Origin of the sequence: Pseudomonas sp. WC2401 (genome assembly GCF_041200115.1) — a bacterium.
Lineage (GTDB): Bacteria > Pseudomonadota > Gammaproteobacteria > Pseudomonadales > Pseudomonadaceae > Aquipseudomonas > Aquipseudomonas fragi.
This window is the reverse complement of record NZ_CP165623.1, coordinates 1,345,687-1,403,357: the sequence shown is the minus strand read 5'-3', so window position 1 is coordinate 1,403,357 and position 57,671 is coordinate 1,345,687. Positions and strand designations below refer to the sequence as shown.

Here is a 57,671-nt window from a genome sequence, read left to right as displayed (position 1 = left end):
AAGGCGTTTGGCTTCTGAGTCGCGACCGTTACGGGTACTACCACCAGCTTTTTTGTGTGCCATGAGTCAATTCTCCTAGTGAGGAATTAGGCTGAAATTAAGCCTGAATACCGGTGATTTTGATCTCGGTGTACCACTGGCGGTGGCCCATACGCTTCATGTGGTGCTTACGACGACGGAACTTGATGATGCGGACTTTATCGTGACGACCTTGGGAGATCACTTCAGCCACAACAGTGGCGCCAGGTACAACTGGAGCGCCGATGTTAACGTCGTCGCCATTGGCGACCAACAGAACGCGATCAAAAGTTACGGATTCGCCGGTAGCGATTTCCAGTTTTTCGATCTTCAGGTATTCACCTGGAGCTACTTTGTATTGCTTGCCACCAGTAACGATTACTGCGTACGACATGGTATTTCTCCGATAATCCTGCTCACCCAGCGCTTTATAGGTAAAGGTATTGGCTGGCATGGCTGCATGGGGCTGGAACGGCCCAGATGCAATTGCGTAAGGCAGGTGCTGCCCAGGAAGTTCAGGGTGCGCGATTGTACGCAAGCCAAGTCAGGCTTGCAAGGGGCCGTCCATCCGCCTTGACAGGCCCAGCCCCCCGACCTAGCATGCCGCGCAACCCTTCTGGAGCACCTGTCGCTGATGCAACCCCAAGCTTTCTACCGCGCGGTGGCGGACGATTTTAGCGCCGTCGATGGCATCATCAAGAAGCAGCTGACTTCACGCGTACCGCTGGTCTCAAAAATCGGCGACTACATTACTTCGGCCGGCGGTAAGCGCCTGCGTCCTTTATTAGTGTTGCTGTGTGGCAAGGCCCTGGGTCGCGAAGGCGACGACTTGCGCCTGCTGGCCGCAACCATCGAGTTCCTGCATACCGCGACCCTGCTGCACGACGACGTGGTCGACATGTCGGGCATGCGCCGTGGCCGCAAGACCGCCAACGCCACCTGGGGCAATGCCCCCAGCGTATTGGTCGGCGACTTCCTGTACTCGCGCTCCTTCGAGATGATGGTTGAGCTTGGCTCGATGCCAGTGATGAAAATCCTGTCGCAAGCCACCCGCATCATTGCTGAAGGCGAAGTGTTGCAGCTGTCCAAGGTGCGCGACGCCAGCACCACCGAAGAAACCTACATGGAAGTCATCCGCGGCAAAACCGCGATGCTGTTCGAGGCTTCGACCCACAGTGCTGCGGCGCTGGCAGGCGCCACGCCCGAGCAGAGCGAAGCCCTGCGCACCTTCGGCGATCACCTGGGGGTGGCGTTCCAGCTGGTGGACGACCTGCTCGACTACCGCGGCGATGCTGAAACCCTGGGCAAGAACGTCGGTGACGATCTGGCCGAAGGCAAGCCGACCCTGCCGCTGATCTACACCATGCGCGAAGGCACGCCTGAACAGGCAGCCCTGGTGCGCAAGGCCATCCAGAAAGGCGGCATCGAAGACCTGGAAAGCATCCGCGCGGCTGTCGAGGCCTCCGGCTCACTGGAATACACCGCACAACTGGCCCGCGACTATGTGGCCCGTGCGATTGTATGCCTCGAAGCCCTGCCGCCAAGCGAATACCGCGATGCGCTGGTCGAATTGAGCGAATTTGCGGTAGCACGTACACACTGACTACCTGTGGGAGCGGGCTTGCTCGCGATGCAAGCACCGCGGTGTATCTGCTACACCGCGGCGCTCCAATCGCGGGCAAGCCCGCTCCCACACGTTCAATCTGCCCTGCCATCCCCCGCCCCGCACTAAAACCCTATATAATGCGCGCCTTTTAGCCAGCCTGATTCTTAAGGAGCTTTAGTGAGCACGTTGCCACCCTGCCCAAAATGCAATTCCGAATACACCTACGAAGACGGCGCCCAGCTGATCTGCCCGGAATGCGCCCATGAGTGGTCCGCCAATGGCGTAGCTGAAGAAGCCAGCGATGAAAAAGTCTACAAGGACTCCGCAGGCACTGTGCTGACCGACGGTGACACCATCACCGTGATCAAGGACCTGAAAATCAAGGGGACTTCCCTGGTGGTCAAAGTGGGCACCAAGGTCAAGAACATCCGCCTGTGCGACGGCGACCACGATATCGACTGCAAGATCGACGGCATCGGCCCGATGAAGCTCAAGTCCGAGTTCGTGCGTAAAGTCTGATTCTGCTGCATGCCTTTCTGCGCCCTGCGCAGGAAGGTGCTTCACCCTCCCCGCCAAGCAATATCAAAAAGCCAGCCACTTTGATCCGCAGCAGTTCTAACGCAGAAAGATCAGAAATCCGCCAATAGGCACTTGCTATTAATTGAATAAGAATTATTCTCATTGGTATTCATCAAGGAGATGACGACCATGACTTATTTAATTGATGCCTGGCTGGACCGTCCACACCCATACCTGCGAATCCTGCATCGGGAAACCGGGGAAGTCTGTGCGGTACTGGAAGAAGAAGCACTCAACGAGCTGCAGGATCAGGGCGACCTGGATTTCACCGGGCTCAACTCAAGCGAGCCGGTAGTGCTCAAGGAACTGGTACGCAATCTGTTCCTGTTCTGCTATGCCCGGGCATTGCGCCCGTGCGGTACAACTGACACTCACCCGCACCACGCCAAGCTACAAATATGACGGCGCCGATGTAGCTGCGGGTTTGCCAGCAAACCCGCAGCCAACGTCAAACCCCGGGGTTCTTACAGAACGTCCAGCAGCTCAACGTCGAATACCAGCACGCTGTGCGGAGCAATGCTGCCAACGCCTTGGGCGCCGTAAGCCAGTTCGCTCGGCACATAGATGCGCCATTTGCTGCCGGCGTTCATCAGTTGCAGGGCTTCAGTCCAGCCGGCGATCACGCCGCCAACCGGGAATTCAGCTGGCTGACCACGATCGTAGGAGCTGTCAAATACAGTGCCGTCGATCAGGGTACCGTGGTAGTGAACACGCACGGTGTCTTCACGCGATGGCTTGGCGCCTTCACCGGCAGTCACAACTTCGAATTGCAAGCCGGAAGCCAGGGTGGTGATGCCGTCTTTCTTGGCGTTTTCAGCCAGGAAAGCCTTGCCTTCGCCTGCTGCAGCTTCTGCCTTGGCAGCTGCTTCAGCTTGCATGATCTCGCGGATCACCTTGAAGCTTGCCGACATTTCTTCCTGACCTACACGGCTTTCCTTGCCCGCGTAAGCGTCAGTCAGGCCAGCCAGGATGGCGTCCAGGCTGATGCCAGGTGGCGGGTTGTCGCGCAGCTGGTCACCCAGCTGACGGCCAATGCCGTAGCTGACGCGAGTTTCGTCGGTCGACAGATTTACTTCGGACATAACACTGCTCCGCTGTGGGGGGTGCCCGGAAAAACCGCGCTAGCCGCGGCTGGCGAACACCCCGAACCAAAAAAGGGCCAGCAGACTACCACAGCCCCCAAAGCCTTCGCAGCCCGGGTTGGTGCGCAACCTGCGGGCAGCCCTTAGTGTTTGGTCAATTTGTCCAGGTAGCCCATCGCAAACGCCGAAACCACAAAGGTCATGTGAATGATCACATACCACATCAGGTACTCGGTCTCGATATTGCGTGCATCCATAAATACCCGCAGCAGATGGATCGATGAGATCGCCACGATCGATGCCGCGACTTTCATTTTCAACGAGGTGGAGTCCATCGTGCCCAGCCAGCTGAGCTTCTCCTTGTGCTCGTCGATATCCAGTTGCGAGACAAAATTCTCGTAGCCGGAAATCATCACCATCACCAGCAAACCGCCCACCAGCGCCATGTCGATCAGCGACAGGATGACCAGGATCAAATCCGACTCAGTTAGCGCAAACACGTTGGGGATTACATGAAACACTTCCTGGAAGAACTTCAACGCCAAAGCCAGCAGGCCCAGCGAAAGCCCGAAGTAAATTGGCGCCAAAATCCAGCGCGAGGCGTACATTGCATTTTCGATAAAGCGTTCCATTGAATCTCACAGGACGTAACAAAATGGGCGCGAGTATATCAGTGAGAAAAGCACCGTGTTAAAGGGCTGGAAACAGCCTGTAAAAACATTTTCTGCTAGTGTCCACACCCTCAGCATTGTTTACGGACAGGAAAACCGAACCATGGATCTGCGATTCCCCTTGGCTTGTTTTGGGTTCTCGATGGCATTGCTCGCGGTCGGCGGCTGTTCTCCTGACGACGAACACCAGCAGGCCAGCCTGGAGCAGCGCAGTGCAGCGTTCGAACAGAGCCTGGACGGCATCAAGGATCAGCAACTCAAAGATGCTGTGGCCGACCTCGGCGGGTCCCTGCTGTTGCTCGAACGTGCGCGCCTCAAACTGCAGGACAAGCCAATCGAGACCGAATACGGCGCCGATGACCTGGCATTGCTCAAGCACTACCCCAGCAGCCAGGCGCTGACCGATACCTATATCAACGGCTTGTTTGTACTGCGCAAGGCCTCAAGCTCCGATTACCTGACGGACCTGGAACCGGTATTCCCGTTTCCGCTCAACAGTGCTGCCGAGTTCCCGTTCCCCCATGCCCTGGAATGGCAGTCGGTGACCCTGAGCAACAAACAAGTGGTGCCCTTCCAGCCGGAGTGGTCCGAAAGCGACCCGGGTATCCAGCTAAGCCCCTCCAGCGCCAACCTGAGCAACCCCGACGACCTGACTGTCACTTACCCCTATATCGACGGGATTGAAACCGCCAATACGCAACAGCCCCAGCCCATGACCCTGCACGGTAAGGTCGAAGTCATCGCGCCGGGCAAAGTGGTCAACTTCAACCTCACGGCCAAGGACGTGGGTAAAACCCGGACCGACGGCACAATCAGCGTCACCCTGCTGGCACTGGGCAAGAACTTTGCCGAGGTGGACATCGTCAACAGCGCTCCCCTGGCCGAGCAAGTGCGCGACACCCCGCTCAATCCGCTGATCATCCAGGCCCGCGACGCAAGCGGGCAGTTCCTTACACGTTCGGGATCGATCAACGAAAATGCCGAGCAACTGGCGTTTTATCAGCAACAACTGGCCGAGATGCTCAAGCAAACCGCCTGGAGTGACGCGTTCGAGCAGCAACTGGATAACGAGCAGAAGGCCTTCGACCAGCTGCACCCGCACCACTACAGCAAGGTGTTCTTCAACGGCACGGTGGCCAATGTCGATATCAATGTGCTCGATTTCTCAAGCGCTATCGTCACCCGCAAGGCCCTCGACCTGCCGGTGCGCATGCTGGACAAAAACGTAGTGGGTAAAGAGATCCAGCCCCTGGCGCTCAACGTCGTGGTGTATGACGATCAGGCCGCCAACGCGCTAAAAGGCGCCACGCTGGCACCCGAGCAACTGGAAAAGAGCGTAGTGATCAGCCAGTCAGTGGAAGATGCCAGCGCCGCGTCCCTGGAGTTCAGCCACCCGGCTACGTTCAACAGCGAAATGCTCGGTGCGCTCCCGGACAAGTCTGACGCGCCGGTCACCTTCTTTGCCGAAGACGACAAGGGCAATCGCAGCGAGCCGCTGGAATTGCCTGCCGAAGCCTTCGATGTGGACCCGCACGCAGGCGTTATCACCTACGACCTGAACCTGTTTCCCGAAACTCCGGCCTATGCGGTTGGCTCAATCCCGCTGTTTATCGCTGATATCGACAAGCAGGTGCTGGATATCACCCGTCTGCCCAAAGGTCTTGAGCTCAAGGGCAATGCCCTGATCGTTGATCAAAAAGTGTTTCCGGCCGAGGCCTGGCGCTTTTTTGCCAAGGACGAAACGGGGAATTATCTGAAGGAAGTAGCCGCCGTCAGCCACAGCACCGAGCCCGATGGCGCGCCGGTGTTCGACGTGCATTACTTTTATGGTCAGCCGACCCAACTGGAAAGCTATGCCCGCACCGCGCTCATCCCTGTCGAGTACGGGTTTGAAGTCAAACTCGACAAGGCCCCGGAAGCCAGCACACCACGCTAAAACACTGCCTAGCGCAAGGCCTGACAACGCCCGCCATTGATCTGACGCAGCTGGGCTTGCACATGCAGGCACCAGATTTGCGGATCGTCAGCCAGTTGATAGCCATGCAGGGTCAGGCTTTCAACGATGGATTCAAGAATGGTTTCGGCCACGAACGGCCCGGGGAAAGGGCCCTGCGCCTTGATCGTGGAGGGTTGTTCGCCTGCCAGGCCAGCGGCGAAGAGCAGCGTCCACATCCCGTTATTGCCTGCCAGCGGTCGAATGCTGCATTCAATACGGGTCACCAGGCCCAAGCATTGGCGAGTAAGGCAAAGGTTGCGCGACATGACGGCGACCCTCGGTAGAGCCTGTCTTCAGCCGCAGACTACGGGCTGCATCGATCCAGTGACGACAGTTGTGTCCATGCCATCAGAATAGAAGAAATTCTGAGTATGAAAAGTCGCCAATGACCAACGGCTTTGTCGATTGGCATCGCAAAACTGTGGGAGCGGGCTTGCCCGCGATGCCAACGCCGCGATGGCCCTGACAGACTGTGCCTGCCTGCATCGCAGGCAAGCCAGCTCACACAATCCGCGCGCTTGCCGCTCCCACAGGTTTCGCTATAAGGGATCAGGCCGGTTTTTTTGCGGCCAAGGCTTCCGCCAACAACTCCTTTTCGGCTTCCTTGAGATCATCGTCGTTGATCATTTCAGCAATCACCCGCAACCGCTCGACCACTCGGGCGTTAACGCTGCCTTCAGGGAACTGGCCCTCGGCATCCGGTTCACCGGCAGGCTCGCCCACCAGCAGGCTCAAAGCCTCATCGGCCTGGCGTACCGCGTACACATGGAACTTGCCCTCGCGCACTGCCTGCAGAACCTTCTCGTCGAGCATCAAGGTCGCTACGTTGGCCTGCGGGATAATCGCACCCTGCTCGCCTGTCAGCCCACGCGCTTCGCAAAGGCGGAAGAAGCCTTCGATCTTCTCGTTAACCCCGCCCACCGCCTGCACTTCGCCGAACTGGTTGATCGAACCGGTAATGGCAAAACATTGCTTGAGCGGTGTTTTGGACAGTGCCGAGATCAGCGTACAAGCCTCACCCAACGACGCACTGTCGCCATCCACATAACCGTAGGATTGTTCCAGCGCGATACTGGCCGAAATCGCCAGCGGGAACTCCTGGGCGTAACGGCTGCCCAGGTACCCGGTCAGGATCATCACCCCCTTGGAGTGAATCGGCTGGCCCAGATTAACCTCGCGTTCGATATCGACAATGCCGCTGCCACCCGGGTACACCGTGGCGGAAATTCGTGCCGGCACGCCAAACGCCGAGTCGCCGACTTCCAGCACGGTCAGGCCGTTGCACTTGCCCACGGCCGCGCCATCGGTGTCGATCAGGATGATCCCCGCCAGCATGTCATCGAGGATGCGCGCCGACACACGCCCGGTGCGGGTGGCCTTGGCCTTGAGGGCACGCTCGATATGGCCCGCGTCGGTCATCTCGTCGCTCGCCAGGTGACGGATGAAGTCCGCCTCGCTGACCAATTGGAACAGATCGCCAATACGCGCCGACAAACGTCCCTGGTGCTCGGCCAGGCGCGCGCTGTAGGTGGCCAGGCGTGCCACGGCCCCGGCGGTCAATGGCGCCATGCCCTCTTCCGAGGTGCGGGTGGTGAGCAATTGGGCGAACTGCTCCAGGCTCTCGTCGACCATCGGGATATCTTCGTCGAAATCCACCAGTACGCGGAACATCTCCTGGAAGTCCGGATCCAGGTCCTGCAACGTGTAATACAGCTGGCGCGCACCGATGATGATGACCTTGACCTGCAGCGGGATAACCTGCGGGTTGAGGGTCACGGTGGCCAGGCGGCCCATCTCGCCCAGCGGCGATTCCATTTTCAGCTTGCGCGATTGCAGGGCGCGCTTGAGGGCATCCCAGACAAATGGCTCGCTGAGCATTTTCTCGGCTTCAAGAATCAGAAAGCCGCCATTGGCACGGTGCAAGGCGCCGGGGCGCAGCTGGCGATAGGTGGTGTACAGCGCGCCCTGGTCAGTGCTGTATTCGATACGGCCAAACAGGTTGTCGTAGGTCGGGTGCGGCTCGAACACCACCGGTGCGCCGCCACTGAGCGGCTGGCCCACCACCAGGCTCGGCAGGTACTGCTCATCGAGCAGCTTGCGCGCCTGGGCGTCGGTCTTACTGTCGTCGACCAACTGCTCGACCACGGTTTTCAGCAGGTACACCTGCATCGCCTGCAGATAGCCGCACACTGCAGCATTTTCGGCGTATTTCTGCGACAGCGGCGACAGCAATGGCTGCAGGGCCAGGGTAATGGTTTCTTCATTCAGCTGGCGCAGCTGGTTGTTCGACTCGCGCTTCCACTGCGGCAGGCTGGCCAGCTCTTCGTTCAGTCGCTCTTCCAGTTCGGAAATATCCTCGTGGAAGCGTTCGCGATCGGCTTCAGGCAATTGCGAGAATTCAGCTTCGTCCAGCGCCTTGCCATCGCTCATCGGCGTGAAGGCCACGTTGCTGCTGTCGCGATACAACGCCACGCCTTTTTCCAGGGCCAGGCGCTCGATCACATCCAGCGCGCGGTCATAACGCTGATTGAAACCGCGGTCGATTGCGCTTTTGCGCTGTTGATAGGTCGGGTGTTCGAACACGGCCGGGAAGGTTGCCAGCAGGTTGTCGATCAAATGGTTGATATCGCCAATAAAAGCGCCCGCGCTACTGGAAGGCAATTCCAGGGCGCGGGGCTCGCGCGGTTCGTCAAAGTTGTTGACGTAGACCCAGTCGCTCGGCGACTTCAGGCGCTTGCCTTCGGCCTTGAGGTAGCGTTTGACGAACGAGAAGCGACCCGTACCCGGCTCGCCCATGACAAATACGTTGTAACCCGGGCGAGGCATGGCCACGCCGAACTGCAAGGCTTCGACCGCACGCTCCTGGCCGAGAATGCCGCGGAAAGGTTCCAGATCATTGGTGTTCGAGAAGCTGAACTGTTCAGCAGAAAAAGGACGGGTTAGCGCATCAGGCGCTAGACGCAAGCTGGTGGCAACAGAATCAGGCATCGGGCTTCCTTACATCGGGCGGGGCAGATGGCAGCATTCTGGCGCTGGCTGTACATCACTGGCAAGGCGTACAACACGGGAAAACTCGCCCCCCAGTGTTTACGGGGGGGAAATGTGTTCCGGCAGAGATTGTTTTACAAAAAATCACGGAACCTGCCGATCGTGCCTAGACTCCAAGCTGTTACGCGGCTGGAAGGCATAACTGGCCCGTACTGGCGCTTCAGGGCCAGAAACCCTTGTCCATTGGTTGCACACCTATAGAGAACACAGCTTATGAAACGGATTCTTCTCGGTACTCTCTTTACAGTTGTTTCCCTCAATGCCATGGCCCAGGCACCGGGCGGCCCGAACTGCGGTTGGGGCAACATGTTGTTCGAGGGCCAGCGTGGCACCCCTGCCCACTTCCTGGCATCCACCACCAACGGCACGTCCGGCAACGCCACCTTCGGCATGACCTCCGGCACCAACGGCTGTACCACCAAGGACGCCCTGACCTACGGCGGCAAATCGTGGATTGCCATGAATGGCATGATGAACGAGCTGTCCGAGGACATGGCCAAAGGCAATGGCGAAGCACTGACCACTTACGCGGTGGTCCTGGGCGTCGCCCCTGAAGACCGCGAGCACTTCGCCGCCGTCACCCACGAGCACTTCCAGCAGATCTTCAGCAAGGCCGATGTCACGGCTGAAGACGTTCACTCCAACACCCTGGCCATCCTCAAGGGCGATGCACGCCTGGCCAAGTACGCCACCGCGGCGTAAGTCAATGAGACCTGCCCGCTCCTCCCGGAGCGGGTATTCTCCTGCTTCACTTCCCTTCGTCTGACAACAGTTGCCGAACATGCTCAAACGCCTTGCCTACCTGGCGCTCTGTGCCTGCGCCCCGCTGTATGCCGCACCCCATATCGACGATCAACGTGTGCAGCAGTTGGCCAACGACCCGTTCTGGATCTCACTGGGGCATTACGAAGCCGGCAAGCTGAGCGGCTGGCGAAGCTATGTCAGCGACGACAAATTCTTTCTCGCCCCCGACGGCGCCCATCACCCCGATGCCGAACTGCGCGCTACCGTCGAGGCGTTGTATGCGCCCTTGAGCCTGGGCGACAAGCACCCGCAATGCGTCTACCCGGCCCGCACCCGCTGGCTCAAGGCCCAACTGAACCTGAACGATCTGCCCAAGGCCGAGTGCGCAGAGTTCACGCAGTGGTTCAAGGACGTTGCACCACACAGTACGGTGATGATTTTTCCGGCGGCCTACCTCAACAGCCCGTCCTCCATGTTCGGCCATACCCTGCTACGCATCGACCAGGCCGACGTGCAACACAACAAGACCGCCCTGCTCAGCTATGCGATCAACTTCGGCGCCTATATCGAGGGTTCCGACAACAGCATCCTGTATGCCTGGAAGGGCTTGGCCGGTGGCTATCCGGGCCTGTTCGCGCTGGTGCCCTACCAGGAAAAGCTCTCGGAATACCGCAGCCTGGAAAACCGCGACCTGTGGGAATACCGGCTCAATCTGACACCCGAAGAAACCCAGCGCATGGTTGAGCATGTGTGGGAACTCAAGCAGATCCAGTTCGACTATTTCTTCTTCGACGAAAACTGCTCCTATCGCCTGCTGGAGCTGTTGCAAGTGGCCCGCCCCGGCCTGCAACTGACCACGCAGTTTCCATTGACCGCAATCCCTACCGACACGGTAAAAGCAGTCAAGGAAGCCGGGCTGGTGGAAAGCATCGAATACCGCCCGTCCCGTGAACGTGAATTGCTGGACCGGGCCAAAGCCCTCGACCCCGAAGAACAGCAATGGGTACTGCAGGTCAGCGCCGATCAGGCCCAGTTGCAAAACCCGACATTCAAGGCGCTGCCCAAAGCGCGCCAGGCACTGATTATCGACGCCGCCTACCGGCTTGAGCGTTACCGGGCCAATGGCCTTGAGCGTGACCCCGCGCGCTCACAGCGCAGCTTTGAACTGTTGCGGGCGATCAACCAGAACCCGGCGCCCGAATTGCAGGTGGAAAAACCCGAGCTGCCCGAAAACGGCCATGAGTCGCGCACCTGGCAACTGGGTGTCGGTAGCCGTGACGACAAGGCCTTTGCCGAATACGGCTTGCGCATGGCCTACCACGACCTCAACGATAACGGCCCGGGCTTCCCCCTGGGCGCGCAGATTGAAATCCTGCAACTCAAGCTGCGCCAGTACGAAGGCAACCAGTGGCAAGTGCAACAACTGGACCTGGCCAATATCCGCTCCCTGACGCCGCGCAATGACCTGCTGCAACCCTGGTCATGGCAAGTGGGCGGCGGGCTGGAGCGGGTGCTAGGCAAACACGGCGACGAAAACCTGGTCAGCCATGTCAACGGCGGTGCAGGTGGCACCTGGCAATTGGCGGACAACCTGCTCGGTTTCGCGCTCGGGACGGTGCGCATCGAGCACAACAACGACTTCGCGGCGTTTGTGGCCCCTGCTGCCGGCTTTGATACGGGGCTACTGTGGCGTAACCCGGTGGGCAACCTGAGCCTGGAAGCCAAGGGCGACTACTTCACCAACGGTGAAATCCGTCGTAGCCTGAGCCTGAATCAGCAATGGGAAGTTTCGCGCAATCTGGGTCTGCGCCTGAGCGCACAGCGTGAGTTCAGCAAACTGAGTTCACCCATCAACGAAGTGATGCTGGAACTGAAGTGGTATCACTACTGAAAGGAGGTTTTACGACATGGCTGTTAACTGTGATTCCCTTGGGCAAGTGCGCGAGAAAATCGACGGGCTGGATCGCCAGATTGTCGGCTTGATCGCCGAGCGGGGGGCTTACGTATCGCAAGCGGCACGTTTCAAGAAAGACAGCGATGCGGTCAGGGCGCCGCAGCGGGTTGAACAGGTGATTGGCAAGGTACGGGGCCTGGCCGATGAGCTGGGCGCCAACCCGGACGTCACTGAGAGCGTGTACCGCGCCATGATCGCGGCCTTTATCGAACAGGAACTGACGGAGCATCAGGCGCTTGCAAAATAGACAGCCCCCCATGTGGGAGCGGGCTTGCTCGCGATTGGATCGACGTGATGCAGCAGATACACCGCGTCGTTTGCATCGCGAGCAAGCCCGCTCCCACAGAGGGGGTTGGAGGGAGGGCCTAGACCACGCCCTGCGCCAGCATCGCGTCGGCGACTTTGACGAAACCGGCAATGTTCGCGCCTTTTACATAGTTGATCCGGCCGTTTTCTTCGCCGTAATGCACGCAGGCATGGTGGATCGACTGCATGATGTTGTGCAGCTTGCTGTCCACTTCGCCCGCCGTCCACAGCAAGCGCATGGCGTTTTGCGACATTTCCAGCCCGCTGACCGCCACGCCACCGGCGTTGGATGCCTTGCCAGGTGCGAACAAAATACCGGCCTCGATAAACACATCGACCGCTTCCAGGGTAGTCGGCATGTTCGCGCCTTCAGCCACACAAACGCAGCCATTGTTCAGCAATGTACGCGCCGCCTCGGCGTCCAGCTCATTCTGGGTCGCACATGGCAGAGCGATATCACATGCCAGGTTCCACGGGTGCTGACCTGCCAGGAACTCCACGCCGAATTGCCCTGCCAACTCGCTGATACGGCCGCGCTTGACGTTTTTCAGCTCCATCAGTGCTTCCCACTGCTCCTCGCTCAGACCGGCTTCGCAGTACAGCGTGCCTTCGGAGTCCGACAGCGAGATCACTTTGCCGCCCAGGTCCATGACCTTGCGCGCCGCGTATTGCGCCACGTTACCCGAACCGGAAATCGCCACGCGCTTGCCATCGATACGCTGGCCGCTGCGCTTGAGCATTTCCTGGGCGAAGTACACACAGCCAAAGCCGGTGGCTTCAGGGCGGATCAGGCTGCCACCATAGCTCATGCCCTTGCCGGTCAGTACGGAGGTGAACTGGTTGCTCAGGCGCTTGTACTGGCCAAACATAAAGCCGATTTCGCGCGCACCAACACCGATGTCGCCTGCTGGCACATCAACATCCGAACCGATATGGCGATACAGCTCGCTCATAAAGGCCTGGCAGAAACGCATGACTTCGGCGTCGCTCTTGCCCTTGGGGTTGAAGTCCGAACCACCCTTGCCGCCGCCCATAGGCAGCGAGGTCAGGGAGTTCTTGAAGGTTTGTTCAAAGGCCAGGAACTTGAGCACGCCCAGGTTCACCGACGGATGGAAACGCAAGCCGCCCTTGTACGGGCCAATGGCGCTGTTCATCTGGATACGGAAGCCGCGGTTGACCCGCACCTTGCCTTCGTCATCCACCCAGGAAACGCGGAACACGATCGCACGCTCAGGTTCGCAAATGCGCTCAAGAATGCCTGAAGTCAGGTAATGGGGATTGGCTTCAAGAAATGGCCACAGACTGCGCAGAACTTCTTCCACTGCCTGATGGAATTCAGGCTGGTCCGGGTCACGTTTTTTCAGGCGGGCAAGGAACTGGTCGACGGATTCGATCATGGTAAGTCTCGGCAAATTTATTGTCGTTAAACGGAGATTGACCGGAACTTTATCAATTCATGTGGCACCGCGACAGCGCAAAATGTCGCAGTTATGAATTTAAATGGTGCATTTATATAAATCGCACCGATTTATCGGGGTTTTGCGCACCAAAAAAATACTTCTTGTACCCAGTTTTGCACCAACTTATAAACGCCAAAATCCCATTGTGGGAGCGGGCTTGCTCGCGATTCAGTCGCCGCGGCCTCCCAGGCAAACCGAGGTGATGCCATCGCGAGCAAGCCCGCTCCCACAGGGACAGTCTTGCTCTGCTAAAAAAAAACGGAGCCCCGAGGGGCTCCGTCTTTTCTTGCAAACCGCCCTTACTGGGCCAGTTTTTTGTGACGCACACGGTGCGGCAGGGTAGCCGCTTCGCCGAGGCGCTTTTTACGGTCAGCTTCGTACTCGGTGTAGTTACCTTCGAAGAAGATCGCCTGCGAGTCGTCTTCGTACGCCAGGATGTGAGTCGCGACGCGGTCAAGGAACCACCGGTCGTGAGAGATCACAATGGCGGCGCCAGGGAAGTCCAGCAGGGCTTCTTCAAGCGAACGCAAGGTCTCAACGTCAAGGTCGTTGGACGGTTCGTCGAGCAGCAGCACGTTGGCGCCCTCTTTCAAGGTCAGTGCCAGGTGCAGGCGACCACGCTCACCACCGGACAGGTCCTTGACGAACTTCTGCTGATCGCCACCCTTGAAGTTGAAACGACCTACATAGGTACGCGACGGGATTTCGTAGTTACCGATGCGGATCACATCGGAACCGTCAGAAATCGCCTGGAATACGGTCTTGCTGCCATCCAGGTCGTCACGGCTCTGGTCCACACAGGCCAGTTGCACAGTGTCACCGATTTCGATGCTGCCCGAATCCGGCTGTTCCTTGCCCATCAGCATGCGGAACAGGGTCGACTTACCGGCACCGTTACCGCCGATCACGCCGACGATGGCGCCTTTAGGCATGGCGAACGACAGGTTGTCGATCAACACGCGATCGCCATAACCCTTGGATACGTTCTTGAACTCGATCACCTTGTCACCCAGGCGCGGACCGGCCGGGATGTAGATTTCGTTGGTTTCGCTGCGCTTCTGGAATTCCTGCGATTGCAGTTCTTCGAAACGCTGCAGACGGGCCTTGGACTTGGACTGACGCGCCTTGGCGCCTTTACGCACCCATTCCAGCTCGTCTTTCATGGCCTTTTCATGGGCCGACTGCTGCTTGGATTCGGCAGCCAGACGATCGGACTTGGCTTGCAGCCAGCCCGAGTAGTTGCCTTCGTAAGGAATGCCCGCACCGCGGTCAAGTTCCAGGATCCAGCCTGCTACGTTGTCCAGGAAGTAACGGTCGTGCGTAATCGCAACCACGGTACCCGGGAAGTCGTGCAGGAAGTGCTCCAGCCAGGCCACCGAATCAGCATCCAGGTGGTTGGTCGGTTCGTCGAGCAGCAGCATGTCCGGGGCCGACAGCAGCAGGCGGCACAGGGCCACACGGCGCTTCTCGCCACCCGACAGGTGCTCGACCTTGGCATCCCATGCCGGCAGGCGCAGCGCATCGGCGGCGACTTCCAGCTGGCGCTCAAGGTTATGGCCGTCGCCGGCTTGCAAAATGGCTTCGAGCTTGGCCTGTTCAGCGGCCAGCTTGTCGAAGTCGGCATCCGGGTCGGCGTATTCGGCGTAAACCTGATCCAGACGCGCCTGGGCGTCCTTGATCACGCTCACGGCTTCTTCCACCACTTCGCGTACGGTCTTGTTTGGATCCAGCTGCGGTTCCTGCGGCAGGTAGCCGATGTTCAGGTCTGGCATCGGACGCGCTTCGCCGTCGAACTCGGTGTCAACGCCCGCCATGATTTTCAACAGGGTGGATTTACCCGAACCGTTGAGGCCCAGCACGCCGATTTTGGCGCCCGGGAAAAACGACAGGGAGATGTTTTTCAGGATTTCCCGCTTCGGCGGCACAACTTTGCCCAGCCGATGCATGGTGAAAACGTATTGAGCCATGGAGAACCTAGGGTCAGTGACGGGTGAATAAGGCGCGAGCTATGCCCGGATCAGGCCATAGCAGAAAATCAGGGACTGATCGAGATCAATGCCTGCTCGCAGAAAAAGCACAAATGTAGACGCCAGAATCTACCTGAATGCGCGAGGCAGGGCAAACCAGCGCAGACCAGAGGACTGGCACTTTGCCACAACCCAAGGCATGCTTGGCGCCTTTAGGGGGCCTCGCGCCATTGCCGCCAAATTGCAGGATCACAAGTTGCCCAATGTCACCGCGCCCACTATTGTCAAAGCGTCCAACCCATTATTGGGGACGCCTGTGCGCGGAACGCTGAAAAGTGCATTGGCGGCGCTGGTTTTACTGCTGCTGGCCATGCTGTTCTGGTTGTTGATCGAACAGTTCCAGGAAACCCTGCAGCAAGAGCGCCAGGCCAGCATCAATTACAGTGCCGACCTGGCCGACCACATTGGCCTGAGCATGGCCCTGCGCGCTGAAACCGCCCTCAATCTGCTGCCTGTGGACAAGTCGCCGAAAACCGTGCGCCAGCAACAGGCCCTGGTCAAGCAACTGAGCCAGTCCCTGCCCGCCTTGCAAAGCCTGGCACTGGTCAGCCCTGAAGGCGAAATCCTGCTCGACAGCCTTGGCACCAGCCCCGATGCCGCCAACCTGGCGGACTGGATCCGGCACAGCCCGTCGCGCAGCCGCACCGAGGGCTATTACTTCAGCAATAACCGTGACGCCAGCGTCATCTATCTGTTGCTGCGCCAGCCCAGTGGTACCATCAATGGCTACTGGCTGCTGCGCATGAGCCCGGACTTGCTGCAAAACCTGACCCATCAGAATGCCAGCAGCCAAAGGCCGCAATGGCTGGTGGAGAACAGCCAGACCCGCAAAGTCCTCAGCCGGGCGGATAAAAACGTCACCCCCGCCTCCACCCTGAACCCGGAGGATGAAGAAGACACCGTTCTGTTGACGCCCATCAACCACAGCGACTGGCAACTGCGCGGGCTGTTCAATGACCGCCAGGCGATCGAGCACCTGCTGCCCGGGCTGATTGGCAAATGCCTGCTTGGCCTGCTGTTTTCATTGCTGCCGATCATTGCCCTGCTGAACATGCGCCGCCGTCAGCGCCAGCTGCATGAAGGCCGGCGGCGCTATCACGATATTTTCGAAGGCACCGGCGTCGCCCTGTGCGTGCTCGACCTGTCCAGCCTGCCGGGGTTTCTCGACCGCGAAAAACTTCACAACGGCGACGCCCTCAAACAATGGCTGGGCGATCACCCCGAGCATCGCCGTCAATTGTTCGAGCAATTGCGCATCACCGAAGTCAATCAGGTAGCCATGCAACTGCTGGAGGTCGACTCCGGTGATGGCGCCTGGCACAAGCTGATCAACGGTTGCCCGTCGACCAGCACGGCCATTGGCTATCAGATCGTCGAGGCCGTGCTTGAGCAACAACAGCAACTTGAGCTGGAAATAAAACTCACCGATGCCAATGGCCGCGACCAGCATTTATGGCTGGTGCTGCGCCTGCCTGCGGATCACGAGGATTACCACGCGGTGATCCTGAGCATCAGCGACATTACCAGCCGCAAGCTGATCGAACTGTCCCTGCAAGAGCGCGAGAGTTTCTGGTCCGATGTGGTGCGCACCGTGCCCGACCATCTTTATGTACAAAATGTGATCAGCCAGCGGATCATCTTCAGCAACCACCACCTGGGCCATACCCTGGGTTATAGCGCGGTCGAGCTGCAGGAAATGGGCGCGTACTTCTGGGAGTTGCTGCTGCACCCCGAAGACGCCGAGCGTTATCACCAGTTGCGCAAAGAGCAACGGGAAAACGGCTACAAGCAACTGCTGCAATGCCAGTTGCGCTTTCGCCATCAGCAAGGCACCTGGCGGCGCTTCGACATCCGCGAGCAGGCGTTCGCCCGTGACACGGGCAACCAGGTCACGCGCATTGTCGGGGTGGCCAAGGACATCACCGACCAGATCGAAGCCAGCGAGTCATTGCGTGACAGCGAGCAACGCTACCGGATGCTGGCCGAAAGCATCAGCGACGTGATTTTCTCGACCGACAGTTCGTTGCGCATGAACTACCTGAGCCCGTCCATACAAACCGTATTGGGGTATGAGGCGCAGTGGGTGTTCGACAATGGCTGGCAATCGATCATCGCCACCCCGCAACAACTGGAAGGGGTCAACAGCCTGATCGAGCGCATCCGCGCCGCACTGCACAAGCCCCAGCAACTGTCGGCCCTGCGCGCCCAGGTGCAAACCCAGCTGTTTTTGTTCGACTGCCTGCGCGCCGACGGCCACAAGGTGCCCATCGAGTTGCGCCTGGTTCTGGTGTGGAATGAGAACGATGGTTTTGAGGGGATTCTGGGCGTAGGCCGCGACATGAGTCAGCAGCGCCGCGCCGAAAAAGACCTGCGCATGGCCGCCACGGTGTTTGAACACTCCACCTCGGCCATCCTCATTACTGACCCCGCTGGCTATATCGTGCAGGCCAACGAAGCCTTCAGCCGGGTCAGCGGCTACGCCGTGGCGCAGGTGCTCGACCAGCTGCCAAGCATGCTCACCGTCGATGCCCAGCAGCGTGCGCACCTGACCTATGTGCTCAAGCAACTGCATGTGCATGGCACCTGGGAGGGTGAAGTCTGGCTCAAGCGCCTGAACGGCGAGCACTACCCGGCCTGGGTCGGCATCACGGCGGTGCTCGATGATGAAGGCGACCTGGCGAGCTATGTGTGTTTCTTCAGTGATATCAGCGAGCGCAAGGCCAGTGAACAGCGCATTCACCGCCTGGCCTATTACGACGCCCTGACCCACCTGCCCAACCGCACCCTGTTCCAGGACCGCCTGCACACCGCGCTGCAACAGGCAGAGCGTAACAAGTCGTGGGTGGTGCTGATGTTCCTCGACCTTGACCGTTTCAAGCCGATCAACGACTCCCTGGGCCACGCCGCTGGCGACCGCATGCTCAAGGACATGGCCATCCGCTTGCTGGCCTGCGTCGGTGACGACGATACCGTGGCGCGCATGGGCGGTGACGAGTTCACCCTCCTCCTGCAACCGCGCACCACCCGCCAGCAGGCCTTGAACCGGGCTATCAACGTGGCCGAGCAGATCCTCGCCAGCCTGGTAAAACCTTTCGTGCTCGAAAGCCGCGAGTTTTTTGTGACCGCCAGTATTGGTATTGCCCTGAGCCCGCAAGACGGCAACGAACTCAGCCAGCTGATGAAAAACGCCGACACTGCCATGTACCACGCCAAGGAGCGCGGCAAAAACAACTTCCAGTTCTATCAGGCGGACATGAACGCCAGCGCCCTGGAGCGCCTGGAACTGGAAAGCGACCTGCGCCATGCCCTGGAGCAGCAAGAGTTCATCCTGTTCTACCAGCCGCAATTCAGCGGCGACGGCAAGCGCCTGACCGGCGTCGAGGCGCTGTTGCGCTGGAACCACTCCAGACGTGGCCTGGTGCCACCTGGCGACTTTATCCCGGTACTCGAGGAGTTGGGCCTGGTGGTGGAAGTCGGCGACTGGGTGCTGGCAGAGGCCTGCCGCCAGCTCAAGCACTGGCACCAGGCCAAGGTGCGGGTGCCCAAGGTGTCGGTGAATATCTCGGCGCGCCAGTTCTCCGATGGCCAACTGGGCACGCGCATCGCCACGATCCTCAAGGAAACCGGCCTGTCCCCGGCCTGCCTTGAGCTTGAGCTGACCGAAAGTATCCTGATGCGCGAAGTCAGCGAAGCCCTGCATATCCTCGCCAGCCTGAAAAACCTCGGCCTGAGCATTGCCGTGGATGACTTTGGCACCGGCTATTCGTCGCTCAACTACCTCAAGCAATTCCCCATCGATGTCCTGAAAATCGACCGCACCTTTGTCGACGGCCTGCCCAGCGGCGAGCAAGACGCGCAGATTGCCCGGGCCATTATTGCGATGGCCCATAGCCTGAACCTGGCGGTGATCGCCGAAGGCGTGGAAACCCACGAACAGCTGGATTTCCTGCGCGAACACGGCTGCGACGAAGTGCAAGGCTACCTGTTCGGGCGCCCGATGCCAGCCGAGCAACTGGTGGAACAACTGCAAGCGGCAAGCTCACAGCTGCAAGCTTGAAGCACTCAGATGCACACCGTGAATCGCATTCATATGCCAGATAAAACCCATTGGGTTAGAATGCCCTCCTTTTCTGCCCCCGATCCTTGAGGACCGCCATGTTCAGCCGTGATTTGACACTTGCCAAGTTCGACGCCGACCTTTTTGCCGCCATGGAGCAAGAAGCTCAGCGCCAGGAAGAACACATTGAGCTGATCGCTTCGGAAAACTACACCAGCCCAGCGGTCATGGAAGCTCAAGGCTCGGTTCTGACCAACAAATACGCCGAAGGCTACCCAGGCAAGCGCTACTACGGCGGCTGCGAATACGTAGACGTGGTAGAGCAACTGGCTATCGACCGTGCAAAAGAACTGTTCGGCGCCGATTACGCCAACGTTCAGCCGCACGCCGGTTCCCAGGCCAACAGCGCCGTTTACCTGGCCCTGCTGTCGGCTGGCGACACCATCCTGGGCATGAGCCTGGCTCACGGCGGTCACCTGACCCACGGTGCCAGCGTTTCGTCTTCGGGCAAGCTGTACAACGCCATCCAGTACGGCATCGACGCCAATGGCCTGATCGACTACGACGAAGTTGAACGCCTGGCCGTTGAGCACAAGCCGAAAATGATCGTGGCCGGTTTCTCTGCCTACTCGCAGGTTCTGGACTTCCCGCGTTTCCGCGCAATCGCCGACAAGGTTGGCGCCTACCTGTTCGTGGACATGGCTCACGTAGCTGGTCTGGTGGCTGCTGGCGTTTACCCGAACCCGGTTCCATTTGCTGACGTGGTGACCACCACGACTCACAAAACCCTGCGTGGCCCGCGTGGCGGCCTGATCCTGGCCAAAGCCAACGCCGACATCGAGAAGAAGCTGAACTCGGCTGTATTCCCGGGTTCGCAAGGTGGCCCGCTGGAGCACGTTATCGCCGCCAAGGCCGTGTGCTTCAAGGAAGCCCTGCAACCAGAGTTCAAGGCTTACCAGCAACAAGTGGTAAAAAACGCTCAGGCAATGGCTTCGGTATTTATCGAGCGTGGCTTTGACGTGGTATCGGGCGGTACTGAAAACCACCTGTTCCTGCTGTCGCTGATCAAGCAGGAAATCTCCGGTAAAGACGCTGACGCCGCTCTGGGCAAAGCGTTCATCACCGTGAACAAGAACTCCGTACCGAACGATCCACGCTCCCCGTTCGTAACGTCGGGTCTGCGTTTCGGTACTCCGGCTGTGACCACTCGCGGCTTCAAGGTTGAAGAATGCCGTGAACTGGCAGGCTGGATCTGCGACATCCTGGCTGACATCAACAACGAAGCCGTTATCGACGCCGTTCGCGAGAAAGTCAAAACCATTTGCGCCAAGCTGCCGGTATACGGCAACTGAGTGTAAATAGCTGAATAAAAAGCCCGGCGTTTACGCCGGGCTTTTTTATTGCCTCTGTTATTTTGAAACACATGACTGATCACCTCGCAACAATAACAACCTAGTCTGAACCTTATCGCTTTTTATCGACAACAGAGTTCAGACAATGGCAAACGATACACAACAATCCTTTATCGCCACTCTGCAAGTACCCAACCACAACCTTAATCTTTTAGGGGCACTTTTTGGCCCGCCGGTCATGGTGACTGACTTGCTCGGCAGTGGCGGGGTTTTTTCCGGCAAACCACAGTTACGGGACGATTCCGCCACAATGGGCCTTCAGCCCCACGCCACAGGCGGGGTCAAGGCGGCGCTCAAGCTATACTTCCGGCACACCCCCAAGGGTTATGAAATACATATCAAACACCCGGGCCAGTATGACCGGCATCGGCTGGGGAAAAACCATATGGATATACTCCATGCGAGAAGTCCGACACTCAAGCATCCACTGACCTTCACATTACTTGACCAAGACAACCGGATAGTTACAGGAAGCAACTTAAATGAAGCCCACACACTGATCACACTTAAAACGCACAACCACAAGTTTATCGGCATCAGAAGAACCAAGAGTTCCCCCCACCAGTACCTTGGCGAAACAACCGAACACCACAAAGCGGTATTTCTTTTAAGTATTATTGCAAGGAGCGTAGCTTATTAATTTCAGCTTAAAGCTGTATGAAACTTCCTTAATCACCTTAAGACATAAAAGCAAAAGCCCCTGACCCTCTCCCGCAGGAAGAGGGTCAGCCATCACTCAGGCCCCAAGCCGCGCAAAACCCTCGCGGATCTTGGCTTCGGGCAGATCATCGGCAATAAACACCATCACGCTTTCCCGCGCCTCACCTTCGGCCCACTCGGTGTCCCAGTCGAACCCATAAAGCTTCAGCACACCCTGAAACACCAGGCGTCGATCCTCACCGACAATGCTCAGCACGCCCTTGTACCGCAGCAATTGCTTGCCGTGATCTTCCAGCAACTCGTTCATGAATGCGCTGAGGCTGTCGATATCCAGCGGCTTGTCAGTGCGCAGCACCAGGCTGGAAATGCGGTCGACGGACGCCGCGGGTTGCACCGGGCGCAAACTCAGGCCACCGCCAAGGTCGGCATTGAGGTTGAACCCGCGCACATCCAGCAACTCGGCCAGGTCGATCTTGCCGTGCTCAACCACACGGATCGGCGCCCGGCGGTTGATACGGGTCAAGCGCTCGCACAACGCGTCAAAGGTGGCGTCATCCACCAGGTCGCGCTTGCTCACCAACAGGCGGTCAGCAAAACCGATCTGCGCCTGGGCGATGGTCTGGCTCAAATGCACATCGGCGTGGGCCGCATCCACCAGGGTGATGATGCCGTCCAGCAAGTAACGCTCGCGCAGTTCTTCATCGATAAAGAAAGTTTGCGCCACCGGTGCAGGGTCGGCCAGGCCGGTGCATTCGATCACCAAGCGGTCGAAGGCGATTTCGCCACTGTCCAGGCGCTCGAGCAGCAGGTACAGCGCTTTGGTCAGGTCGGTGTGGATGGTGCAGCACACGCAACCATTGGCCAGGGTCATGACTTGCACCGGTTCGTCGCCCAGCAACTGGGTGTCGATCCCGGCATCGCTGAACTCATTTTCGATCACGGCGATTTTCAGGCCGTGCTCGGCCTTGAGCAGGTAGCGCAACAAGGTGGTTTTACCGGCCCCCAAAAAACCGCTGAGGATGGTGACGGGGATTGGAGAGGTCATGCAGTGCCTCCTTAAACAAAACGCCAAAACAAATGTGGGAGCGGGCTTGCTCGCGATAAGAACGGCGCAGTGTGTCAGTCACACCGTGCCGCCTGAATCGCGAGCAAGCCCGCTCCCACAGTCAGATACAGCTCAACCCTGACGGGTTAACAGCATTTGGGCCCACCCTTGCCGCCGTAACGGGCTTCCTGGCGCTCACGAAAGAACGCCTCGTAGCTCATCACCGGCTTGTCCGGGTGCTTGGTTTGCATATGCTCGACGTAGTTGTCGTAGTCGGGCATGCCGACCATCAGGCGGGCGGCCTGACCGAGGTATTTACCGAGGCGACTCAGGTCATTGAACATGCTTGCAACCCTCTATCAAACATCCGGCATGGCTTGGTACGGCGACTCTTTATCCGTACGTTCCTTGGTGCCCCATGCAGCGACACCCACTTTGATCGCAAAGAACAGAATGCTGAACACCACGAACAGGAACAGCACGGTCAGACCGGCGTTGGTGTAGGCGTTGATGATCACGTGTTGCATCTGGTCGATATTTTTCGCCGGGGCAATCACCTGGCCGGCTTCCAGCGCAGTGCTGTATTTGTTGGCCAGGGACAGGAAGCCCACCGCCGGGTTGGCGTCGAACAACTTGATAAAGCCTGCCACGGTGGTGCAGATCAGTAGCCAGACAGCTGGCAGCATGGTCACCCAAATGTAGCGCTGGCGCTTCATTTTGATCAGCACAACGGTAGCCAGCATCAGCGCGATACCCGCCAGCATCTGGTTGGAGATACCGAACAGTGGCCACAGGGTGTTGATGCCGCCCAGTGGATCGATCACGCCCTGATACAGCAGGTAGCCCCACATCGCCACACACAGGCCGGTGGCCAACAGGTTGGCGCCCCACGACTCGGTGCGCTTGAGCGCAGGCACAAAGCTGCCCAGCAAGTCTTGCAACATAAAGCGGCCAGCACGGGTACCGGCGTCAACGGCCGTCAGAATAAACAGGGCCTCAAACAAAATGGCGAAGTGATACCAGAACGCCATAGTGTTTTCGCCCGGCAGCACGTTGTGCAGGATCTGCGCGATACCGACCGCCAGGGTCGGGGCGCCGCCGGCACGGGCCAGGACGGTGGTTTCACCGATGTCCTTGGCCAGCGCGGTCAACGCATCCGGGGTAATGGCAAAGCCCCAGTTGGTGATGTTCTGCGCCACCGTGACCACGTCACCGCCGACAATGGCTGCCGGGCTGTTCATGGCGAAGTACACACCCGGCTCGATCACCGAAGCGGCAACCATCGCCATAATGGCCACAAAGGACTCCATCAGCATGCCGCCGTAACCGATGTAACGGGCGTTGCTTTCGTTATCCAGCAGTTTGGGCGTAGTACCCGAGGAAATCAGCGCGTGGAAACCCGATACCGCACCGCAGGCAATGGTAATGAACAGGAACGGGAACAGACCGCCCTTCCAGACCGGGCCAGTGCCATCGGTGAACTGGGTCAGCGCAGGCATTTTCAGCTCGGGCATGGTGACCAGAATGCCGATCGCCAGCGCAACGATGGTGCCGATTTTGAGGAATGTGGACAGGTAGTCACGCGGTGCCAGCACCAGCCACACCGGCAGCACTGCGGCGACAAAACCATAACCGATCAGCATCCAGGTGATTTGCGTACCGGTGAAGGTGAACACCGGGGCCCACTCAGGGCTCGCCGCAATCTGGCCCCCCAGCCAGATGGAACCGAGCAGCAGCAGCACGCCGACAACGGAGATTTCACCGATGCGACCCGGGCGGATGTAGCGCATGTAAATGCCCATGAACATCGCGATCGGGATGGTCGCCATCACCGTGAACATGCCCCACGGGCTCTCGGCCAGGGCCTTGACCACGATCAGTGCCAGCACCGCGAGGATGATGATCATGATCAGGAAGCAGCCAAACAGCGCGATGGTGCCCGGGATCTTGCCCATTTCCTCGCGCACCATGTCACCCAGTGAGCGACCGTTGCGGCGAGTGGACATGAACAGAACCATAAAGTCCTGCACCGCACCTGCCAGCACCACCCCGGCGATCAGCCAGAGCGTGCCCGGCAGGTAGCCCATTTGTGCGGCCAATACCGGCCCGACCAGAGGGCCAGCGCCAGCGATGGCAGCAAAGTGATGGCCAAAGAGAATGTGCTTGTTGGTCGGCACATAGTCCAGACCGTCGTTGTTGAGCACCGCAGGCGTTGCGCGGCTGGAGTCGAGTTGCATCACCTTGGTGGCGATAAACAGACTGTAATAACGATAAGCAACCAGATAGATGGCAACGGCTGCCACAACGATCCACAAGGCGTTGATCGCCTCGCCCCGGCGTAATGCCACTACGCCAAGGGCGCAGGCTCCTACAATTGCCAACACCAGCCACGGAATGTGGCGTAGCAGGCTATTTTTATTATTCATTTTTTAATTCCGGCCAGTTGGACAAGAAAGACTGCCCCCGGAGTTTAGCGCTCTTGGCTCTAAAGACCAGCCCCCAACGTTGGTCTAGAGCCTTCTTTTGCGGTTATTCGGCAGACGACGCAACCCGGGTGCAGATCTACTCGAACAACGCATCCAGCGCCTGTTCCAGGCGGGTCACGCCAATCACCTTCAGGCCCGGCGGCGATTCCTTGGGGGCATTGCCCTTGGGCACGATGGCGCGCTTGAAGCCGTGCTTGGCCGCTTCCTTGAGCCGCTCCTGACCGCTTGGCACCGGACGCACTTCGCCCGACAGGCCGACTTCACCGAACACCAGCAGGTCGTGAGGCAGCGGACGGTTGCGCAAGCTGGACATCACGGCGGCCATCAGCGCCAGGTCAGAGGCGGTTTCCAGCACCTTGACCCCGCCGACCACGTTGAGGAACACATCCTGATCATGGGTAGGAATACCGCCGTGGCGATGCAGTACAGCCAGCAACATGGCCAGACGATTCTGATCCAGGCCCAAGGTAACGCGGCGCGGGTTGGACATATGACTGTCATCCACCAACGCCTGCACTTCCACCAGCATCGGACGGGTGCCTTCCCAGGTGGCCATCACCACGCTGCCCGGGACTTCTTCCTGAGCACGGGTAAGGAAAATCGCAGAAGGGTTGGAGACTTCTTTGAGGCCCTTATCGGTCATGCCGAACACACCCAGCTCGTTGACCGCGCCAAAACGGTTTTTTACCGCTCGCAACAAACGCAGGCGCCCGTCGGACTCGCCCTCGAAATACAGCACGGTATCCACCATATGCTCCAGCACCCGCGGCCCGGCCAGTGCGCCTTCTTTGGTCACATGGCCCACCAGGAAAATCGCCGTACCGCTGGATTTCGCATATCGCACCAGCAAGGCCGCACTTTCGCGCACTTGCGACACGCCGCCGGGGGCCGATTGCAGCTGCTCGGTAAAGATGGTCTGGATCGAGTCAATCACCATGACCTTGGGCTTTTCGAGCTTGGCGGTGGCGATGATGCTTTCGATACAGGTCTCGGTCATTACCTTGAGCTGATCCTGGGGCAACCCCAGGCGCCGGGCGCGCATGGCCACTTGTTGCTGGGATTCCTCGCCGGTGACGTACAGCGCCGGCATGCGGGTGGCCATCTGACAAAGGGTTTGCAGCAGGATGGTGGATTTGCCGATCCCAGGGTCGCCGCCGATCAATACCACCGAGCCATCCACCAGCCCGCCACCGAGCACCCGGTCCAGCTCGCCGGAGGCTGTGGAAAAGCGCGGCAACTCTTCAATGCTGACTTCGGCCAGGGTCTTGAGCTGGGCCTGTTGGCCGGTCCAGCCGGTACGGCCGCTGGGGGGCGCGGCAGCCCCGCTTTCAACGATGGTTTCGACCAGGGTGTTCCAGACGCCGCACTCGCCGCACTGCCCGGCCCACTTGGGAAACGTTGCGCCGCACTCGGTGCAGCCGTAAATGCGCTTGGGCTTGGCCATCTGAACTCCACGGAAAAACCGCGATGATAGCCCACTGAGCCTGGATCAGCGCGCTACCGGCATGCGGATTTCACCATTGACCAGCCGGGCGGCACTGTTGCCTGCCGCGTCTTCGGTATTCAGGTCGGCACCTTTACGGGACAAGTCATTGAGCAGCTCAACCCGCTTGAACAGTCCCGCATACATGGCCGCCGTCTGCCCTGCACCATTGCGCTGATCGGGGTTGCAGTCAGTCGCCATCAGGCGATGGGCAATCTTGAGTTCACCCTTGAAAATCGCGCCCATCAGGGCTGTGTTGCCGCGTTTGTCCTGCACACAGGCATTGGCGCCGGCCTTGAGCAAATGCTCCACCGCTTCGGGCTGGCCGTTGTAGGCCGCCAGAATCAGCGCGGTATAGCCTTTGCTGTCTTGAATATCGAGGGTGTAACCGGATTCGATAAAGGTATCGATCATCGCCACATCGCCTCGGCGGGCGGCGTCGAAATAGTAATCCTGAAGCTGGACCCGGACATCGGGACCGTCAGCCAGGCTCAGGCCGCTGACCAACATCAAGGCCAGGGAAATGAAAATACGCATGGTGCTCACCTGAATCAAAAGCCCCTCACCACGCTTCTCCAGCAGGGAGAGGCGTGGCGAGGGTCAGAGGTTAATCCACCAGCTTGGCAGCCAGCGCCTTGACCCGGCCCAGATCGCCTTTGGCCACTTTGGCTACGCCAGTGCCGTATTCGGGATCAGCCTTGTAAAGGAACGACAGGATGATGTGCTTGCTTTCGTCGTCCGTTGTCGCCAACGAGCCGCCGAAGCTTTCAATCAGGTCCTGACGCTCTTTCTTGCTGTATGAGCGGTACAGATCACCGGCCTGCTTGAAGTTTTGCTCACGCTGGATCTTCGCCTGCTGCGTAGTACCCGACAGCGCCATTTCGCTGTAGCGCGCGGCTTGCGGCTCTTCACGCGGCATCAGGCGGCTCGGCTGGTAGTTCACACCCGAGGTGGTGTGGCCCAGATTCATCGCACCATCCTGGTTGCCATTGTTTACCGCGACACGAGGAGCGTTGATCGGCAATTGCATGGCATTGGCGCCCAAACGGTACATCTGGGTATCGGCATAGGAGAACACCCGACCTTGCAGCAAACGATCTTCGGAAGGCTCGATGCCTGGCACCAGGTTGGCCGGGGCCATAGCGACCTGCTCGGTTTCCTGGAAGACATTGGCCGGGTTGCGGTTCAGGACCATTTGCCCGACTTTGCGCTCAGCCACGTTCGGCCAGATCTTGGTGGCATCCAGCGGATCAAAGTCGAAGGTCTTCAGCTCTTCAGGCTTGAGCACCTGCACATACAAATCCCACTTGGGGAAGTCGCCCTTGTTGATATGCGTGACCAGATCGTTGGTCATGTGGCTGTAGTCCTGGCCCTGAACCTGTGTCACTTGTTTCGGGTCAAGGTTGTTCAGCCCCTGCAGGCTCTTCCAGTGGAACTTCACATAGCGCACGTCACCCTTGGCGTTGACCAGTTTATAGGCATGTACGCCGTTACCGTCCATTTCGCGGTAGCTGGCCGGGGTACCTGCGTTGGAGTACAGCTCGGTCAGGGTACGCGTGGCTTCTGGAACGTGGGAGAAGAAGTCGAAGCGGCGCGAGTCGTCATCCAGGTTGGTACGCGGGTCAGGCTTGAAGGCGTGAACCATGTCCGGGAACTTGATTGCATCACGGATAAAGAAGGTGGGGAAATTGTTGCCCACCAGGTCCCAGTTACCGTCTGCGGTGTAGAACTTGGTCGCGAAACCGCGCGGGTCGCGCAGGGTTTCTGGCGAGTGGGCGCTGTGGACAACGGCCGAGAAACGCACAAATACCGGAGTGGTTTCGCCCTTGGCAAATACCTTGGCCTTGGTCAGGTCGCTCAGGTCATTGGTCACGGTAAACGTACCGTGAGCACCGGTGCCGCGAGCATGCACAACACGCTCAGGAATGCGTTCGCGGTCAAAGCGCTGCAGCTTTTGCAGCAGTTGCACGTCTTGCAGCAGCACCGGGCCATTGGCCCCGGCGGTTTGCGAGTTCTGGTTATCACCGACAGCGGCACCGTTGTCACGGGTCAACGTGGCGGCCTGGGCCGTAACCGACAGCAGGCTGGCGCTTAATACACACAGCAGGCGGCGCTGTGAAAGCGCGCCGAAGCCTAGGGGGGTGGTCATGCGAAAGTCCTCTGGTTATTGGTTGCGCTATGGGGCGCTGACCAAAGGCTAGAGGCCTGCGGGGCAAATTCTAAATAGAAAGGTCTCAAGCCGGCCATTGAGAAAAAGGTCTGGTATTGAACCCTTCAATCGCGTAATGAGCGCCAATAGAAAACTTCTGACGGTCAAGCGGGTCGATTGCTAACCCGCAAACAGCTGCGCGGGCAAGATCAGCCATGCTGATTTACACTGCACCCACCAACCTCATCTGTAACAAGGAATAACCTATGGGCGTGATAAGTGAGTTCAAGGCCTTCGCGGTCAAAGGGAACGTGGTCGATATGGCCGTCGGTATTATCATCGGCGCGGCATTCGGCAAAATCGTTTCGTCCTTTGTGGGGGACGTTGTCATGCCACCGCTGGGGTTGTTGATTGGCGGGGTGGACTTCAGTGACCTGGCCATTACCCTGAAAGCCGCAGCTGGCGATGCGCCAGCAGTGGTGGTGGCCTACGGCAAATTCATCCAGAGCGTGATCGACTTTATTATCGTCGCGTTCGCTATCTTTATGGGTGTAAAGGCAATCAACCGCCTCAAGCGCGAAGAAGCGGTCGCCCCAAGCGCACCGCCGCTGCCTTCCAAAGAAGAAGAACTACTGGGCGAAATTCGCGACTTGCTCAAAGTTCAGAATAACCGGCCATAAGTGCTCAATATAAACAACGGCGCCCCTAGGGGCGCCATTGTTTTTTTGATGTCAAACACAATACAAACAACTACCAATAGTTCTCAACTGCAACTTGTCCTGGCCGACGACTCAGACTCAATTGCATGTTGCGCGCCTTGAGCAACTTGCGCGTGTCATCGATCATTTGTGGGTTACCACACAACATGACTCGCGAGTATTCACTGCAGAGCGCAATGCCTGCAGCCTGTTCAAGCTCGCCATTTTCAATCAGCGCAGTAAGGCGCCCGTTCAATGCACCGGGAACCTGTTCCCGGGTAACAATCGGTATATAGACCAATTTGTGCGCATACTCGGCCAGGTATTCACGGCTGCATAACCCGGCGATCAGTTCCTGATAGGCCAGCTCGCAGGCATGGCGGGCGCTGTAAACCAGCACGATACGCTCGAATTTTTCCCACACTTCAAAATCCTGCAGGATCGACAGAAACGGTGCAATACCCGTTCCGGTGGCCAGCAACCACAGGTCACGGCCGTCGACAAAGCGGTCCAGGGTCAGAAAACCGAAGGCCTGACGCTCCACCAGCAAGGTGTCGCCAATTTCCAGGCGATTGAGTTCACTGGTAAATTCCCCGCCTGGCACCACGATCGAAAAAAACTCCAGAAATTCGTCATGGGGTGACGAGACCATTGAATAGGCGCGCCACACCGTGCTGCCATCGGCCTTGGTCACCCCCAGCCTGGCGAACTGCCCGGCGCGAAAGCGAAAGCCCGGATCGCGTGTGGTACGCAGGGTGAACAGGCTGGGCGTCAGCGGCGTGACGTCGAGGATCGTCTGCTGGGTGAATTTTTCTGCACTGGCAGTCATGGGGCACTCCATTGGCGAATACCCCTAGTGTCGCGCAAAGGCGCGCCGAGAAACACCGATGGTTTGTGCTGGCTTTGCGACACCTTGCCGCGTCGCAAACACGGGGGCAAAGGCGGGCCGGGCCAGTGAGACTCCATGCAGGTTCAGGCGCCAGCCCTATTAATCATCCGGCGACTGCTATATACAGGCACTCAAAAACGCATAACTAAACTTGCCCAAAAAGTGCTCCAACCCCACTTATACCCCAATAGATTTTCATGCAGCAAAAGCAACTTATTAAATACTTATCAATATCTGAAACAGCACCTAAAATAAAATTATCACCCTCCCATAACATCACCACCCACTGACTGGCGGGCCGTAGGAGCGCCTTATGACTTCACATCATTTAATCAGCCAAACTCCCCCTGTTGCTTGCAGAAGCGAAGCGGAACTTTGTTCAGATACACTCAAACGGATAGAAGAGTACGGCTTTGACTTTTTTTTCTTTCGAATGATCCCTCGACTTGGAAACATCACAACGAATAGCAAAGTAATAACAAACTATCCAAATGATTATGTAGAGCGGTATGAAAAAGGTGCTTTCACCCATAAGAACCCACTTGTAAACCACTGCCAACTGTCGATCGCGCCCATCCTCTGGAGCAGCGAGATCTTTCGCGAAGCCCCAGATCAATGGAAAGCCACGCAAACCTTCGGGCTAACGTATGGATGGTCGCAGTCGGTGCACGACCCCAATGGTGTGGTGAGCATGCTGAGCCTTGCCAGAAGCAGCCATCCGGTGACCGAAGGCGAATTTTCCGAGAAAGCCGCAAAAGTATTGTGGCTCTGCAACCAGTTACACAGTGCCATGCTCGAACGCTGCCACCTGCATCACCGGCTGGAGATTCATATCATCCGCCTATCGTGCCGCGAGCTGGAGGTATTGAAGTGGACTGCCGACGGTAAAATCGCCTCCGATATCGGCATGATCCTGGGCCTGAGCCCCCGGACCGTGAACTTCCATATCAGCAGCGCCATGAAAAAACTGGGTGCCAACAACAAAACCTCCGCAGTGGTCATGGCAGCCAAGTTAGGCCTGTTGTAAACCTGCGCTGCCCAGCGGCAATAAACGCATCAGGTAATCTGCGGTAAAAAAAAGTAAAATCACGGCCACCTGTAAAACCCACGGACTCTTCTGCTTGCCCGGCGCCCTCAGGGCCAGGCCACGCAACAGTTGATTCCTCAGAGTTTGTATAAATGCCCGTGCTAGAAAGCCCTTTCGCCCAACTTCGTCTGATCCGCCAACCCGAGCAGCAAAATGAGCCCTTGCAGGCCTTTGATGCGGCGGATGAGTATTTGCTTAATCACTTGGCCGAACAGGCGCTGCCCGCAAATAGCCGGGTGCTGGTACTCAATGACAGTTTTGGGGCCTTGGCGGTCAGCCTGGTCGGGACCCTGCAGGTCACCAGCAGCAGTGACTCTTTCCTGGCCATGCAAGCACTGGAAAAAAACCTGGTGCGCAATGGCCATGCTTACGATGCGGTCTCGATCATCCCGGCCAGCGAGCCGCTTATCGGGCCTTTCGACTGTGTGCTGGTGCGCGTACCTAAAACCCTGGCGTTGCTTGAAGAGCAACTGATCCGCCTGCAAGGCCAACTGGCCCCGGGCGCCCAAGTGATCGCGGGGGCGATGGTCAAACACCTGCCTCGCGCCGCTGGCGACCTGCTGGAACGCTATATCGGTCCGATGCACGCTTCGCTGGCGGTCAAAAAGGCCCGCCTGCTGATCGCCACTGCGCAGGGCCTGGGGCCCTTTACCTCGCCGTACCCTACCCGCTACAAGCTGGACAGGCCGGCCATCGAGCTGCTCAACCACGCCAACGTGTTCTGCCGCGAAGACCTGGATATCGGCACCCGGGCGTTCCTGCCGCACCTGCCGAAAAACCTGGGCTCGGCCCGGGTGGCCGACCTGGGCTGTGGCAACGGGGTGCTGGCCATTGCCAGTGCCCTGGCCAACCCGCAGGCACAGTACACGCTGGTCGATGAGTCATTTATGGCCGTGCAGTCTGCGCGTGAAAACTGGCAGGCGGCGCTGGGTGATCGCCAAGTGACTGTGCGGGCTGATGACGGGCTGGCAAGCCAGGCGCCGGACTCACTGGACGTGGTGTTGTGCAACCCGCCGTTTCACCAGCAACAAGTGGTGGGGGACTTTCTGGCCTGGCGCATGTTCCAGCAAGCGCGTGAAGCGCTGGTCGTGGGCGGCGCACTGTATATCGTCGGTAACCGCCATCTGGGCTATCACAGCAAGCTGGCCAAGTTGTTTCGGGGCGTTGAGCAAGTTGCCGCCACGCCCAAGTTCGTGATCCTCAAGGCGCGCAAGTAAGACAGACCCACAGGTTTGCGATGCCCGTCCATGTGGGAGCGGGCTTGCCCGCGATAGCATCACCTCAACCTGCCTGACTCACCGCAGCGCCTGCATCGCAGGCAAGCCAGCTCCCACAGGTTTTGCGATGCCCATCCATGTGGGAGCGGGCTTGCTCGCGATAGCATCACCTCAACCTGCCTGACTCACCGCAGCGCCTGCATCGCAGGCAAGCCAGCTCCCACAGGTTTTGCGATGCCCATCCATGTGGGAGCGGGCTTGCCCGCGATAGCATCACCTCAACCTGCCTGACTCACCGCAGCGCCTGCATCGCAGGCAAGCCAGCTCCCACAGGTTTTGCGATGCCCATCCATGTGGGAGCGGGCTTGCTCGCGAAAGCCTCACACCTACAAAATCCAGCCGAAAAAAAACCCGCCGAAGCGGGTCATAAAACCGTAGCTGCAAGGCAACGGGATGGGAAGTCAGTGGCTTTTCATGCCTGCCGCCGTCATAAACATGCGGATCAGCCAGGCAAATACTGCCAGGGTGGCCACACTGCCGGTCCAGATCACCAGCAGCCAGCCTATGCGTTGCCATAAAGGCTTTTTTTCGCACTCTTGCACGTCGTGTAGATAATCCTTGCCAGCCATGTCGGGCCTCCTCTTGGGGAAAAGGCTGTGGCCCTCGGGCCACAGCGGCACTTGCTACTAGTGATAACCGTCTTCGTGGGTGACCTTGCCGCGGAACACGTAGTAGCTCCAGAAGGTGTAACCCAGAATGAACGGGATGATAAACAGCGTACCCACCAGCATGAAGCCCTGGCTTTGCGGCGGTGCTGCCGCATCCCAGATCGAGATCGAAGGCGGGATGATGTTCGGCCACAAGCTGATGCCCAGGCCGCTGTAACCCAGGAAGATCAGCACCAGGGTCAACAGGAACGGTGTGTAGTGAGCCTTGCGCGCGATTGCCTTGATCAAACCGTACATGGTTACCAGCACCAGGATCGGTACCGGCAGGAACCAGAACAGGTTCGGCAGGGTAAACCAGCGAGCTGCAATGTCAGTGTGCGCCAGCGGCGTCCACAGGCTGACGACACCCATCAGTGCCAGCACGGCCAGTGCCAACGGACGACCCAGCTTGTGCATGCGCTCTTGCAGCTCGCCTTCGGTCTTCATGATCAGCCAGGTGCAGCCGAGCAAGGCGTAAGCCACGATCAGGGCAATACCGCAGAACACCGTGAACGGTGACAGCCAGTCCAGCCCGCCACCGGCGTACTGGCGATTGACGACCGGCAGGCCATCAATAAAGGCCCCCAGCGCCACGCCCTGGAAGAACGTAGCCACCAGCGAACCGCCAATAAAGGACTTGTCCCAGATATGGCGTTTTTCCGGGCGCGCCTTGAAGCGGAACTCAAAGGCCACGCCGCGGAAGATCAGGCCCATCAGCATCAGGATCAGCGGCAGGTACAACGCCGACAACACTACCGAATAGGCCAGCGGGAAGGCGCCAAACAGCGCTGCACCGCCCAGTACCAGCCAGGTTTCGTTGCCGTCCCAGACAGGGGCGACCGTGTTCATCATCACATCGCGGTCTTTCTCGCCCTTGATAAAGGGGAAGAGGATGCCGATCCCGAGGTCGAAACCGTCCATGACCACATACATCATGATCCCGAAGATGATGATGATTGCCCAGATAAGTGGCAGATCAATACCCATGACTCAATTCCCCTTAGTCAGGCTGTCGCTGTGGCCTTCATCTGTACCCTCATGGGCCGCAGACAGAGGACGGGCAGGCGTGCGTTGCTGGCCTGGGCCACCGTGGGTGTCGTCATCGCCTTCGTGAGTGATCGGGCCTTTGCGTACCAGACGCATCATGTAGCCCAGACCCACACCGAACAGCGAGAAATACACCAGTACGAACATGACCAGCGTGATGCTCATTTGCGTGACGCTATGGTTGGACGAAGCATCAGCAGTGCGCATCAGCCCGTAGACCACCCACGGTTGACGACCAATCTCGGTGGTGAACCAGCCCGCGAGGATCGCGATCAGGCCCGATGGCCCCATCCACAGCACCAGGCGCAGGAACCAGCGGTTCTCGTACAGGGTGCCGCGCTTGCGCAGCCACACACTCCACAGGCCGATAAAGATCATCAGCATGCCCAGCGCAACCATGATGCGGAAGGTAAAGAACACGATGGTCGAGTTCGGGCGATCCGCTGCCGGGTAGTCCTTCATCGCCGGGATTTGCTTGTCCAGGCTATGGGTCAGGATCAGGCTGCCCAGGTACGGCACCTCGATCTTGTAGTCCGTGGTCTCGGTTTTCATGTTGGGAATGCCGAACAGGATCAGCGGCGTTGGCTCACCCGGTTTGTTTTCCCAGTGGCCTTCGATCGCGGCGATTTTCACCGGCTGGTACTCAAGGGTATTCAACCCGTGGGCATCACCGATAAAGGCCTGCACCGGCGCAACCACCAGGGCCATCCACATCGCCATCGAAAACATGCGACGAATGGCCGGCGTGTTGCGACCGCGCAACAGGTGCCAGGCGGCCGAAGCACCGACGAAGAACGCCGTGGCGACAAAGGCAGCCGTGGCCATATGGGCCAGGCGGTAGGGGAACGACGGGTTGAAAATCACCGCCAGCCAGTCCACCGGAATAACCCGGCCATCAATGATTTCGAAGCCTTGCGGGGTCTGCATCCAGCTGTTGGAGGCCAGGATCCAGAAGGTCGAAACCAGCGTGCCGAGGGCCACCATCGCGGTCGAGAAAAAGTGCATCCCGCGACCGACGCGGTTCCAGCCAAACAGCATGACCCCCAGAAAGCCTGCTTCGAGGAAGAATGCGGTGAGTACTTCATAGGTCAGTAGTGGCCCGGTGACTGCACCGGCGAAGTCCGAGAACCTCGACCAGTTGGTCCCGAACTGATAGGCCATGACCAGGCCCGACACTACGCCCATGCCAAAGTTGACGGCGAATATCTTCGACCAAAAGTGGTACAGATCGCGGTAGGTGTCGTCACGGGTTTTCAGCCACATGCCTTCGAGCACCATCAGATAACTGGCGAGACCGATGGTAATGGCGGGAAAAAGAATGTGGAACGACACGGTAAACGCGAACTGAATTCGGGCGAGATCGAGAGCCTCCAAACCGAACATAAGTCTTCCTCTATCAGGTATCAGGTCGTTGGGGACACAGGCATCGCGCCTGTATCCAACTACCCTCGCAAGCCGTGGCCGCAGCGAATCGGTGCCCGCTTTTTATCCACAACCGTAAGGGATCTGGCCGGCTGGCCACCCAGATAAAACCCGAAGGGCTTTGATCTGGATCAAGCATGGATGAAAGAGTAGTCCATTCCTGACACACGGCTAATGTGGTTTGTTGTCGCGTGACATGATGCCTCAGCCCTTGATATAGACCGTTGCAAGAAGTGCAGGGAATCGACGCAAGCCCGCAATGCGGACCTCGGCTGATGTGATGTTTTGAGTCATTTCTTGTTACAAAACAGTGATAATCTCGACCTCCCCTGCCCTCGACCACGATCTTCCTACATGACCAGCCAGCCTCTTCTGCTTCGCCATCATCGGCCATTTGTGGCCTTCTGGTTTGCCCGTATCTTTACCGCCAGTGCGTTTCAAATGCTCACCGTGGCCATTGGCTGGAACCTCTACCAGCTCACCGGCAATGTGATGGACCTGGGTTGGGTGGGCTTGATCGAGTTCGCCCCGCGCCTGCTGTTTATGCTGCACACCGGGCATGTGGCCGACCGTTACGACCGGCGCCGGGTGGCGGCCGTGTGCCAGTCGCTACAGGCAATGATTGCCCTGACACTGGCCATCAGCAGTGCCAGCGACCATATCACCCGGGAAATGATCTTTATCCTCGCGTTTTTGCTGGGCGCTGCCCGCTCCTTCGAAATGCCCGCCACCCAGGCGCTGCTGCCTTCGATTGTGCCGGTGGAACTGTTCCCGCGGGCCGTGGCGGCGGCACAGGCGGCGCAGCAATCGGCCACCATCGTTGCCCCGGCGTTTGGCGGCCTGCTGTATGCGTTTGGCAGCGTGTGGGTGTATGGCCCGAGCGTGGCGCTGTACCTGATTGCCGCACTGTTGATGAGCACCCTGCCCGCCCGTCAGTTGCCGCTGAACAAGGCCAAGGCCACGCTGGACTCGCTGCTGGCGGGCATCCGCTTTATCCGCAGCCGCCCGGACGTGCTGGGGGCCATCTCCCTGGACCTGTTTGCCGTGCTGCTGGGCGGCGCCACGGCGCTGCTGCCGGTGTTTGCCAAGGACATTCTGCTGACCGGCCCCTGGGGCCTGGGCATGTTGCGCTCGGCACCGGCAGTCGGCGCCCTGCTGATGTCACTGTGGCTGGCCAGATTCCCGGTGGAGCGCAAGGTGGGGCGCGTGATGTTTACCGCCGTGGGCGTATTCGGGGTCGCAACCATCGCGTTTGGCCTGTCGACCTCGTTCTGGTTCTCGTTGGCGGTGCTGGTGGTATTGGGCGCGGCAGACATGATCAGCATGGTGATCCGCGCCTCGTTTGTGCAACTGGAGACCCCGGACGAGATGCGTGGCCGGGTAAGCGCGGTCAATGGCCTGTTTATCGGCGCCTCCAACCAGCTGGGGGAGTTTGAATCCGGGGCCACCGCCCACTGGCTGGGCACCGTGCCGGCCGTAGTGCTGGGCGGTGTCGGCACGCTGGTTGTTACCGGCCTGTGGATAAAACTGTTCCCGGGGCTGGCCAATCGGGACCGGATGGTGGAAGAAAAATCTGACTTGCCCCCTGCTGCGTAGCAGCTGACGAGCAGCGCGAGGCTGCGTCCGGCTGCGAAGCAGTCGTAAAGCCATTCAACTCGGTGATTCAGATCTACCGCGACGACCGGGTTTACGACGACTGCGTCGTCGAACGCAGCCTTCGGCAGCTGCTACGGGAGTAAGCCACTGCTCCTACCTTATATATAGCTTCACACTCAGCCGGTTGTGCGGTGGTACCAGTGAGCTGTTACTGAACTGGAACCAGCCGCCGCCCTTGTTACCCAGGTCAAAGGTATACACATGCCCCACCGTGGTGCCTGCCCCGTTGCAGGCCACCAGCCCCTCGCCCTGATTGCACACCGGTGCCCGCACGCCGTCCACTTCCTGGCCGTCGAGGGTCACATTGGGCTGGCCGCCGTAGCCGCGCTCCAGCACATACACCTTGATATGCGGGCCGTTATGATCGCAGCGGGTCTGCTCGCGGCCATCCGATACATCCTCTACAGCGCACGAAACAGACGCTACCTTGAGAATTTCCAGGGTACTCAAGGGCATTGCCGGCGCGGCGCTGACGGCAGCACTCAGGAAAAGGCCAAAACAGACTGATACATGTTTGATGAAGTGCTTCATGGGTCCCTCCAAAAACTGGCACGCAGTATGCCTGCCACATCAAGGTTATAAAACATGGCCCCGCAGGGTAACCAAAGCAGCCATATCCACGAGCTGCTGGTATGATGCGCGGCTTTTTCCAACAGACAGAAAATCTTCAGGCGGTCCGCGCCTGTGCTTTGCTGTTGAAAACGATTTAATCACGGCGCATTTGGCGCCACGGGGACTGGCATGCTGGAAAGGCTGTTTCAACTCAAAGCACACAACACCAATGTGCGTACCGAGATTCTTGCGGGTATCACCACCTTCCTGGCGATGGCCTACATCCTGTTCGTGAACCCGAGCATCCTCGGCGAGACCGGCATGGACAAGGGCGCCGTATTTGTTGCCACCTGCCTGGCAGCCGCCATCGGCTCGGCGGTGATGGGCATCATTGCCAACTACCCGATTGCACTGGCACCGGGCATGGGCCTGAACGCCTTCTTCACCTACACCGTGGTCTTGCACATGGGCCATACCTGGCAAGTAGCGCTGGGTGCGGTGTTTATCTCGGCGGTGTTGTTCTTCCTGTTGTCGATCTTTCGCATCCGCGAATGGATCATCAACAGCATCCCGCTGCCGCTGCGCTCGGCCATTGCCGCCGGTATCGGCCTGTTTTTGGCACTGATCGCCCTGGGCAACGCCGGCATCGTGGTTGCCAACAAGGCCACCCTGGTAGGCATGGGCGACCTGGCTCAACCAAAAGTGATCCTGGCTTCCCTGGGCTTTGCCCTGATCGTGGCCCTTGAAGCGATGAAAGTGCGCGGCGCGGTGCTGATCGGCATCCTGGCCGTGACCATTGCCTCCATCGCCATGGGCGTGACCGATTTCGGTGGCGTGATGTCGATGCCGCCTTCGCTGGCTCCGACTTTCCTGCAACTGGACATCAAGGGTGCCTTGGATATCGGCCTGATCAGCGTGATCTTCGCCTTCCTGTTCGTTGACCTGTTCGACAACTCCGGCACCCTGATCGGCGTTGCCAAGCGCGCCGGCCTGATGGGCAAGGACGGCCACATGCCGAAAATGGGCCGTGCCCTGATCGCAGACAGCACTGCGGCCATGGCCGGTTCGCTACTGGGCACGTCGACCACCACCAGCTACATCGAGTCGGCAGCGGGCGTGAGCGCCGGCGGTCGTACCGGCCTGACCGCCATCGTGGTCGGCATCATGTTCCTGCTGGCGCTGTTCTTCTCGCCATTGGCCGCCAGTGTTCCCGCCTTCGCCACCGCACCTGCGCTGATGTTCGTGGCCGTGCTGATGATGAGCGGCCTGGCCGAAATCGACTGGGAAGACATCACCGTGGCCGCCCCGGTGGTGATCACCGCCCTGGCCATGCCGTTCACCTACTCCATTGCCAGCGGCATCGCCTTCGGCTTTATTTCCTGGACCGTGATCAAGCTGCTGTCGGGCCGCGCCCGTGAACTGAATGCGCCGCTGATCATTCTGTCGATTCTGTTTGTGGTCAAGCTAGGTTGGTTTCCTGCATGAGTGCCTTGCCGTTTGATTCTGCTACCTACGCCGTAGAGCTTGAAGCCAAGGCCAATCGCCTGCGCGAACTGCTGGCGCCTTTCGATGCACCTGAGCCGCAGGTGTTTGATTCGCCGCTGAAGCACTTTCGCCTGCGGGCCGAGTTCCGCCTGTGGCGTGAAGGGGGCGACCGTCATTACGCGATGTTCGCCCAGGACGACAAGCGTACGCCGATCCTGATCGAAGACTTCCCGATCGCCAGCCTGCGCATCAACCAACTGATGCCCCAGCTCAAGGCCGCCTGGCAAGCCAGCTCGGCCCTGAGCCACAAGCTGTTCCAGGTGGAGTTCCAGACCACCCTGGCCGGCGATGCGATGGTCACTTTGTGCTATCACCGCCCGCTGGACGAGCACTGGCAAACCGCCGCCGAGCAATTGGCCAAAGACCTCGACATCAGCGTGATTGGCCGCTCCAAGGGCAAGCGCAGCGTGATTGGTCGCGACCATGTGGTCGAGAAGCTCGAAGTGGCGGGTCGCACTTTCACCTATCAACAACCTGAAGGCGCGTTCACCCAGCCAAACGGTACGGTCAATCAGAAGATGCTCAACTGGGCGTATGACGCCCTGGGTGAGAAGTCGGACGATTTGCTGGAGCTGTATTGCGGCAACGGCAACTTCACCCTGCCGCTGGCCACCCGCGTGCGTAAAGTGCTGGCCACTGAAATCAGCAAGACGTCGGTGTATGCGGCGCTGAACAACCTGCGCGACAACGCTGTGGATAACGTCACGCTGGTGCGCTTGTCGGCCGAAGAACTGACCGAAGCCCTGAATGAAGTGCGTCCGTTCCGTCGCTTGCAGGGCATCGACCTTAAAAGCTACGACTTCGGCAGCGTCTTCGTCGACCCGCCGCGTGCGGGCATGGACCCGGACACCTGCGAGCTGACCCGTCGTTTCGACAATATCCTGTATATCTCGTGCAACCCGGCGACATTGGCCGAGAACATCGCCCAACTGCACGATACACACCGGATTGAGCGCTGCGCAGTATTTGACCAATTCCCGTGGACGCACCACATGGAATCGGGCGTGTTGCTGGTTCGCCGGTAAACACAGGTTCTGATACACCGTGTCGACCTAATCGCGGGCAAGCCCGCTCCCACAGGATCAGCGCAATACCTGTGGGAGCGGGCTTGCCCGCGATGGCCACGCCGCAATAGGGCCATGTTTAATGGGCCCGAAAATACCCCGCCACCTGCCGCAAGTCCCCCTCGTTCAACACCCCCGCGTAATACCTGAGCTGTACCCGTGCCAATAAATAAGCATAGCGTGCTTCAGCCAGATCCCGCTTGGCACTGAACAATTGCTGCTCGGCATCCAGCACATCCAGATTGACCCGCTCGCCGCCACTCACACTTTTCTGCGTCGCCTGCACCAGGGCACCGGCAGATTCCACCGCCATTTCATAGGCCCGCACCTTGGCCGCGGCACTGCTATTGAGGTTGTACTGCTTGCGCAGGTCCACCAGCGTGCTGGCTGTTTGCGCGTCCAGTTCATACTGGGCCTGGGACAATTGCCGCGCGGCCTGGCGGGTCGATGCCGACACCGATCCCCCCGCAAACAACGGCACGGTGAGCTGAATACCGACACTGTTGGTATCGTACTTCTGGTTATAGGTACTCTCGGAATCAGAACTGGTCTGACGGCTGCTGGCATACAAGCTGAGTTTGGGTAAGTGCCCGGCCCGCTTGCGCTCCACTTCGTACTCGGCCGAAGTCAGCGCATGATGCTGCGAGGCCAGCTCCGGGTTATTGGCCAGGGCCAGCTCGCGCCAGCTTTCAAAGCGCTGCGGCTCCAGCGGCGCAATCGCAAAGTGTGCCGCCAGCGGGGCCAGTTGCCCGATCTGCAACGGCTCGCCAAGCATCGCCTCCAGCTCTCGCAGGGCAGCGTCCTGGTTGTCCTGCGCCTCGATTTCTTCGGCCACCGCCATGCTCAGCCGTGCCTGGGTTTCCAGCACATCGGTGCGGGTGCCCTCGCCGCCCTTGAGCAATCGCTGGTTAAGCTGCAAACGCTCGGCAAAGGCACGCTTTTGCGCACGGCTCAGTTCAATGCGCTCTTGCGCCAGCAAGGCCTGGCTATAGGCATTGAGCAGCCGTACTGCCAAGTACTGGCTTTTGCTGCGAAAACGCTCATCAGAAAACAACGCCTGCGCCGCGCCCTGCCGGAATCGTGCGTAGGCTTCGTAGTCCAGCAGCGGTTGCTGCAAGGTCAATGTCGCCGCGTAACTGCGGTAATCGCGATCGGTCCGGGTGCTGGCCTGGGTAACTTCAGACTCGTTGCGTGAGTTGTTGTAGTTCCACGACAGGGTCGGCAGCAAGGCGGAGCGACCAAGGGCGCGGTTCTCCTCGCCGGCGGCACGCTCTTCGATGGCCGCCTGAAAGGTCGGGTCATTGCGCACAGCCAAGTCGTAGGCGTCCAGCAACCCCAATGCCTGCACCGGCCCCGCGCACACCATCAATAATCCACATACAAACTGGCGCACGGTCATTCTTCCACCAATGCCATGTGGGTGCGGTCGAGCAGCGGCTTGAACAGGTAATTGAGCATCGAGCGCTCGCCCGTGCGCACAAAGGCCTCAACCGGCATGCCCGGGCGAATCTGCAACCCGGCCAACTGGGCCATGCCCGCATCGCTGACCTGGGCACGCAGCGTGTAATACGGTTCGTCCGTGCGCTCGTCCACTTGGCGATCTGCCGATACCAGCGTCACTTCGCCCGCCACCCGCGGCGTGGTGCTCTGGCTAAAGGCGGAGAACATCAGCTCCACCGGCAACCCGGCGTGCACCTTGTCGGCCAGCTCGACTGGCACCCGGGCCTCGACCAGCAGGGGCTCGCCCTGGGGCACGATTTCCATCAGCGCCTGACCGGGCTTGATCACCCCGCCTTCGGTAAATACGTCCAGGCCCACCACAATCCCGGCCACCGGCGCGCGCAACTGGCTGTTAGCCAGTTCAAACTCGGCCGACGCCAGCCGGTTACGCAGATCTTCGGTGCGCACCCGGGTATCGGCCAACTGCGTACGCACTTCCTTTTGATATTCCTCGGCCAATTGCCGAATTTTCAAACGCATCTCCAGCACTTGTCGCTGCAACTGGCCGATACGGCCGTAGTCTTCACTGATGGAACCCAGCACCTGGGCGTACACCCGCTCGCTGTCCAGCAGGCGGTTGCGCGGGATATAGCCTTCGCGGGCCAGCTCACGCAAACCTTGCAACTGCTCGGTCAGGGCCGTGCGTTGCAGCACCTTGCTGGCCTGGGAGTCACGCACCCCACGCAACTGCGCCTCGGCGCCCGCGATGCTTTCATCAATGCCTTGCTGATCCAGCAATAACGCCTGACGCCGGCTATCGAACAATTGCCGTTGCAATGCCAGGTTGGACGCCACCTCCGGCTCGGCGGCCAATGCCGTCAACTCAACGGGAAAACTCACACTGGCCACACCGTCGCGCTCGGCATTAAGCCGTGCCTCACTGGCCAACGAGCCGTAAAACTGACTGCGCAAGGATTGGGCCTGGCCCAGCAGCGGGGTTTCCTTCAAGCGAATCAGCACCTGGCCTGCGGCCACCTTGTCACCGTCGCGCACGTCGATGCGCTCAACAATCCCGCCACTGGGGTGCTGCACCACTTTGCGATGGCCAGAAACCATCACCTTGCCCGACACCGCAACACCCTTATCCAGCGGCGCCAATGCGGCCCAGCCGAGAAACCCGAGAAACCCGCCGAGCATCAATAACCAGCCCAGGCGCGAATAGCGGGTGTCATCCAGTTGCAGCACATTGCTGTCGCCAACGGCCTTGGCATTTAACTGCGTCATGCCTTGTTCGCCTCTGCCGTACCGAGCCGGTAGCTCACGTTCATCGCCGTTTTGGGCGCCGCAGGTTTGGCCGCGACGGGCGCGCCGAGCACCTTGGCCGTCGGGCCAAAGGCTTGTAGCTGGCCTTCACGCAGAATCAGCAGTTGATCGGTGAGGGTCAGCACATTGGGTTTGTGGGTGATCAAAATCAGGGTTCGCTTGTGCTGTTTGAGCTGGGCAATGGCCTGCAACAAGGCCTGCTCCCCGGCTTCATCGAGGTTGGAATTGGGTTCGTCGAGCACGATCACCGCAGGCAGACCGTACAGCGCGCGGGCCAGGCCGATGCGCTGCTTCTGCCCGCCGGACAACCCGGCACCACCCTCGCCCAGGCGTGTTTCATAACCTTCGGGCAATTGCAGAATCAACTGATGCACCCCCGCCAATTGCGCGGCGGCCAGCACCTTGTCGGCATCCACCTCGGCAAAGCGTGCGATATTTTGCGCGATGGTGCCGGCAAACAGCTGAATGTCCTGGGGCAAGTAACCCAAGTGTGGGCCAAGCTGGTGTTTGTCCCACTGCGACAGCTCGGCACCGTCCAGCCGCACCTTGCCTGCCAGCGGCTGCCACACGCCGATCAACAGCCGGGCCAGGGTTGACTTGCCACAACCGGACGGCCCGATCACGCCCAACACCTGCCCGGCCGGCAGGGTAAAACTCAGGTTGGCCAGGGTGGCGCGACGGGTGCCGGGCGCACTGGCGCTCAATTGCTCCACCGCCAGCTCGCCCCGTGGCGCGGGCAAAGCCATGCGTTGCGCCCGGGCCGGATAGCTGTGCAGCAAGGCTTCAAGGCGCTGATAGGCCAGCCGCGCTGAACTCCACTGTTTCCACACACCAATCAACTGATCGATTGGGCTCAACACGCGGCCCATCAAAATGGAGCCAGCAATCATCATCCCGGCCGTGATCTCCCCCTGCACCGCCAGCAAGGCACCGAGGCCGAGTACCAAGGATTGCAGGGCCAGGCGCACGCCCTTGGACCAGGCACTGACGGTGGCGGTTTTTTCGCTGGCCAGATTCTGCTGCGCCAAAAAGGCCGTGTGCTGCGCCAGCCAACGCCCGCGCAAGGTATCGAGCATGCCCATGGCCTCAATGGCCTCGGCATTGCGCAAATGGGCGCTGGCCTGCTGGGTGGCCTGCACCGACAACTCGCTGGCGGCCTTGAGCGGCGCTTGGGAAACGTGTTGATTGACCCACGCCAGAAGTATCAACAGCACTGCGCCGCCCAAGGCCAACAGCCCCAGCCAGGGGCTGAACATAAAGATCACAAACAGATACACCGGAAACCACGGCGCATCGAAAAACGCGAACAACGCATTGCCCGTCGCGAACTGGCGCAGGCTGGTGAGGTCATTCAACGCCTGCGCTGCGGCCGGGCTGCCGGTGCGCAATTGCGCCTCGAAAGCAGCGTCGTAGACGCGCTGATTCAAGCGCATGTCCATCTGCGTGCCGAGGCGGATCACCACCTGGCTACGCACCCATTCCAACGCGCCCATCAGGCCAAACAGGCCGAGGATCATCAGCGTCAGCATCAACAGGGTCATTTGATTGCCCGAGGCCAGCACCCGGTCGTACACCTGCAACATGTACAACGCCGGGGCCAGCATCAGTAAATTGATCACGGCCGAGAACAGGCCGATATTGAAAAAAGCACGTTTGTAGGCCGTCAAGGCAGCCAGCATCTCGTTGGCTTTGGGCCGGGTCATGGAAAGGTTCCGAGGAAATGGGCCGAAAACCCTGTGGGAGCTGGCTTGCCTGCGATGCATAGGTCGCGGTCTGACTGCCAGACCGTGCCGATGCCATCGCGGGCAAGCCCGGCTCCCACAGGATTGGAGTTCACTGGGGTGAGCGGGAGTTACGCCGCCAGTGCCCAGTCCTGAGCCACATCCAGCACGCCCACCAGGCTGATATCAGCCGCCAGCGGTGCATCGGCGTGAGCCAGGCCAGCCGCAGCCAGCTGGTCGAAGGTCGAATCGGTGCTCAGGCCAAACCCGCTCAGCAGGTTGTTGAGCACGCCTTCCAGACCCGATACGTCACCTTTCATCAGGCCGTAGATCACGTCCTGAACAGCGTTGCCCGCACGGCCGGCATCGCTGGCGGCAGACAGGTCGAGGCCGTTGAAGGAGACGGTGTAGTCGCCCAGGCCAAACGCGCTGCCCGAACCGCCAGTCAGCACTTCACCCAGACTCACGCTGTCCAGTTCACCCCACAGGTAGTGGTTCATGTTGTCGCCAGCAGAGACTTTAGGGTCATACACATAATGCAGGCCATTGTTGGTATCGCTTCCTGCGATAAAGGCGTAGTCCGATTTATTGGCACCATGCGTCGCATACTGCTCACCATCTTGAGCGCTAACACCACTGTTGAAACCACCGGTATTACTTAGACCGTGACCCGCAGTTTTAAAACCTTGAGCCCAGTCGCTGAGTACGTCACCAATCGAATCAGAACCAATAAACGAGCTGTAGTTAATCGAAATAGTCATGACTTGAGTTTCTTCCTTAGATAGTTTCAGTGAAGTGGCGCACAGCGATGCACGCCTTTGCTCACAACGAGCAATCTTTTATATAACGAAGCAAACAGTCCGTTATTTAGAATTTATATTCGAGCATGCCGCTCAATGTCCGACCGCGCGCCATGCTCAAGTTGCTGGCATCTCCCATGGCCACAAAGTAGGCTTCGTCGGTAGCGTTCTCTAACGACAAGGTAATATTCAACGTGTTCGTCGGCCAGTAACTTGCATACAGGTCGTACACGCTGTATTTAGGCCAGAGTGCTTGCTCTATACCGTTGTAACTCCACTCATTCAGGCTCGCGTCATTACCAGGGCTGTAGCGCAAGCGTATCCCAGTGTCCAGGCGCCGCTCAAGAAAACGAGCTCCGACCGTTAGAGACCCTCGATCTGCGGGTATATGCGCCGCATTACCCATGATAGCCCCGCAAGTGATTGCGTTGTTTCTGTCAGGGTCATCGAGCCATTCAGAGACTCGAGTATTGGTGTAGCCAATCGTGCCATTAGGCCGGGTATAGGGCACTTTGATTATCTTAATAACCTCACCCCTTTTTTTGGCCCCACCCATATAGAATTCATTTGAGCAAAAGTCATTACTGCCAATCATATGCGTATAACTCAGATTGGTATACAACCGCCCCATGTCGTAGTTCAACTGATATTCGACACCTCGAAAACGGGTCTCAGCCAGGTTATTCACATATGCCGAACGACCCGGCGTGGAAATTTCGTCCGAACCTGGTAGAGAGACGCCATAATTTAAAAACGAGAAGTTCTTGATGTTGTTATCAAAGTAAGCAACTTTCACCCCGAGCCGATCATTATTAAAGAACAGGGATTCTTTAAAGATATTTAACCCGAACTCCCATTCCTGGTTTTCCTCAGCTTTCAGGTATGGATTGGGGTAAACCCGCTCCGGCGCATTCCCCCCATGGGGCCGCCCGGTCATAAACACCTCAGTCACCGCCGGCGGGCGCCAGCCCTGACCCCACCGCCCATAAAACTGCAACCAGTCAACTCCGGGTTTTACCCCTATACCAAACGTCGGAGAAAACTTGCCTTCTTCACGATCGGAATCATAGAAATAAACATTTCTTACAGAACTCCCCGATGTCATCACCTCGCCACCATTCTCCCCTGGAGTGACTGGCGCTTGCCATAAGCTCATGCCTGTCTTGCCTTCCAGACGATAGCGGTCATAACGCAACCCGGCATCCAGCGTCAGCCAATAGCTGTACTGGTAGTGCAGGTTATTGAACAGGCTGGCCATGGTACGTTTACCTTCCGGGTCAGCACCCTCAACCCAGGGCAGATCGGTCTCATTCTCTGCAGGCACCAGATTGTTCTTGGACTTAAAGATGTCCTGATAACTCTCCAGGCCATAGTTCCAGCTCAGTTGCCCGTAGTTGTTGAAGTCAAACCGGGACGTGTTTTCTACCTGAAAGCCCCATGTACTGGTGCGAAACTCATCTTCGTAACCATCAAATGCATTACCACTATCAGCCGACGCTTTGTGGGGGGCATTACGTCGATCAAGCTGCGTATTGACGTAATAAAGTTTACTTTTGAAGTCGATCAGCTCGTTATCCGGGTTGTAGCTGTAGTCCAGCGCCAGGTTGCCGGTATTGATATTGCTTTTACCGGTACGAACATAGTCATAACCATCCTTCGTCGCATTGAGGTTGGTCCATGCGTCAGCGCTATCGCTGTCGGTTTCCAGGTAAGTGAACTGCGCTCGCTGGTCGTTGGGCAGGTTCAGCCCGAACTTGACCATCTGCGAACGGGTCACACTGCCGGTATCGCCTACTTCACTGGACAGCCAGTCTTTCCAGGCTTCGCGATATTTGTTCTTGCTGAGAATATTTACGCCCAGGTTATCGGCGTTTTGCCGACCGGTACGGTAGTCACCAAAATGGCGTTCGCTATAAGCGACCAGGACATCGCCAAGATCATTGCCAAATGCGAAGACGCCACCGCCATTGAAATAGGTGCCGTTACCCAGTTTACCGATACCGCTGCCGGCCCGGATGCGCCCGCCGTACTCTTTGCCATCTTCCAGGAACTCACTGGCTTGCAGGGTATTAAAGCTGGCAATGCCCCCCAATACGCCCGCACCGCCCATGCCGGACTGGGCGCCTTTGTCGATTTCAACGCTGGAGACCATCTCCGGATCGATCAGCATTACGCCATTGCGTTGCTGGTGGCCGTTGACGTTGAAGTTCTGGCGCATGCCGTCAACGTTCATGTTGACCCGGCCATAGTCCTGAATCCCGCGGATGTTGACCGACAGGCCCTGGTCACGCTGGTTGACGGCGGTGTACACGCCCGCGGTTTCTTCAAGCATGTCAGCGGCGTGACGGGGGGCGCGCTTGTTGATTTGCTCGCGGGTAATGACAGCGACGGAGGATGGCGTCTGGTACACCCAATCCGCCGTATTACCCTCACTGGCCGTCACCGAGGTAGTGCCCAGGGCCAGGGCGCCGTTGTGTTCGCCGCTGACGCGGGTCAGGGTGATCTGGCGTTCGCCGGTAAAGCGATACTCCACCGGGTTGTTGCCCAGCAAGCGCGCCAGGCCTTCCTGTACGCCAAGGTCGCCATTCAGCGCTACGGAGCTCAGGCCGCGCAACATCTGGCTGTCAAACAGCACTTGCAGGCCGGCTTGCTCGGCAAATATCAGTACGGCCTTGTCCAGCGGCTGGGCCGGGATGTGGAAGGCAATAAATTCTTGCTGAACGGCGCTGCTGATCTTATTTGCGGCCTGCACCGGCATTTGCGTCGCCAACAGGGCGACAATCCCGACATGAACTGCAAAGGCTAACCGGCTTGCGGACTGCACCCCTTTGCGCTGAATACCCATCATTTTTATTTTCCCCAGGCTTACGAGCTGCTTTGCGAATGAATCTCAATAGCAAGACGTAAGATGGAGGAAAAGTCAGTAAAGGTTTTTGCGATTAATTTTCAAAAAGTGCTGGAGAGCTTTGTGGTGGCTCAATACAGCAGGCTTACGCCCGCCAGTTCGACGCGCTGCACCTGCAACTCCTGGGTGAGGGTGTGCAGGGCGCTGTCGAGCATTTCGAGGCGGAATACGCCGCTGACCTGTCGACTGGCCAGGGCCGGATTGGCCAAGATGATCTGGCCGGGGCGATAGCGGTTGAGCTGTTCGATCACATGGCCCAGTGGCTGGCGGTCAAACACCAGCACGCCACGGCGCCAGCTGGTGGCCGCGCTCAAATCAAAACCGGGCAGTTTTTCTACACCCTGCGCCGCGCTGTAGCGGGCGCTCTGCCCCTCTTCCAGGGTTTGCTGCGCCGCGCCTTGAGCCGGTGGCGCCTGCAGGCTGACCTCGACACTGTGTTGCAGCACGCCGACCCAGGCCTGATCGCGGCTTTCGCGGCCCACTACAAATTGCGTGCCCAGCGCCCGGGTGCGACCGCCCGCGCTTTGCACCACAAATGGTCGTGTTTCAGCTTCGCCCATCGGGGCGACATCAAACACCGCCGAACCTGCCAGCAGGCTGATGCGCCGCTCGCCGCTGTCGTAGTCGATGCTGATGGCACTGGAGGCATCCAGCTGCACCGAACTGCCGTCATCGAGCTGAACCGTGCGGATTTCTCCCGCACCTGTGCGGTAGTCGGCCTGCATCTGTATCAGCAACGTCGGGCCGCTAAACCAGCCGACAGCCAGCACCAACGACAGCACTGCTGCACGCCCGGCCCAGCGCAACGGCCGTCGACGGCGGGTAACCGGCGCGGGCCGGGCTTCTGCTGGTCGCTGGCGATGGGCTACAGGCCGCGGCTCAAGTGCCAAATACCCCAGCGCGGCCCAGGTCTGCTCGGCAAAGCGCAAGGCCTCTGGATGGCGCTTATCGGCCGCCAGCCACTGCTCCAGTTGCGCCTGCGCCTCCTCGCTCAATGCACCCGCGTGCAGACGCACCGCCCACTCGGCGGCCGCTTCAGTAATGCTCTGCTGTTCGGGGCCTTGGCTCATCAGGTGTGAATCTCTATTTCTCGTTATATATAAGCAGTGACGTCTCGCCGGCTAAAACTCAGTAAGCCGTTCATCTACATAGTTGAAAGTTTTTTCTAGGGCTCTTGTAGGCGCTGCATGACGTAAGCCAAGGCTTTCGACAGATGCTTCTGCACTGAGCTGTCGGAAATTTCAAGATGGCGGGCAACCTGGGCGTGGGTCATGCCCTCGATGCGGTTGAGACGGAAGATTTCCTGGGTGCGTTCGGGCAATTCGGACAATGCCTGCTTTAGAGCCCTGCGCTGTTGTTCAGCCATCGCCTGGGCCTCCAGCCCTGCCATTTCGTCTTCGATTTCAGCCAGGGCTTCGTGGGTGACCGAGTCGGTCTTGCGCCGGGTTTCCTGACGGATATGATCGACCAGCAAGTTGCCGGCAATGCGGTACAGATAACCGGGGGAGTTGTCGATTTGCTCCTTGCGGCCACGCTCGGCCATGCGCAGAAAACTTTCCTGCACCAGGTCCGCGGCCAGCTGTGGGTCTCGCACCTTGCGCGCCAGATACCCGCGCAGGGTACTGGCATGCTTGAGGAACAAGCCCTTGAGATCCGTATCCAACAAACCGACTCCCTGAGCATGAAGGAAAGGGGCCGCTATCTTACTTTTTGTCGAGAATGATTTTCAATTGGTATTAGCCAATACGTAGCGCAATTGGACAAATCAATGGGTGGTGCACCGACTATGTAGCCGCTGCCGCAGGCTGCGTCCGGTTGCGCAGCAACCGCAAACCCCGGCAATCGAGTTGAAATGACACACCGCAGTGTCTGATTTCACGACTGCTGCGCAGCCGAACGCAGCCTGCGGCAGCTGCTACAAGTGTGCGTGTTGGTCACGCCTGCAAATAGCGCAACACGGCATCGCACATCATGTCGCGCTGACGCTGCTTGACCTGCAGATCGGAAAAGTCGACCTGGAAAATTTCACCCAGGGTGTAGCGATTCGATACGCGGTAAAAACAGAATGAGCTGACCAGCAAATGCACGTCCAGCGGGTTGAGCCCGGTGCGGAAGACCCGTTGTTCAACGCCACGCTGCAGGATGTTTTCAAGGGCCTGCACGATCGTGTCGTTCATGGCCTTGATGCCTTCCGAACGCTTGATGTATTCACCCTTGTGGATATTTTCGATGCTGACGATGCGCACAAAATCCGCGTTCATGTCGTGGTGATCGAAGGTGAACTCCACCAGCCGCCGAATCGCCTCCACCGGCTCAAGCTGATCCAGATTCAGGCAACTCTCGATGCTGCGAATTTCGCCGTAGAGCTTCTCCAGCACCTCGACGTAGAGCTGCTCCTTGCTGGTGAAGTAGTAATAGATCATGCGCTTGGAGGTTTTGGTGCGCTCGGCAATCGCGTCCACCCGCGCCCCCGCCAGGCCTTGTTCGACGAACTCGACAATGGCTTCTTGCAGGATGTTTTCCCGCGTCTTCTCGGGGTTGTTCTTGCGGCTTTTACGCGGTTCGACTGCCGGTGCCGTGGCGCCGGTGTCGACTTCTGGAGTCTTGGTCATTTAAGGCTCACGGCCAGGTTGAAGTGCTGGCGATTATGGGGCGCCCTGCCCCATGAAGGAAGTCGCCCTACAACTTTGCCTGACGCGCCGCGCCACTGCGCGACTTGGCCATCGCCGCCAACCGCACCGCAACGTTCGCTGCGCCGTAGCCGGCATAGCCGTTTTTGCGCTGCAGCAGCTCGAAGAAAAACCGCCCTTCAAAGGCTTCGGTGTACACATGAAACAGCTCGCCGCCTTGCGCATCGCGGTCATACAAGACATTGAAATAAGCCAGTTCGCTCAAGAACTCATCATCGAAGTCAAAGCGTGCGGCCAGATCGTCATAGTAGTTAAGCGGGATATCCAGCAGCGGGACGCCCGCCGCCTTGGCGCGGCTGACTTCAGCAAACAGGTCGTCGCATTCGAAGGCAATATGATGCACACCCGAACCGCGATAACTCGACAAGGCATGTGAGATGGCGGTGTTTCTGTTTTCGGAAATGTTCAGCGGCAAGCGAATCGAGCTACAACGGCTACGCAACGCGCGGCTCTTTACCAGACCATAGGGGTCTGGCAGTACCACTTCGTCATCCGCTTCGAAATCCAACAGGCTTTTATAGAACAGCACCCAGCTGTCGAGGCTGTCAGCGGGCAATGCCATCGCCATATGATCGATGCGTTTAAGCCCGCCCTGGGGTGATGGGGCTGACGTGAGGTAGAAGTCAGATTCATACAACGGCTTGCCGGTAGCGTCCTTGTCCACCAGATAGATCAGGCTGCCATCGGGCGCTCGCACTGCCGCCAGTTCCAGCTCATTGGGGCCGACCAGCCCGCGATAGGGCTGCCCCTTGTAGGCCACGGCACGGGCCAGTGCGCTGGCACTGTCTTGCACCCGAATCGCGGTGGCACATAACGAAGGGCCGTGGGCCTCAAAAAAGTTATGGGCAAACGAATAAGGTTCGGCGTTTAAGATCAGGTTGATATCACCCTGGCGCAGCAAGCTCACATTTTTTGAGCGATGCTGCCCGGCCTTGCTGAAACCCAGACGCTCGAGCCAGTGGGTCAGTTGCGCGCCCTGGCTTTCATCCACGGCAAATTCGAGAAACTCGATGCCGTCGTACGGGCTGGCGGCAGGTGGCGCAAACAGCGGCTGCAAAGTCGCGGCCGGGGTATTTTGCAGGGCAAGCCGTTCGCGGGTCTTCTCTTCCAGATACAACAGTGAACGCAGGCCGTCAGCGGCATTGGCGCGCGGCGGCGCAGCGCGGAATCCGTCGTTGAAAATCTCCAGCGACAGCGGCCCGGTATAGCCACTTTGTATGATCGGTGCCAGGAAGCCCGGCAGATCGAACTCGCCCTGCCCCGGGAAACAGCGGAAATGACGGCTCCATTCCAGTACATCCATCGCCAGAATCGGCGCATCGGCCATCTGCACAAAGAAGATCTTGTCGCCGGGAATCTGCGCAATGGCGCTCGGGTCGCCCTTGAGTGACAGGGTGTGGAAACTGTCGAGCAACACCCCGAGGTTGGGGTGATCGACCTCGCGCACCAGGTCCCAAACCTGTTGCCAGGTGTTTACGTGACGGCCCCATGCCAGCGCTTCGTAGCCAATGCGCAGGTTGCGTACCCCGGCGCGCTCGGCCAGCAGGCTCAGGTCATCGAGCAGAATCTGCCGGTCGCCCACCGAGTCCGCTGCGGCATTGCTGCACACCAGCACCAGGTCGGTGCCCAGCTCCTGCATCAGGTCAAACTTGCGTTCGGCGCGGTCCAGATTGCGGGCAAGACGGTCGCGACGGCAACCTTCAAAATCACGAAACGGCTGGAACAGGCTGATTTCCAGCCCCAGATCGGTGCATATCTGCCGCACTTCACGGGGGCTGCCGTCGTAATACAGCAGGTCATTTTCAAAGATTTCGACCCCGTCAAAACCTGCCGCCGCAATGGCGTCGAGCTTCTCCGGCAGGGTGCCGCTCAAGGAAACCGTGGCGATCGAACGCTTCATTTATAACTCCCAGGATTGGCGCAGCCTGCAGGCGACGGCATTTCTTAATGGCTTGATTATTAAGGGCGCCCTATTATTGAGCAACCAATCTGTACCAACCGGTTAGTTTTGCGTGCGATTATCGAACAATATGGCCTATCTTGAATTGACGACTTTTTGTCCACTCGCCACCATCAAGCCCGTACTCCTTGCGTCACTTGTTGTGCAACACCACATAAAAATTCCAAGAAACGGGTAAACATCCATGGTCCCTTCTCCGACTGCACGCACCACTTCTGCCCACGCTCCAGGCGCAGGAATCGGTGACAAGATTCGCGGCACCCTGGCGACTGGCAAAACCCGTTGGGGCATGCTCGCACTGGTGTTCTTCGCTACCACCCTCAACTTTATCGACCGTGCCGCCCTGGGCGTGATGCAACCGATCCTGGCCAAGGAAATGAGCTGGACGGCGATGGACTACGCCAACATCAACTTCTGGTTTCAGGTGGGCTACGCCATCGGCTTCGTGCTGCAAGGCCGCCTGATCGACCGGGTCGGGGTCAAGCGTGTGTTCTTCTGCGCCGTATTGCTCTGGAGCCTGGCCACCGGCGCGCACGGCCTGGCCACTTCGGCGGTGGGCTTTATGATCTGCCGCTTTATCCTCGGCATCACCGAAGCAGCCAATTACCCGGCCTGCGTAAAAACCACGCGCCTGTGGTTCCCGGCCAGCGAGCGCGCCGTGGCCAGCGGCATCTTCAACGCCGGCACCAACGTGGGCGCCATGTTCACGCCAATGATGTTGCCTCTGGTACTGCATGTGTGGGGCTGGCAGGCGGCCTTTTTGTGCATGGCGGCACTGGGCGGTATCTGGCTGATCTTCTGGGGTTTGAAGTACTACAACCCGGAAGAGCACCCGACCGTAAGCAAGGCAGAACTGGACTATATCCAGCAAGAGAAAGAGCCTGAGCAAACCACTGTCTCGTTCGGCACCATCCTCAAGATGCGCGGCACCTGGGCCTTCGCCTTGTCCTACGCCATGACGGCACCGGTATTCTGGTTCTATCTGTACTGGCTGCCGCCGTTCCTGAATCAGCAATACAACCTGGGCATCAGCGTGACGCAAATGGGTATCCCGCTGATCATCATCTACATCACCGCCGACTTCGGCAGCGTGGGCGGCGGGATCCTGTCTTCAGTACTGATCAAGCGCGGCATGGCGGCGGTCAAGGCGCGCCTGGTGTCGATGCTGTTGTGTGCCATCAGCATCATCGGCGTGGTCATGGCCGCTGGCTCCAGCCAGCTGTGGGTCGCCGTAGGCGCCATCGCCCTGGCCCTGGGTGCGCACCAGGCCTGGACGGCCAACGTGTGGAGCATGGTAATGGACTACACGCCCAAGCACATGATGGGCACCGTGTTCGGCTTTGGCGGCATGTGCGCCGCAATCGGCGGGATGTTTATGACCCAGTTCGTAGGCTATGTGCTGACCGTCACCAACAATAACTACACCTTGCTGTTCACCATGATTCCAGCGATGTACTTCATTGCGTTAGTGTGGATGTACTTCATGGCACCGCGAAAAATCCCACAGGTTTAACGCATAGAACAACGAGGTATTCGATGACATTACCCACACCCCTTTCAGGGGTGAACCAACCCTTGAAGGGCATCTTGCTGATTGTGACAGCCACAGCGCTGTTCTCCAGCCACGATGCGCTGTCCAAGTACCTCAGTGGTTTTTACCCGGTGGTGATGGTGGTGTGGGCACGTTACCTGGTGCACACCGTACTGATGGCGGGGATCTTTCTGCCACAGTCGGGCTTGCGTGTATTGCGCAGCAAGCGGCCTTTGCTTCAGGTGTTGCGGGCTATCTGCCTGCTGGGCTCGGGGCTGTTTTTCACCTACGGCTTGCTGTTTATCCCCCTGGCTGAAAATACCGCGGTCAACTTTCTGGCACCGCTGCTGGTGGCGGCCTTGTCCGGGCCGTTGCTGGGCGAGACGGTGACGCGCGGGCAATGGCTGGCCGTGGTGTGCGGGTTTATCGGGGTGGTGATCATCATCCACCCGGGCGGCGAACTGTTTACCCCTGCGGTGTTATTACCGATGGCAGCGGCGCTGTGCTTTAGCTGTTATCAAATCCTCACGCGCAAACTCAGCGCCTACGACAGCCCCACCACCAGCAACTTTTTTGCCGGGTTGTTCAATGTGCTGGTGATGAGTGCGCTGGTGCCTTTTTTCTGGCAAACGCCAACCCTGACCCACGGCCTGCAGATGCTGGCATTGGGCAGCCTGGGCATGACCGCACACTTGCTGCTGACCCAATCATTTCGCGTTGCCGCGCCGGCATTGCTGGCGCCGTTCAGCTACTGCCAGATCGTGTTTTCGGGGATATTGGGCTGGTTGCTTTTTGACCACACACCGGATCTGGCCAGCCGTGTTGGCATTGCGATTATCTGTGCCAGCGGGTTGGCGGCGGCGTGGCAGCAAAGACGCGGGCGCACATAACTCCCGTAGCAGCTGCCGAAGGAACGAGGCTGCGTTCGATTGCGCAGCAATCGTAAAAACCTGAGCCCCCGATACTTCTGCAAAATCGGGTGCTCAGGTTTTACGACGACTCCGTCGCCGAACGCAGCCTCGTTCCTTCGGCAGCTGCTACAGATTTTGCATTTGCCTCATATCCTTTTAAAAGTCGAAGAACACTGTCTCGCCTTCGCCCTGAATGCGGATGTCAAACCGATAGGCCGTTTTGCCATTTACTTCGCAACGCTGGGCGATCAGGGTTTCACGCCGTTGCGGCTGTTCGATCAGGTTGAGCACCGGGCATTTTGCATTGGCTTCTGGCTCATCGCTGAAATACAGCCGCGTTTGCAAATGGATGTTGATACCCCGGGCAAACAGCGACACGTTGATATGCGGCGCCATTGGCACGCCAGCTGCGTTGTTCACCACGCCCGGCTTGATCGTATTGAGTGTCCACTCACCCGCATCGAAGGTGGTGGCGGTGCGGCCAAAGCTGTTAAAAGCTTTTTCCGAGTCGAAATTTTCGTCATAGACCCCTTTATGGTCGGCTTGCCACAGTTCCAGAAACGAGTCGCGCACCAAGTGGCCATTACCGTCGTAGACATTGCCAAACAGCAGGATGTGCTCACCCGCAGCATCGGGCCTGGCCATTTCGCTCCAAATTTCCTCTGGACGCGACGGATTGCCGGCCGCAGCCAGCGCCAGGCCGATATGCACATAGGGGCCAGCAGTTTGCGATGGGGTTTCCGGTAGCAGTTCGATAGGCATGACGGGCTCCTCAGCAGTTTTCGAAGTGGGTCTGGCGCTGACCGCGCAGCACAATGTCAAAACGATAGGCCAGACAATCCATCGGATTGGCCGCGCCCATGTCCAACCGGGCAATCAGGCTCTGCACGGCATCGGCGTTGGTAATCGATTTGACGATCGGGCACATGGGGATCATCGGATCACCTTCGAAGTACAGCTGGGTAATCAGGCGCGTGGCAATCGAGGGACCACTGATGGAGACGTGGATATGCGCCGGGCGCCAGTCATTAGGCCCGTTACGCCAAGGATAAGGCCCAGGTTTGACGGTGCGAAAGCTGTAATACCCCTCACTGTCAGTCAGGGTTCGGCCCACGCCGCCGAAGTTTGGGTCCAGCGGCGCCAGGTAGCGGTCGTTCTTGTGACGATAACGACCGCCTGCGTTGGCCTGCCAGATTTCCACCAAGGTATGAGGAATCGGCTTGCCGTATTGATCGCGTACGCGACCTGCCAGGATGATCCGCTCGCCTATCGGCAAACCGCCATTGTTGAAATTAAGCAGCAGGTCGTTGTCGAACTTGCCGAACTTCAAGTGGGAAAAGTCAGGCCCGCTGGTTTCGCTGACCGATTGCGGAATACTCACCAGCGCCTGGCGCGGGGACCGGGCAATGGAGGTCTTGTAGTCGGGGGTCAGGGCTTTGGGGTGCCAGTTGCGGTCACGGATGATAAAGCGCCGGCTGTCTGCATCAGACATGTCGATCTCCTGTTGTTTTTATAAAGGCTGGGAGCCAGTTTTAACCAACAGGGGCGCAACGACTACTGAAAAGCCCAACCCAACACATAACCAAATGGTTATGGATAAATACCTTCGCCGTAAGCCTGACCCAATTCACGCAAAACCTCGACACACCCTTGCGCTGCCACGGACATGGGCACATGGGCATTGCTGCAAATGCCGATCGAACCACCCGGCTCGCGCTGGCCC

General features: G+C 58.8%; 50 protein-coding genes (2 of these 50 only partly in view). 18 read left to right on the top strand and 32 right to left on the bottom strand.

Annotated elements, in window-relative coordinates:
• Window positions 1-63 carry the start of a 50S ribosomal protein L27 gene (rpmA, locus tag AB3G35_RS06400; RefSeq protein WP_003443913.1) on the bottom strand. 213 nt of this gene lie to the left of the window's left edge, so the window shows 63 of its 276 coding nt (coding positions 1-63); the start codon lies at window positions 61-63; its stop codon lies beyond the left edge, outside the window.
• A 34-nt stretch (window positions 64-97) separates the two neighbouring features.
• A complete protein-coding gene (rplU, locus tag AB3G35_RS06395) occupies window positions 98-412 on the bottom strand; it encodes a 50S ribosomal protein L21 (protein WP_007901869.1) in 315 nt (104 codons plus the stop codon).
• 240 nt (window positions 413-652) lie between these two features.
• Between rplU and AB3G35_RS06390 the strand changes: the two genes are divergently transcribed.
• From AB3G35_RS06390 to AB3G35_RS06380, 3 genes are all read left to right on the top strand, one after another.
• Complete coding sequence (locus AB3G35_RS06390) at window positions 653-1,621, top strand: polyprenyl synthetase family protein (protein WP_016779416.1); 969 nt, start codon at window positions 653-655, stop codon at window positions 1,619-1,621.
• A gap of 180 nt (window positions 1,622-1,801) precedes the next feature.
• Window positions 1,802-2,143, top strand: coding sequence for a zinc ribbon domain-containing protein YjdM (locus AB3G35_RS06385; RefSeq protein ID WP_016779415.1), 342 nt, complete (start codon window positions 1,802-1,804; stop codon window positions 2,141-2,143).
• A gap of 189 nt (window positions 2,144-2,332) precedes the next feature.
• Window positions 2,333-2,605: a hypothetical protein gene (locus AB3G35_RS06380; protein WP_083369770.1), complete on the top strand. Its 273-nt coding sequence runs from the start codon at window positions 2,333-2,335 to the stop codon at window positions 2,603-2,605.
• A gap of 62 nt (window positions 2,606-2,667) precedes the next feature.
• Here AB3G35_RS06380 and AB3G35_RS06375 read toward each other — a convergent pair whose 3' ends face one another.
• Complete coding sequence (locus AB3G35_RS06375; protein ID WP_016779413.1) at window positions 2,668-3,285, bottom strand: FKBP-type peptidyl-prolyl cis-trans isomerase; 618 nt, start codon at window positions 3,283-3,285, stop codon at window positions 2,668-2,670.
• A gap of 143 nt (window positions 3,286-3,428) precedes the next feature.
• Complete coding sequence (locus AB3G35_RS06370) at window positions 3,429-3,917, bottom strand: TIGR00645 family protein (protein ID WP_016779412.1); 489 nt, start codon at window positions 3,915-3,917, stop codon at window positions 3,429-3,431.
• A gap of 142 nt (window positions 3,918-4,059) precedes the next feature.
• Between AB3G35_RS06370 and AB3G35_RS06365 the strand changes: the two genes are divergently transcribed.
• Window positions 4,060-5,892: a hypothetical protein gene (locus tag AB3G35_RS06365; RefSeq protein WP_369782390.1), complete on the top strand. Its 1,833-nt coding sequence runs from the start codon at window positions 4,060-4,062 to the stop codon at window positions 5,890-5,892.
• Window positions 5,893-5,900: 8 nt separating this feature from the next.
• Here AB3G35_RS06365 and AB3G35_RS06360 read toward each other — a convergent pair whose 3' ends face one another.
• A complete protein-coding gene (locus tag AB3G35_RS06360) occupies window positions 5,901-6,218 on the bottom strand; it encodes a hypothetical protein (RefSeq protein WP_016779410.1) in 318 nt (105 codons plus the stop codon).
• A gap of 283 nt (window positions 6,219-6,501) precedes the next feature.
• A complete protein-coding gene (locus AB3G35_RS06355; protein WP_083369769.1) occupies window positions 6,502-8,940 on the bottom strand; it encodes a Lon protease family protein in 2,439 nt (812 codons plus the stop codon).
• Between the two features lie 273 nt (window positions 8,941-9,213).
• Between AB3G35_RS06355 and AB3G35_RS06350 the strand changes: the two genes are divergently transcribed.
• From AB3G35_RS06350 to AB3G35_RS06340, 3 genes are all read left to right on the top strand, one after another.
• Complete coding sequence (locus tag AB3G35_RS06350) at window positions 9,214-9,702, top strand: DUF3015 domain-containing protein (RefSeq protein ID WP_029611228.1); 489 nt, start codon at window positions 9,214-9,216, stop codon at window positions 9,700-9,702.
• A gap of 79 nt (window positions 9,703-9,781) precedes the next feature.
• Entirely contained in the window at window positions 9,782-11,635 is a 1,854-nt protein-coding gene (locus AB3G35_RS06345; protein ID WP_134049253.1) for a DUF4105 domain-containing protein, read from the top strand.
• Window positions 11,636-11,651: 16 nt separating this feature from the next.
• On the top strand, window positions 11,652-11,945 hold the full coding sequence (locus tag AB3G35_RS06340) for a chorismate mutase (protein ID WP_134049251.1): 294 nt from the start codon (window positions 11,652-11,654) through the stop codon (window positions 11,943-11,945).
• Between the two features lie 118 nt (window positions 11,946-12,063).
• On the opposite strand, the gene gdhA is transcribed toward AB3G35_RS06340, so the two are convergent.
• On the bottom strand, window positions 12,064-13,401 hold the full coding sequence (gdhA, locus tag AB3G35_RS06335) for an NADP-specific glutamate dehydrogenase (RefSeq protein ID WP_106116373.1): 1,338 nt from the start codon (window positions 13,399-13,401) through the stop codon (window positions 12,064-12,066).
• A 362-nt stretch (window positions 13,402-13,763) separates the two neighbouring features.
• On the bottom strand, window positions 13,764-15,431 hold the full coding sequence (gene ettA, locus AB3G35_RS06330; RefSeq protein WP_086795841.1) for an energy-dependent translational throttle protein EttA: 1,668 nt from the start codon (window positions 15,429-15,431) through the stop codon (window positions 13,764-13,766).
• 256 nt (window positions 15,432-15,687) lie between these two features.
• Here ettA and AB3G35_RS06325 point away from each other — a divergent pair, with 256 nt between their 5' ends.
• The 3 genes from AB3G35_RS06325 (at window position 15,688) to AB3G35_RS06315 (ending at window position 21,600) form a co-directional block, all read left to right on the top strand.
• Window positions 15,688-19,548, top strand: a complete 3,861-nt coding sequence (locus AB3G35_RS06325; RefSeq protein ID WP_083369871.1) for an EAL domain-containing protein — start codon at window positions 15,688-15,690, stop codon at window positions 19,546-19,548.
• A 98-nt stretch (window positions 19,549-19,646) separates the two neighbouring features.
• Entirely contained in the window at window positions 19,647-20,900 is a 1,254-nt protein-coding gene (gene glyA / locus AB3G35_RS06320) for a serine hydroxymethyltransferase (protein ID WP_016779370.1), read from the top strand.
• 145 nt (window positions 20,901-21,045) lie between these two features.
• Entirely contained in the window at window positions 21,046-21,600 is a 555-nt protein-coding gene (locus AB3G35_RS06315) for a hypothetical protein (protein ID WP_169844775.1), read from the top strand.
• Window positions 21,601-21,696: 96 nt separating this feature from the next.
• Here AB3G35_RS06315 and yjiA read toward each other — a convergent pair whose 3' ends face one another.
• The 6 genes from yjiA to katB all read right to left on the bottom strand — a co-directional run bounded on the left by yjiA (window position 21,697) and on the right by katB (window position 28,783).
• Window positions 21,697-22,665, bottom strand: a complete 969-nt coding sequence (gene yjiA / locus AB3G35_RS06310) for a GTPase (protein ID WP_369782389.1) — start codon at window positions 22,663-22,665, stop codon at window positions 21,697-21,699.
• Window positions 22,666-22,811: 146 nt separating this feature from the next.
• Window positions 22,812-23,009: a YbdD/YjiX family protein gene (locus tag AB3G35_RS06305; protein WP_007937254.1), complete on the bottom strand. Its 198-nt coding sequence runs from the start codon at window positions 23,007-23,009 to the stop codon at window positions 22,812-22,814.
• 15 nt (window positions 23,010-23,024) lie between these two features.
• Window positions 23,025-25,091, bottom strand: a complete 2,067-nt coding sequence (locus tag AB3G35_RS06300; protein WP_083369767.1) for a carbon starvation CstA family protein — start codon at window positions 25,089-25,091, stop codon at window positions 23,025-23,027.
• A 136-nt stretch (window positions 25,092-25,227) separates the two neighbouring features.
• Window positions 25,228-26,595 (bottom strand): DNA repair protein RadA, encoded by a 1,368-nt coding sequence (gene radA / locus AB3G35_RS06295; protein WP_083369766.1) that lies wholly within the window; start codon window positions 26,593-26,595, stop codon window positions 25,228-25,230.
• Window positions 26,596-26,640: 45 nt separating this feature from the next.
• The gene (locus tag AB3G35_RS06290) at window positions 26,641-27,171 is read right to left on the bottom strand and encodes an ankyrin repeat domain-containing protein (RefSeq protein WP_169885585.1); all 531 of its coding nucleotides are present in this window, start codon (window positions 27,169-27,171) and stop codon (window positions 26,641-26,643) included.
• 70 nt (window positions 27,172-27,241) lie between these two features.
• Window positions 27,242-28,783 carry a catalase KatB gene (gene katB / locus AB3G35_RS06285; RefSeq protein ID WP_016779364.1) on the bottom strand — a complete coding sequence of 514 codons (1,542 nt, stop codon included), beginning with the start codon at window positions 28,781-28,783 and terminating at the stop codon, window positions 27,242-27,244.
• A 266-nt stretch (window positions 28,784-29,049) separates the two neighbouring features.
• Between katB and mscL the strand changes: the two genes are divergently transcribed.
• Window positions 29,050-29,463 (top strand): large-conductance mechanosensitive channel protein MscL, encoded by a 414-nt coding sequence (mscL, locus tag AB3G35_RS06280; RefSeq protein WP_016779363.1) that lies wholly within the window; start codon window positions 29,050-29,052, stop codon window positions 29,461-29,463.
• 70 nt (window positions 29,464-29,533) lie between these two features.
• On the opposite strand, the gene AB3G35_RS06275 is transcribed toward mscL, so the two are convergent.
• Window positions 29,534-30,310, bottom strand: a complete 777-nt coding sequence (locus tag AB3G35_RS06275; protein WP_016779362.1) for a ferredoxin--NADP reductase — start codon at window positions 30,308-30,310, stop codon at window positions 29,534-29,536.
• 373 nt (window positions 30,311-30,683) lie between these two features.
• Here AB3G35_RS06275 and AB3G35_RS06270 point away from each other — a divergent pair, with 373 nt between their 5' ends.
• Window positions 30,684-31,397 (top strand): LuxR family transcriptional regulator, encoded by a 714-nt coding sequence (locus tag AB3G35_RS06270; protein WP_134049243.1) that lies wholly within the window; start codon window positions 30,684-30,686, stop codon window positions 31,395-31,397.
• On the opposite strand, the gene AB3G35_RS06265 is transcribed toward AB3G35_RS06270, so the two are convergent.
• Window positions 31,383-31,523, bottom strand: coding sequence for a hypothetical protein (locus tag AB3G35_RS06265; RefSeq protein ID WP_016779360.1), 141 nt, complete (start codon window positions 31,521-31,523; stop codon window positions 31,383-31,385). The genes AB3G35_RS06270 and AB3G35_RS06265 overlap by 15 nt on opposite strands.
• 26 nt (window positions 31,524-31,549) lie before the next feature.
• Between AB3G35_RS06265 and AB3G35_RS06260 the strand changes: the two genes are divergently transcribed.
• Window positions 31,550-32,674 (top strand): methyltransferase, encoded by a 1,125-nt coding sequence (locus tag AB3G35_RS06260; RefSeq protein WP_369782388.1) that lies wholly within the window; start codon window positions 31,550-31,552, stop codon window positions 32,672-32,674.
• A gap of 461 nt (window positions 32,675-33,135) precedes the next feature.
• On the opposite strand, the gene AB3G35_RS06255 is transcribed toward AB3G35_RS06260, so the two are convergent.
• Genes AB3G35_RS06255 through AB3G35_RS06245 form a run of 3 tightly spaced genes read right to left on the bottom strand, consistent with a single transcriptional unit; the run spans window position 33,136 to window position 35,811 of the window.
• Entirely contained in the window at window positions 33,136-33,303 is a 168-nt protein-coding gene (locus tag AB3G35_RS06255) for a DUF2474 domain-containing protein (protein ID WP_016779358.1), read from the bottom strand.
• A gap of 57 nt (window positions 33,304-33,360) precedes the next feature.
• The gene (gene cydB / locus AB3G35_RS06250) at window positions 33,361-34,368 is read right to left on the bottom strand and encodes a cytochrome d ubiquinol oxidase subunit II (RefSeq protein WP_016779357.1); all 1,008 of its coding nucleotides are present in this window, start codon (window positions 34,366-34,368) and stop codon (window positions 33,361-33,363) included.
• Window positions 34,369-34,371: 3 nt separating this feature from the next.
• Window positions 34,372-35,811 (bottom strand): cytochrome ubiquinol oxidase subunit I, encoded by a 1,440-nt coding sequence (locus AB3G35_RS06245; RefSeq protein WP_095030615.1) that lies wholly within the window; start codon window positions 35,809-35,811, stop codon window positions 34,372-34,374.
• A gap of 393 nt (window positions 35,812-36,204) precedes the next feature.
• Here AB3G35_RS06245 and AB3G35_RS06240 point away from each other — a divergent pair, with 393 nt between their 5' ends.
• Window positions 36,205-37,446: an MFS transporter gene (locus AB3G35_RS06240; protein WP_086795835.1), complete on the top strand. Its 1,242-nt coding sequence runs from the start codon at window positions 36,205-36,207 to the stop codon at window positions 37,444-37,446.
• A 153-nt stretch (window positions 37,447-37,599) separates the two neighbouring features.
• Here AB3G35_RS06240 and AB3G35_RS06235 read toward each other — a convergent pair whose 3' ends face one another.
• Complete coding sequence (locus tag AB3G35_RS06235; RefSeq protein ID WP_369782387.1) at window positions 37,600-38,037, bottom strand: DUF4879 domain-containing protein; 438 nt, start codon at window positions 38,035-38,037, stop codon at window positions 37,600-37,602.
• Window positions 38,038-38,247: 210 nt separating this feature from the next.
• Here AB3G35_RS06235 and AB3G35_RS06230 point away from each other — a divergent pair, with 210 nt between their 5' ends.
• Both AB3G35_RS06230 and trmA read left to right on the top strand, forming a co-directional pair.
• Window positions 38,248-39,543: an NCS2 family permease gene (locus AB3G35_RS06230; RefSeq protein WP_016779353.1), complete on the top strand. Its 1,296-nt coding sequence runs from the start codon at window positions 38,248-38,250 to the stop codon at window positions 39,541-39,543.
• The gene (gene trmA / locus AB3G35_RS06225; protein WP_088378920.1) at window positions 39,540-40,628 is read left to right on the top strand and encodes a tRNA (uridine(54)-C5)-methyltransferase TrmA; all 1,089 of its coding nucleotides are present in this window, start codon (window positions 39,540-39,542) and stop codon (window positions 40,626-40,628) included. The genes AB3G35_RS06230 and trmA overlap by 4 nt, the downstream gene beginning before the upstream one ends.
• Window positions 40,629-40,746: 118 nt before the next feature.
• On the opposite strand, the gene AB3G35_RS06220 is transcribed toward trmA, so the two are convergent.
• The 9 genes from AB3G35_RS06220 to quiC all read right to left on the bottom strand — a co-directional run bounded on the left by AB3G35_RS06220 (window position 40,747) and on the right by quiC (window position 53,446).
• The gene (locus AB3G35_RS06220; protein ID WP_106116365.1) at window positions 40,747-42,033 is read right to left on the bottom strand and encodes a TolC family outer membrane protein; all 1,287 of its coding nucleotides are present in this window, start codon (window positions 42,031-42,033) and stop codon (window positions 40,747-40,749) included.
• Between the two features lie 29 nt (window positions 42,034-42,062).
• On the bottom strand, window positions 42,063-43,391 hold the full coding sequence (locus tag AB3G35_RS06215; protein WP_369782386.1) for an HlyD family type I secretion periplasmic adaptor subunit: 1,329 nt from the start codon (window positions 43,389-43,391) through the stop codon (window positions 42,063-42,065).
• A complete protein-coding gene (locus AB3G35_RS06210) occupies window positions 43,388-45,133 on the bottom strand; it encodes a type I secretion system permease/ATPase (RefSeq protein WP_340078981.1) in 1,746 nt (581 codons plus the stop codon). The genes AB3G35_RS06215 and AB3G35_RS06210 overlap by 4 nt, the downstream gene beginning before the upstream one ends.
• A 149-nt stretch (window positions 45,134-45,282) precedes the next feature.
• Window positions 45,283-45,912, bottom strand: coding sequence for a heme acquisition protein HasA (locus AB3G35_RS06205; protein ID WP_150628301.1), 630 nt, complete (start codon window positions 45,910-45,912; stop codon window positions 45,283-45,285).
• Between the two features lie 106 nt (window positions 45,913-46,018).
• Window positions 46,019-48,799 carry a TonB-dependent hemoglobin/transferrin/lactoferrin family receptor gene (locus AB3G35_RS06200; protein ID WP_369782385.1) on the bottom strand — a complete coding sequence of 927 codons (2,781 nt, stop codon included), beginning with the start codon at window positions 48,797-48,799 and terminating at the stop codon, window positions 46,019-46,021.
• 128 nt (window positions 48,800-48,927) lie between these two features.
• Window positions 48,928-49,926, bottom strand: coding sequence for a FecR domain-containing protein (locus AB3G35_RS06195; protein ID WP_369782384.1), 999 nt, complete (start codon window positions 49,924-49,926; stop codon window positions 48,928-48,930).
• Window positions 49,927-50,021: 95 nt separating this feature from the next.
• On the bottom strand, window positions 50,022-50,522 hold the full coding sequence (locus AB3G35_RS06190; protein ID WP_095030625.1) for an RNA polymerase sigma factor: 501 nt from the start codon (window positions 50,520-50,522) through the stop codon (window positions 50,022-50,024).
• 268 nt (window positions 50,523-50,790) lie between these two features.
• Window positions 50,791-51,468 carry a TetR/AcrR family transcriptional regulator gene (locus tag AB3G35_RS06185; RefSeq protein ID WP_016779345.1) on the bottom strand — a complete coding sequence of 226 codons (678 nt, stop codon included), beginning with the start codon at window positions 51,466-51,468 and terminating at the stop codon, window positions 50,791-50,793.
• A 67-nt stretch (window positions 51,469-51,535) separates the two neighbouring features.
• Window positions 51,536-53,446: a 3-dehydroshikimate dehydratase QuiC gene (gene quiC, locus AB3G35_RS06180; RefSeq protein WP_169883316.1), complete on the bottom strand. Its 1,911-nt coding sequence runs from the start codon at window positions 53,444-53,446 to the stop codon at window positions 51,536-51,538.
• A 244-nt stretch (window positions 53,447-53,690) separates the two neighbouring features.
• On the opposite strand from quiC, the gene AB3G35_RS06175 reads away from it, so the two are divergent.
• Window positions 53,691-55,019 (top strand): MFS transporter, encoded by a 1,329-nt coding sequence (locus AB3G35_RS06175; RefSeq protein WP_169911192.1) that lies wholly within the window; start codon window positions 53,691-53,693, stop codon window positions 55,017-55,019.
• 23 nt (window positions 55,020-55,042) lie between these two features.
• A complete protein-coding gene (locus tag AB3G35_RS06170) occupies window positions 55,043-55,927 on the top strand; it encodes a DMT family transporter (RefSeq protein WP_083369763.1) in 885 nt (294 codons plus the stop codon).
• 177 nt (window positions 55,928-56,104) lie between these two features.
• Here AB3G35_RS06170 and pcaG read toward each other — a convergent pair whose 3' ends face one another.
• From pcaG to pcaQ, 3 genes are all read right to left on the bottom strand, one after another.
• The gene (gene pcaG / locus AB3G35_RS06165) at window positions 56,105-56,710 is read right to left on the bottom strand and encodes a protocatechuate 3,4-dioxygenase subunit alpha (RefSeq protein ID WP_169911190.1); all 606 of its coding nucleotides are present in this window, start codon (window positions 56,708-56,710) and stop codon (window positions 56,105-56,107) included.
• 10 nt (window positions 56,711-56,720) lie between these two features.
• Complete coding sequence (pcaH, locus tag AB3G35_RS06160; protein WP_016779340.1) at window positions 56,721-57,440, bottom strand: protocatechuate 3,4-dioxygenase subunit beta; 720 nt, start codon at window positions 57,438-57,440, stop codon at window positions 56,721-56,723.
• Between the two features lie 98 nt (window positions 57,441-57,538).
• Window positions 57,539-57,671: the final stretch of a pca operon transcription factor PcaQ gene (gene pcaQ, locus AB3G35_RS06155; RefSeq protein WP_086795825.1), read on the bottom strand. 797 nt of this gene lie beyond the right edge of the window; the window shows 133 of its 930 coding nt (coding positions 798-930); its start codon lies off the right edge, out of view — the gene reads right to left on this strand; it ends in the stop codon at window positions 57,539-57,541.

Bases quoted from the DNA above. Each gene is read 5' to 3' on its own strand.
- AB3G35_RS06230 (WP_016779353.1), top strand. From the start codon at position 38,248: ATGCTGGAAAGGCTGTTTCAACTCAAAGCACACAACACCAATGTGCGT.
- AB3G35_RS06365 (WP_369782390.1), top strand. From the start codon at position 4,060: ATGGATCTGCGATTCCCCTTGGCTTGTTTTGGGTTCTCGATGGCATTG.
- AB3G35_RS06170 (WP_083369763.1), top strand. From the start codon at position 55,043: ATGACATTACCCACACCCCTTTCAGGGGTGAACCAACCCTTGAAGGGC.
- AB3G35_RS06195 (WP_369782384.1), bottom strand. From the start codon at position 49,926: ATGAGCCAAGGCCCCGAACAGCAGAGCATTACTGAAGCGGCCGCCGAG.
- glyA (WP_016779370.1), top strand. From the start codon at position 19,647: ATGTTCAGCCGTGATTTGACACTTGCCAAGTTCGACGCCGACCTTTTT.
- AB3G35_RS06205 (WP_150628301.1), bottom strand. From the start codon at position 45,912: ATGACTATTTCGATTAACTACAGCTCGTTTATTGGTTCTGATTCGATT.
- gdhA (WP_106116373.1), bottom strand. From the start codon at position 13,401: ATGATCGAATCCGTCGACCAGTTCCTTGCCCGCCTGAAAAAACGTGAC.
- AB3G35_RS06210 (WP_340078981.1), bottom strand. From the start codon at position 45,133: ATGACCCGGCCCAAAGCCAACGAGATGCTGGCTGCCTTGACGGCCTAC.
- AB3G35_RS06275 (WP_016779362.1), bottom strand. From the start codon at position 30,310: ATGACTGCCAGTGCAGAAAAATTCACCCAGCAGACGATCCTCGACGTC.
- AB3G35_RS06220 (WP_106116365.1), bottom strand. From the start codon at position 42,033: ATGGTGTGCGCGGGGCCGGTGCAGGCATTGGGGTTGCTGGACGCCTAC.
- AB3G35_RS06340 (WP_134049251.1), top strand. From the start codon at position 11,652: ATGGCTGTTAACTGTGATTCCCTTGGGCAAGTGCGCGAGAAAATCGAC.
- AB3G35_RS06380 (WP_083369770.1), top strand. From the start codon at position 2,333: ATGACTTATTTAATTGATGCCTGGCTGGACCGTCCACACCCATACCTG.
- AB3G35_RS06200 (WP_369782385.1), bottom strand. From the start codon at position 48,799: ATGATGGGTATTCAGCGCAAAGGGGTGCAGTCCGCAAGCCGGTTAGCC.
- ettA (WP_086795841.1), bottom strand. From the start codon at position 15,431: ATGGCTCAATACGTTTTCACCATGCATCGGCTGGGCAAAGTTGTGCCG.
- AB3G35_RS06290 (WP_169885585.1), bottom strand. From the start codon at position 27,171: ATGCGTATTTTCATTTCCCTGGCCTTGATGTTGGTCAGCGGCCTGAGC.
- AB3G35_RS06345 (WP_134049253.1), top strand. From the start codon at position 9,782: ATGCTCAAACGCCTTGCCTACCTGGCGCTCTGTGCCTGCGCCCCGCTG.
- cydB (WP_016779357.1), bottom strand. From the start codon at position 34,368: ATGGGTATTGATCTGCCACTTATCTGGGCAATCATCATCATCTTCGGG.
- AB3G35_RS06390 (WP_016779416.1), top strand. From the start codon at position 653: ATGCAACCCCAAGCTTTCTACCGCGCGGTGGCGGACGATTTTAGCGCC.
- AB3G35_RS06245 (WP_095030615.1), bottom strand. From the start codon at position 35,811: ATGTTCGGTTTGGAGGCTCTCGATCTCGCCCGAATTCAGTTCGCGTTT.
- AB3G35_RS06235 (WP_369782387.1), bottom strand. From the start codon at position 38,037: ATGAAGCACTTCATCAAACATGTATCAGTCTGTTTTGGCCTTTTCCTG.
- AB3G35_RS06240 (WP_086795835.1), top strand. From the start codon at position 36,205: ATGACCAGCCAGCCTCTTCTGCTTCGCCATCATCGGCCATTTGTGGCC.
- radA (WP_083369766.1), bottom strand. From the start codon at position 26,595: ATGGCCAAGCCCAAGCGCATTTACGGCTGCACCGAGTGCGGCGCAACG.
- trmA (WP_088378920.1), top strand. From the start codon at position 39,540: ATGAGTGCCTTGCCGTTTGATTCTGCTACCTACGCCGTAGAGCTTGAA.
- yjiA (WP_369782389.1), bottom strand. From the start codon at position 22,665: ATGACCTCTCCAATCCCCGTCACCATCCTCAGCGGTTTTTTGGGGGCC.
- AB3G35_RS06270 (WP_134049243.1), top strand. From the start codon at position 30,684: ATGACTTCACATCATTTAATCAGCCAAACTCCCCCTGTTGCTTGCAGA.
- AB3G35_RS06300 (WP_083369767.1), bottom strand. From the start codon at position 25,091: ATGAATAATAAAAATAGCCTGCTACGCCACATTCCGTGGCTGGTGTTG.
- AB3G35_RS06185 (WP_016779345.1), bottom strand. From the start codon at position 51,468: ATGACCAAGACTCCAGAAGTCGACACCGGCGCCACGGCACCGGCAGTC.
- rplU (WP_007901869.1), bottom strand. From the start codon at position 412: ATGTCGTACGCAGTAATCGTTACTGGTGGCAAGCAATACAAAGTAGCT.
- quiC (WP_169883316.1), bottom strand. From the start codon at position 53,446: ATGAAGCGTTCGATCGCCACGGTTTCCTTGAGCGGCACCCTGCCGGAG.
- mscL (WP_016779363.1), top strand. From the start codon at position 29,050: ATGGGCGTGATAAGTGAGTTCAAGGCCTTCGCGGTCAAAGGGAACGTG.
- AB3G35_RS06215 (WP_369782386.1), bottom strand. From the start codon at position 43,391: ATGACGCAGTTAAATGCCAAGGCCGTTGGCGACAGCAATGTGCTGCAA.
- AB3G35_RS06375 (WP_016779413.1), bottom strand. From the start codon at position 3,285: ATGTCCGAAGTAAATCTGTCGACCGACGAAACTCGCGTCAGCTACGGC.
- AB3G35_RS06260 (WP_369782388.1), top strand. From the start codon at position 31,550: ATGCCCGTGCTAGAAAGCCCTTTCGCCCAACTTCGTCTGATCCGCCAA.
- pcaG (WP_169911190.1), bottom strand. From the start codon at position 56,710: ATGCCTATCGAACTGCTACCGGAAACCCCATCGCAAACTGCTGGCCCC.
- AB3G35_RS06175 (WP_169911192.1), top strand. From the start codon at position 53,691: ATGGTCCCTTCTCCGACTGCACGCACCACTTCTGCCCACGCTCCAGGC.
- AB3G35_RS06355 (WP_083369769.1), bottom strand. From the start codon at position 8,940: ATGCCTGATTCTGTTGCCACCAGCTTGCGTCTAGCGCCTGATGCGCTA.
- pcaH (WP_016779340.1), bottom strand. From the start codon at position 57,440: ATGTCTGATGCAGACAGCCGGCGCTTTATCATCCGTGACCGCAACTGG.
- AB3G35_RS06350 (WP_029611228.1), top strand. From the start codon at position 9,214: ATGAAACGGATTCTTCTCGGTACTCTCTTTACAGTTGTTTCCCTCAAT.
- AB3G35_RS06370 (WP_016779412.1), bottom strand. From the start codon at position 3,917: ATGGAACGCTTTATCGAAAATGCAATGTACGCCTCGCGCTGGATTTTG.
- AB3G35_RS06305 (WP_007937254.1), bottom strand. From the start codon at position 23,009: ATGTTCAATGACCTGAGTCGCCTCGGTAAATACCTCGGTCAGGCCGCC.
- AB3G35_RS06360 (WP_016779410.1), bottom strand. From the start codon at position 6,218: ATGTCGCGCAACCTTTGCCTTACTCGCCAATGCTTGGGCCTGGTGACC.
- AB3G35_RS06255 (WP_016779358.1), bottom strand. From the start codon at position 33,303: ATGGCTGGCAAGGATTATCTACACGACGTGCAAGAGTGCGAAAAAAAG.
- AB3G35_RS06315 (WP_169844775.1), top strand. From the start codon at position 21,046: ATGGCAAACGATACACAACAATCCTTTATCGCCACTCTGCAAGTACCC.
- katB (WP_016779364.1), bottom strand. From the start codon at position 28,783: ATGACCACCCCCCTAGGCTTCGGCGCGCTTTCACAGCGCCGCCTGCTG.